This window comes from Flavisphingopyxis soli (assembly GCF_007995095.1).
GTDB classification, from domain to species: Bacteria; Pseudomonadota; Alphaproteobacteria; order Sphingomonadales; family Sphingomonadaceae; genus Flavisphingopyxis; species Flavisphingopyxis soli.
This window is the reverse complement of the sequence record NZ_VOPY01000001.1, coordinates 1,083,643-1,140,098: the sequence shown is the minus strand read 5'-3', so window position 1 is coordinate 1,140,098 and position 56,456 is coordinate 1,083,643. Positions and strand designations below refer to the sequence as shown.

General features: G+C 65.3%; 53 protein-coding genes, 1 tRNA gene and 1 other RNA gene (2 of these 55 only partly in view). 29 read left to right on the top strand and 26 right to left on the bottom strand.

From position 1 onward, the window contains the following. From hrpB to FSZ31_RS05600, 15 genes are all read right to left on the bottom strand, one after another. Positions 1–1,355 carry the 5' portion of an ATP-dependent helicase HrpB gene (gene hrpB / locus FSZ31_RS05670; RefSeq protein WP_147122103.1) on the bottom strand. The gene continues 1,102 nt to the left of window position 1, outside the view, so only the first 1,355 of its 2,457 coding nucleotides appear in the window; it begins with the start codon at positions 1,353–1,355; the stop codon falls past the left edge of the window. After that, a complete protein-coding gene (locus FSZ31_RS05665; protein ID WP_236643672.1) occupies positions 1,352–2,695 on the bottom strand; it encodes an MATE family efflux transporter in 1,344 nt (447 codons plus the stop codon). Before FSZ31_RS05665 ends, hrpB begins: the two co-directional genes overlap by 4 nt. A gap of 117 nt (positions 2,696–2,812) precedes the next feature. Further along, on the bottom strand, positions 2,813–3,823 hold the full coding sequence (locus tag FSZ31_RS05660; RefSeq protein WP_147122101.1) for a polyprenyl synthetase family protein: 1,011 nt from the start codon (positions 3,821–3,823) through the stop codon (positions 2,813–2,815). Positions 3,824–3,874: 51 nt separating this feature from the next. Then, positions 3,875–5,260 carry a sensor histidine kinase gene (locus FSZ31_RS05655; RefSeq protein WP_147122576.1) on the bottom strand — a complete coding sequence of 462 codons (1,386 nt, stop codon included), beginning with the start codon at positions 5,258–5,260 and terminating at the stop codon, positions 3,875–3,877. A gap of 35 nt (positions 5,261–5,295) precedes the next feature. Beyond that, complete coding sequence (locus tag FSZ31_RS05650; protein ID WP_147122100.1) at positions 5,296–5,961, bottom strand: response regulator transcription factor; 666 nt, start codon at positions 5,959–5,961, stop codon at positions 5,296–5,298. 136 nt (positions 5,962–6,097) lie between these two features. Then, entirely contained in the window at positions 6,098–6,439 is a 342-nt protein-coding gene (locus FSZ31_RS05645; protein WP_147122098.1) for a PepSY domain-containing protein, read from the bottom strand. Between the two features lie 116 nt (positions 6,440–6,555). Further along, a tRNA-Val gene (locus tag FSZ31_RS05640) sits at positions 6,556–6,630 on the bottom strand. A gap of 191 nt (positions 6,631–6,821) precedes the next feature. Next, on the bottom strand, positions 6,822–7,097 hold the full coding sequence (locus FSZ31_RS05635; protein WP_147122096.1) for an HU family DNA-binding protein: 276 nt from the start codon (positions 7,095–7,097) through the stop codon (positions 6,822–6,824). 152 nt (positions 7,098–7,249) lie between these two features. Further along, positions 7,250–9,649, bottom strand: coding sequence for an endopeptidase La (gene lon / locus FSZ31_RS05630; protein ID WP_147122094.1), 2,400 nt, complete (start codon positions 9,647–9,649; stop codon positions 7,250–7,252). A 153-nt stretch (positions 9,650–9,802) separates the two neighbouring features. Then, the gene (locus FSZ31_RS05625) at positions 9,803–10,138 is read right to left on the bottom strand and encodes a YbaB/EbfC family nucleoid-associated protein (RefSeq protein WP_147122092.1); all 336 of its coding nucleotides are present in this window, start codon (positions 10,136–10,138) and stop codon (positions 9,803–9,805) included. Next, positions 10,135–11,889 (bottom strand): DNA polymerase III subunit gamma/tau, encoded by a 1,755-nt coding sequence (locus tag FSZ31_RS05620; protein WP_147122090.1) that lies wholly within the window; start codon positions 11,887–11,889, stop codon positions 10,135–10,137. Before FSZ31_RS05620 ends, FSZ31_RS05625 begins: the two co-directional genes overlap by 4 nt. A 178-nt stretch (positions 11,890–12,067) precedes the next feature. Further along, an RNA gene (ffs, locus tag FSZ31_RS05615) (signal recognition particle sRNA small type) lies at positions 12,068–12,165 on the bottom strand. 44 nt (positions 12,166–12,209) lie between these two features. After that, complete coding sequence (locus FSZ31_RS05610; protein WP_147122088.1) at positions 12,210–12,545, bottom strand: 2Fe-2S iron-sulfur cluster-binding protein; 336 nt, start codon at positions 12,543–12,545, stop codon at positions 12,210–12,212. A gap of 4 nt (positions 12,546–12,549) precedes the next feature. Next, positions 12,550–13,653, bottom strand: a complete 1,104-nt coding sequence (locus FSZ31_RS05605) for a cysteine desulfurase family protein (RefSeq protein ID WP_147122086.1) — start codon at positions 13,651–13,653, stop codon at positions 12,550–12,552. Next, positions 13,650–14,744, bottom strand: a complete 1,095-nt coding sequence (locus FSZ31_RS05600) for a cysteine desulfurase family protein (protein WP_147122084.1) — start codon at positions 14,742–14,744, stop codon at positions 13,650–13,652. Before FSZ31_RS05600 ends, FSZ31_RS05605 begins: the two co-directional genes overlap by 4 nt. 145 nt (positions 14,745–14,889) lie before the next feature. On the opposite strand from FSZ31_RS05600, the gene FSZ31_RS05595 reads away from it, so the two are divergent. Continuing rightward, on the top strand, positions 14,890–15,546 hold the full coding sequence (locus tag FSZ31_RS05595; RefSeq protein WP_147122082.1) for an alpha/beta hydrolase: 657 nt from the start codon (positions 14,890–14,892) through the stop codon (positions 15,544–15,546). A 6-nt stretch (positions 15,547–15,552) separates the two neighbouring features. Here FSZ31_RS05595 and FSZ31_RS05590 read toward each other — a convergent pair whose 3' ends face one another. Further along, entirely contained in the window at positions 15,553–15,759 is a 207-nt protein-coding gene (locus FSZ31_RS05590) for a hypothetical protein (protein WP_147122081.1), read from the bottom strand. A gap of 271 nt (positions 15,760–16,030) precedes the next feature. On the opposite strand from FSZ31_RS05590, the gene rpiB reads away from it, so the two are divergent. Genes rpiB through FSZ31_RS05565 form a run of 5 tightly spaced genes read left to right on the top strand, consistent with a single transcriptional unit; the run spans position 16,031 to position 19,218 of the window. Then, on the top strand, positions 16,031–16,465 hold the full coding sequence (gene rpiB / locus FSZ31_RS05585) for a ribose 5-phosphate isomerase B (protein ID WP_147122078.1): 435 nt from the start codon (positions 16,031–16,033) through the stop codon (positions 16,463–16,465). A gap of 23 nt (positions 16,466–16,488) precedes the next feature. After that, complete coding sequence (glyA, locus tag FSZ31_RS05580; protein ID WP_147122574.1) at positions 16,489–17,790, top strand: serine hydroxymethyltransferase; 1,302 nt, start codon at positions 16,489–16,491, stop codon at positions 17,788–17,790. 4 nt (positions 17,791–17,794) lie between these two features. Further along, positions 17,795–18,025 carry a hypothetical protein gene (locus tag FSZ31_RS05575; protein ID WP_236643671.1) on the top strand — a complete coding sequence of 77 codons (231 nt, stop codon included), beginning with the start codon at positions 17,795–17,797 and terminating at the stop codon, positions 18,023–18,025. A 3-nt stretch (positions 18,026–18,028) separates the two neighbouring features. Then, positions 18,029–18,490: a transcriptional regulator NrdR gene (nrdR, locus tag FSZ31_RS05570; protein WP_147122076.1), complete on the top strand. Its 462-nt coding sequence runs from the start codon at positions 18,029–18,031 to the stop codon at positions 18,488–18,490. Beyond that, the gene (locus FSZ31_RS05565; protein WP_147122074.1) at positions 18,487–19,218 is read left to right on the top strand and encodes an RNA methyltransferase; all 732 of its coding nucleotides are present in this window, start codon (positions 18,487–18,489) and stop codon (positions 19,216–19,218) included. The genes nrdR and FSZ31_RS05565 overlap by 4 nt, the downstream gene beginning before the upstream one ends. Here the strand turns inward: FSZ31_RS05565 and FSZ31_RS05560 are convergent. After that, positions 19,215–19,499, bottom strand: coding sequence for a chorismate mutase (locus FSZ31_RS05560; RefSeq protein WP_236643670.1), 285 nt, complete (start codon positions 19,497–19,499; stop codon positions 19,215–19,217). The genes FSZ31_RS05565 and FSZ31_RS05560 overlap by 4 nt on opposite strands. Before the next feature lie 293 nt (positions 19,500–19,792). Between FSZ31_RS05560 and rpsD the strand changes: the two genes are divergently transcribed. Then, the gene (rpsD, locus tag FSZ31_RS05555) at positions 19,793–20,407 is read left to right on the top strand and encodes a 30S ribosomal protein S4 (RefSeq protein ID WP_147122070.1); all 615 of its coding nucleotides are present in this window, start codon (positions 19,793–19,795) and stop codon (positions 20,405–20,407) included. A gap of 61 nt (positions 20,408–20,468) precedes the next feature. On the opposite strand, the gene FSZ31_RS05550 is transcribed toward rpsD, so the two are convergent. Further along, positions 20,469–22,448: a S9 family peptidase gene (locus tag FSZ31_RS05550; RefSeq protein WP_147122068.1), complete on the bottom strand. Its 1,980-nt coding sequence runs from the start codon at positions 22,446–22,448 to the stop codon at positions 20,469–20,471. 185 nt (positions 22,449–22,633) lie between these two features. Between FSZ31_RS05550 and FSZ31_RS05545 the strand changes: the two genes are divergently transcribed. From FSZ31_RS05545 to FSZ31_RS05515, 7 genes are all read left to right on the top strand, one after another. Further along, the gene (locus FSZ31_RS05545) at positions 22,634–24,340 is read left to right on the top strand and encodes a M28 family metallopeptidase (RefSeq protein WP_147122066.1); all 1,707 of its coding nucleotides are present in this window, start codon (positions 22,634–22,636) and stop codon (positions 24,338–24,340) included. 26 nt (positions 24,341–24,366) lie between these two features. After that, positions 24,367–25,350: an agmatine deiminase family protein gene (locus FSZ31_RS05540; protein WP_147122064.1), complete on the top strand. Its 984-nt coding sequence runs from the start codon at positions 24,367–24,369 to the stop codon at positions 25,348–25,350. Between the two features lie 10 nt (positions 25,351–25,360). Continuing rightward, positions 25,361–26,209, top strand: a complete 849-nt coding sequence (aguB, locus tag FSZ31_RS05535) for an N-carbamoylputrescine amidase (RefSeq protein ID WP_147122062.1) — start codon at positions 25,361–25,363, stop codon at positions 26,207–26,209. A 62-nt stretch (positions 26,210–26,271) separates the two neighbouring features. Then, a complete protein-coding gene (locus FSZ31_RS05530) occupies positions 26,272–27,483 on the top strand; it encodes a hydrolase (protein ID WP_147122060.1) in 1,212 nt (403 codons plus the stop codon). Continuing rightward, the gene (locus FSZ31_RS05525; RefSeq protein WP_147122058.1) at positions 27,480–28,490 is read left to right on the top strand and encodes an arginine N-succinyltransferase; all 1,011 of its coding nucleotides are present in this window, start codon (positions 27,480–27,482) and stop codon (positions 28,488–28,490) included. The genes FSZ31_RS05530 and FSZ31_RS05525 overlap by 4 nt, the downstream gene beginning before the upstream one ends. Next, a complete protein-coding gene (locus FSZ31_RS05520; protein WP_201739122.1) occupies positions 28,490–29,752 on the top strand; it encodes an N-succinylarginine dihydrolase in 1,263 nt (420 codons plus the stop codon). Before FSZ31_RS05525 ends, FSZ31_RS05520 begins: the two co-directional genes overlap by 1 nt. 92 nt (positions 29,753–29,844) lie before the next feature. Beyond that, on the top strand, positions 29,845–30,111 hold the full coding sequence (locus FSZ31_RS05515) for a hypothetical protein (protein ID WP_147122056.1): 267 nt from the start codon (positions 29,845–29,847) through the stop codon (positions 30,109–30,111). On the opposite strand, the gene FSZ31_RS05510 is transcribed toward FSZ31_RS05515, so the two are convergent. Next, the gene (locus tag FSZ31_RS05510; RefSeq protein WP_147122054.1) at positions 30,072–30,542 is read right to left on the bottom strand and encodes a vgr related protein; all 471 of its coding nucleotides are present in this window, start codon (positions 30,540–30,542) and stop codon (positions 30,072–30,074) included. The two genes, FSZ31_RS05515 and FSZ31_RS05510, sit on opposite strands and share 40 nt — an antisense overlap. A gap of 24 nt (positions 30,543–30,566) precedes the next feature. Beyond that, complete coding sequence (locus FSZ31_RS05505; RefSeq protein WP_161595956.1) at positions 30,567–31,094, bottom strand: copper chaperone PCu(A)C; 528 nt, start codon at positions 31,092–31,094, stop codon at positions 30,567–30,569. A 176-nt stretch (positions 31,095–31,270) separates the two neighbouring features. Between FSZ31_RS05505 and dnaK the strand changes: the two genes are divergently transcribed. From dnaK to FSZ31_RS05490, 3 genes are all read left to right on the top strand, one after another. Beyond that, on the top strand, positions 31,271–33,187 hold the full coding sequence (gene dnaK, locus FSZ31_RS05500) for a molecular chaperone DnaK (protein ID WP_147122050.1): 1,917 nt from the start codon (positions 31,271–31,273) through the stop codon (positions 33,185–33,187). A gap of 69 nt (positions 33,188–33,256) precedes the next feature. After that, entirely contained in the window at positions 33,257–34,387 is a 1,131-nt protein-coding gene (dnaJ, locus tag FSZ31_RS05495; RefSeq protein WP_147122048.1) for a molecular chaperone DnaJ, read from the top strand. Positions 34,388–34,455: 68 nt separating this feature from the next. Continuing rightward, a complete protein-coding gene (locus FSZ31_RS05490; protein WP_147122046.1) occupies positions 34,456–35,397 on the top strand; it encodes an MBL fold metallo-hydrolase in 942 nt (313 codons plus the stop codon). 12 nt (positions 35,398–35,409) lie between these two features. Here FSZ31_RS05490 and FSZ31_RS05485 read toward each other — a convergent pair whose 3' ends face one another. Then, entirely contained in the window at positions 35,410–35,799 is a 390-nt protein-coding gene (locus tag FSZ31_RS05485; RefSeq protein ID WP_147122044.1) for an acyl-CoA thioesterase, read from the bottom strand. A gap of 31 nt (positions 35,800–35,830) precedes the next feature. Continuing rightward, a complete protein-coding gene (locus FSZ31_RS05480; RefSeq protein ID WP_147122042.1) occupies positions 35,831–38,176 on the bottom strand; it encodes a patatin-like protein in 2,346 nt (781 codons plus the stop codon). Positions 38,177–38,298: 122 nt separating this feature from the next. Between FSZ31_RS05480 and FSZ31_RS05475 the strand changes: the two genes are divergently transcribed. Both FSZ31_RS05475 and FSZ31_RS05470 read left to right on the top strand, forming a co-directional pair. After that, entirely contained in the window at positions 38,299–39,282 is a 984-nt protein-coding gene (locus tag FSZ31_RS05475) for a cation diffusion facilitator family transporter (RefSeq protein WP_147122040.1), read from the top strand. A 7-nt stretch (positions 39,283–39,289) separates the two neighbouring features. Next, positions 39,290–41,458, top strand: a complete 2,169-nt coding sequence (locus FSZ31_RS05470) for a primosomal protein N' (protein ID WP_147122038.1) — start codon at positions 39,290–39,292, stop codon at positions 41,456–41,458. Here the strand turns inward: FSZ31_RS05470 and FSZ31_RS05465 are convergent. Then, a complete protein-coding gene (locus FSZ31_RS05465; protein WP_147122036.1) occupies positions 41,451–42,389 on the bottom strand; it encodes a CPBP family intramembrane glutamic endopeptidase in 939 nt (312 codons plus the stop codon). The two genes, FSZ31_RS05470 and FSZ31_RS05465, sit on opposite strands and share 8 nt — an antisense overlap. A gap of 328 nt (positions 42,390–42,717) precedes the next feature. Between FSZ31_RS05465 and FSZ31_RS05460 the strand changes: the two genes are divergently transcribed. Then, positions 42,718–44,274: an alpha/beta hydrolase gene (locus tag FSZ31_RS05460; RefSeq protein ID WP_147122034.1), complete on the top strand. Its 1,557-nt coding sequence runs from the start codon at positions 42,718–42,720 to the stop codon at positions 44,272–44,274. Here FSZ31_RS05460 and ada read toward each other — a convergent pair. Further along, the gene (gene ada, locus FSZ31_RS05455) at positions 44,271–45,308 is read right to left on the bottom strand and encodes a bifunctional DNA-binding transcriptional regulator/O6-methylguanine-DNA methyltransferase Ada (RefSeq protein WP_147122032.1); all 1,038 of its coding nucleotides are present in this window, start codon (positions 45,306–45,308) and stop codon (positions 44,271–44,273) included. The genes FSZ31_RS05460 and ada overlap by 4 nt on opposite strands. A gap of 99 nt (positions 45,309–45,407) precedes the next feature. Here ada and FSZ31_RS05450 point away from each other — a divergent pair, with 99 nt between their 5' ends. The 7 genes from FSZ31_RS05450 to FSZ31_RS05420 all read left to right on the top strand — a co-directional run bounded on the left by FSZ31_RS05450 (position 45,408) and on the right by FSZ31_RS05420 (position 53,780). Further along, positions 45,408–46,949 (top strand): S1C family serine protease, encoded by a 1,542-nt coding sequence (locus FSZ31_RS05450; RefSeq protein WP_147122030.1) that lies wholly within the window; start codon positions 45,408–45,410, stop codon positions 46,947–46,949. A gap of 151 nt (positions 46,950–47,100) precedes the next feature. Next, positions 47,101–47,667, top strand: coding sequence for a F0F1 ATP synthase subunit delta (locus FSZ31_RS05445; protein ID WP_236643669.1), 567 nt, complete (start codon positions 47,101–47,103; stop codon positions 47,665–47,667). A gap of 33 nt (positions 47,668–47,700) precedes the next feature. After that, a complete protein-coding gene (atpA, locus tag FSZ31_RS05440; RefSeq protein ID WP_147122027.1) occupies positions 47,701–49,230 on the top strand; it encodes a F0F1 ATP synthase subunit alpha in 1,530 nt (509 codons plus the stop codon). A gap of 68 nt (positions 49,231–49,298) precedes the next feature. Then, positions 49,299–50,171, top strand: coding sequence for a F0F1 ATP synthase subunit gamma (locus tag FSZ31_RS05435; protein ID WP_147122025.1), 873 nt, complete (start codon positions 49,299–49,301; stop codon positions 50,169–50,171). 21 nt (positions 50,172–50,192) lie between these two features. Beyond that, positions 50,193–51,710 (top strand): F0F1 ATP synthase subunit beta, encoded by a 1,518-nt coding sequence (gene atpD, locus FSZ31_RS05430; RefSeq protein WP_236643668.1) that lies wholly within the window; start codon positions 50,193–50,195, stop codon positions 51,708–51,710. Positions 51,711–51,823: 113 nt separating this feature from the next. After that, a complete protein-coding gene (locus FSZ31_RS05425; RefSeq protein WP_147122023.1) occupies positions 51,824–52,081 on the top strand; it encodes an ATP synthase F1 subunit epsilon in 258 nt (85 codons plus the stop codon). Between the two features lie 193 nt (positions 52,082–52,274). After that, positions 52,275–53,780: a CpaF family protein gene (locus tag FSZ31_RS05420; RefSeq protein ID WP_147122021.1), complete on the top strand. Its 1,506-nt coding sequence runs from the start codon at positions 52,275–52,277 to the stop codon at positions 53,778–53,780. Positions 53,781–53,787: 7 nt separating this feature from the next. Here FSZ31_RS05420 and FSZ31_RS05415 read toward each other — a convergent pair whose 3' ends face one another. Beyond that, a complete protein-coding gene (locus tag FSZ31_RS05415) occupies positions 53,788–53,976 on the bottom strand; it encodes a hypothetical protein (RefSeq protein ID WP_147122020.1) in 189 nt (62 codons plus the stop codon). Positions 53,977–54,112: 136 nt separating this feature from the next. Here FSZ31_RS05415 and FSZ31_RS05410 point away from each other — a divergent pair, with 136 nt between their 5' ends. Next, a complete protein-coding gene (locus FSZ31_RS05410) occupies positions 54,113–54,886 on the top strand; it encodes a class I SAM-dependent methyltransferase (RefSeq protein ID WP_408021644.1) in 774 nt (257 codons plus the stop codon). A 189-nt stretch (positions 54,887–55,075) separates the two neighbouring features. Here FSZ31_RS05410 and mmsB read toward each other — a convergent pair whose 3' ends face one another. Continuing rightward, positions 55,076–55,948 (bottom strand): 3-hydroxyisobutyrate dehydrogenase, encoded by an 873-nt coding sequence (gene mmsB / locus FSZ31_RS05405; RefSeq protein WP_147122016.1) that lies wholly within the window; start codon positions 55,946–55,948, stop codon positions 55,076–55,078. Between the two features lie 39 nt (positions 55,949–55,987). Here mmsB and FSZ31_RS05400 point away from each other — a divergent pair, with 39 nt between their 5' ends. Further along, positions 55,988–56,456, top strand: the 5' portion of a protein-coding gene (locus tag FSZ31_RS05400; RefSeq protein WP_147122014.1) for a D-Ala-D-Ala carboxypeptidase family metallohydrolase. It continues 203 nt past the right edge of the window; the window shows 469 of its 672 coding nt (coding positions 1–469); its start codon is at positions 55,988–55,990; its stop codon lies off the right edge, out of view.

The window sequence follows — 56,456 nt, the reverse complement described above, 5'->3', positions numbered from 1 at the left end:
CGCTGTTCAGCGAGCAATACCGCAATTTCGGCGGCAAGCGCACTTTGCCCCTGCCGCGCTGCGACGACGACCATGTGCGCGACGGCGGGCGGCAGCGGCAGGCGCGCGATGGCGCGACCGTGCGGCGTAATCCGTCCGTCCGAATCGAGCGCACCGATCGCGACCAGCCGCTTGCGCGCCTCGGTCAGACCGGCGGCGGGCGGCGCGTCGATCCAGCGCAGGCTGGCAGGGTCGCCGATCCCGCTCGCGGCACAATCGAGCAGCAACGGCGCGAGGTCGCTTTCGAGGATTTCGGGCGGGTCATAGGCGGCGAGCCCGGCGGTCGCGGCCTCTTCCCACAGGCGGATCGCGATCCCCGGCGCCTGCCGCGCGGCACGCCCCGCGCGCTGCGTCGCCGCTGCCGCGCTGACGCGTTCGGTGACGAGCCGGGTGACACCGGCGGCGCGATCGAAGCGTGCGCGCCGCGAGAGTCCGCTGTCGATGACGATGCGCAGGCCATCGATCGTGATGCTCGTTTCGGCAATGCTGGTGGCGAGGACGATCTTGCGTGCGCCGTCGGGTGCCCGCCGGATCGCGGCGCGCTGCGCGGCGGGATCGCACTGGCCGTGGAGCGGATGGATCGCGACGCCACCAACGCGGCCAGTGAGGCGTTCGGCGGTGCGGTCTATTTCGCGCACGCCGGGGAGGAAGGCGAGAATGTCGCCGTCATGGTCGGAGAGCGCTTCGCGGACGGCGCGCGCGACCGCGTCCTCGATCCGCTCTTCGGCGCGGCGTCCGGCATAGCGTATCGTGAGCGGATGGCTGCGTCCTGCGCTCTCGATCAGCGGTGCCGCGCCATGATCGTCCTCGGCCATCAGCGCGGCGAAGCGCGCGCCGTCGAGCGTCGCCGACATCGCGATCAGGCGCAAATCGGGGCGGAGGCCCGCCTGAGCGTCGAGCGCGAGCGCGAGGCCGAAATCGCCGTCGATGCTGCGTTCGTGGACTTCGTCGAACAGCACCGCCGACACGCCGGGCAATTCGGGGTCAGCCGCGACGCGGTTGCGGAAGATGCCCTGCGTCATCACGGTCAGCCGCGTGGCCGCGCTGCGCTTGCTGTCGAGGCGTGTGGCATAGCCGACCAGGTCGCCGAGCCGCGAACCGGCGAGGTCGGCGATGCGTTCGGCGGCGGCGCGCGCGGCCAGGCGGCGCGGACTGAGTAGCAGCACTTCGCCGGTACACCAGGGCTCATCGAGCAACGCGGGCGCAGCCATCGTCGTCTTGCCCGCACCGGGCGGGGCGATCAGGACCGCGTTCGATCGGTCCGACAGGGTAGCGAGCAGTCGTGGCAGCGCGTCTTCGACCGGCAGGCGGGTCATTGATCGGCCATGAGCCCGAGCCGGTCGCGCAGCATCCAGCGACCGAGCAGCAGGACGGCGACGACGCCGAGCCCGGCGGCAAGCCCGATCCAGATGCCGACCCCGGCGAGCGGTGTGTGGAACGCAAGCACGACCGCGACACCGATCCCGACGACCCAGTAGCCGAACAGCGCGATCAGCATCGGCCAGCGCGTATCCTGGACGCCGCGCAGCACGCCCGCGCCGATCGCCTGCGTCGCGTCGACCAGCTGGAACACCGCGGCGACGAGGAGGAAATCGACCGCCAGCGTGAATACGACTGGGTCGCCCTGCCCCGTACCGCCGAGAAACTGACCGATGATCCACGGCGCGCCGAGCGCCATGCCGAGCGACAGCAGGATCGCCGCAGCAAGGCCGAGCGCAAACGATGTCCAGCCGGCACGCGCGACACCCGCGCGATCGCCGCGCCCGTAGAACAGGCCGACGCGCACGGTGGCGGCTTGCGAAATGCCGAACGGCACCTGAAAGGCGAGCGCCGCGACCTGGATCGCGATCGCGTGCGCGGCGAGCGAGGCAAGGTCGATCAGCCCCATCAGGAACACCGCGGCGTTGAAGATCGTGATCTCTAGCGCGAGCATCAGGCCGATCGGAACGCCGACCCTGACCAGTTCTCGAAACCGCTGCCAGTCGGCGCGCCAGAAGCGCCCGAACAGATGATAGCGGCGAAAGCGCCGGACGCCCTGGACGACAGCGACCATGCCGAGAAACAGCACGAGATTGGCGAGCGCGTTCGCAATGGCGGCGCCTTCGAGCCCCATTTCGGGCAGGCCGAGCCGTCCGAAGACGAGCGCCCAGCAGGCGATGGCGTTGAACACGACTGCACCCGCGGTGACGACGAGGCCCCAGATCGGCCGCTCGAGCGCGGTGACGTAAAACCGCAGGACGAGATGGAGGAGGAAGGGCAGCACGCCCCACATCGCGATCGAGACAAACCGCCCGGCATCGACCGCAAGCTGGTCCTGCTGGCCGAGCAGGCGGAACATCGCCTCGCTGTGCCACAGCAGCAGCCAGATCGGGACCGAAATGAATACCGCGACCCAGCCCGCCTGGCGCACCGTGCGGCGCACATCGCGCACCGCATGGCTGCGCCGCCCGCGCTCGGCGGCAATCAGCGGCGACGAGGCGGTGACCACCCCCATGCCGAAGATGCCGAACGCCCAGAACAGGTTGACGCCGAGCGCGGCGGCGCCGAGCGCCTCGACATCATAGCGCCCGAGGATCAGCACATCGGTCGTGTTGATCGCCATCTGCGCAAGATTGCCGAGGATCAACGGCCAGGCGAGCGTCAACGTCGCACGCATCTCCGCCATCCTCGGCGAGGGCGCGATAGAGTCAATCAGGGCGGGGGCGGCGTCGGACATTGTCGGCGCGATAGGCGAAAGAAACCGCGATGCGAAGCGCCACGTCGCCCGGTCGCGTCAGTAGGCGCGCGAGACCGCGAATTCGGCCGCTTCGACGAGCGCCGCCTTGGCGACTCCGGCGGGGAAGATGCCGAGCGCGTCGATCGCGCGCTGGCCGTAGTGGCGCGCATGTTCGAGCGTGTCGGCGATGCCGTTATGCTTGGCGAGCAGCGCGGTCGCATGGCTGAGGTCGTCGTCGGAAATGCGCCGCCCCATCATCGCATCATGCCAGAAGGCGCGTTCTTCGGCGCTGCCGCGCGCATAGGCCAGGATGACGGGCAGCGTCACCTTGCCGTCGCGGAAGTCGTCGCCGACCCCCTTGCCCATCGTCGCCTCGTCGGAAACATAATCGATCGCGTCGTCGACGAGCTGGAAGGCGATGCCGAGATTGCGGCCATAGGCATCGAGCGCGTCCTCGACCTCGCCCTCGCGCTCGGCGATCACTGCGGCGATACGCGCAGCGGCGGCGAACAGGGCGGCGGTCTTGGCGCCGATGATCGCGAGATACTTGTCCTCGCTGGTCGAAACCTGGCGCTGCGCGGTGAGCTGGTCGACCTCGCCCTCGGCGATCACCGCCGACGCGTTCGAGAGGATCTTGAGGACCTTCAATGATCCGTCCTCGACCATCAGTTCGAAGGCACGGCTGAACAGGAAATCGCCGACCAGGACGCTCGCCGGATTGCCCCAGATGATGTTCGCGGTGCGCTTGCCGCGGCGCATGTCCGACCCGTCGACGACATCGTCGTGGAGCAAGGTTGCGGTATGGATGAACTCGACCGCGGCGGCGAGCTTGTGCTGGCGCGTGCCGGGATAATCGAGCAGCCGTGCGGCAGCGAGCGTGATCATCGGCCGCAGCCGCTTGCCGCCGCCCGAGATCAGGTGGCCCGCAAGTTCCGGAATCAGCGGAATCTGCGACTGCATGCGGTCGAGAATGACGGCGTTGACCGCATTCATATCGCTCGCAACGAGGCGCATGATCGGGTCGAGCGAAGGCGCGGCGCCTTTGAGCCTGTGGATTTCGGCGGTCATGTCCCGCCCCCGTTAGCCGAGCGGCCGCCTGCGCGAAAGGGCAATTGCACGCTAGTCCTCGCTTGATTCGATCGGCGCCAGCGGCAAGCGCAGCCGGACCAGCAGGCCGCCAAGGTCCTCGCTGTCTTCGAGCGTCACGCTGCCGCCATAGATCTGCGCAACGTCGCGCACGATCGCGAGACCCAGGCCGGTACCGGGTTTTTCGGTGTCGAGACGCGCGCCGCGATCGAACAGGCGCAGGCGATCGGCGGGGGCAATGCCGGGACCGTCATCCTCGGTCAGGATCTCGAGAAACCCGGCCTCGACGACCGATGTCACGAAGACGCTGCCGCCGCCGTATTTTGCCGCATTCTCGATGACGTTGCCGAGCATCTCGTCAAGATCCTGGCGCTCGACCTGGACCATCACCTCGCGCGGGCCGTCGCTGTCGAGTCGCGTGTCGGGATAGAGGCGCCCGACCGCGCGCATCACCGCATCGATGCTGTCGGCCGCCTTGCAGCGGCTCTGCCCCGATACGCGCCGACCGACCGCGCGGGCACGGGCGAGGTGATGGTCGATATGGCGGCGCATCGTTGCCGCCTCGCGCATCACCGTCTCGTCGATATCCTCGGCATGGCTTGCCGCGGCATTGGTGATCACCGTCAACGGCGTCTTGAGCGCGTGCGCCAGATTGCCCGCGTGGCGGCGCGCTTCCTCGGCCTGCAACTCGTTGTGCGCGAGCAGCGCATTCAATTCGTCAACCATCGGCATGACTTCGTTGGGCAGCGGCGCGGTGACGCGGTTGCGGGTGCCGCGGCGCATCTGTGCGATCGATGTCTGGATCCGCCTGAGCGGCCACAGGCCATAGAGCGTCTGCAGCGCGGCCATGATGATGAGGCCGATCGCGAGCGCGGCGAAGCTGCGCACAAGCGTGCGACGCAACGTGCGGATCTGCTCGTCGAGCGTGGCGCGGTCCTGCGCGACCTGGAATCGCCAGCGGACTTTCGATCCGGGCAAGATAACGTCGCGTTCGGCAATGCGGAGCAGTTCGCCGTCGAATTCTCCGCTGTCATAGGTGCGCACCTCGTCGCCGCTCTGAGCCTCGCCCGCCTTGAGCTGGCGATCCCATAGCGATCGCGAGGGGAACGCCTCGTGCCCCTTGCCGCTGATCTGCCAATAGAGACCGCTATAGGCTTCGAGGAAACGCTGGTCGCCGAGCGGCTCGACAAAACGCACCTCGCCGGTCGGGTCGATCTCGGCGGTGCGGATCATCGCGTAGAGGATGTATTCGAGGTTCGAATCGAAGTTGTTGGTTACCGCGTTGACCAGCACGCGGTCGAGCGCGCCGCCGCCGCCGATCAGCAGGATCGCGATCCACAGCGTCGCGACGCCGATCATCCGCCGGCCGAGCGAGCCCGTCGTGCGCCGTTCGCCCGGAGCCGGAACGGGCGATGCGATCGGCTCGGTCGGCGCATCGGTCACGCAGGTTTATCCTAGGCTTGGGGGTCTTCGAGGCTGTAGCCGAGCCCACGGATCGTCGTGATGACATCGGCGCCCAGCTTCTTGCGAATGCGCGTGACGAACACCTCGATCGTGTTCGAATCGCGATCGAAATCCTGATCGTAGATATGCTCGATCAGCTCGGTGCGTGACACGACCTTGCCCTTGTGATGCATCAGATAGCTGAGCAGCTTGTATTCCTGCGCGGTCAGCTTGACCGGTTCGCCGGCGCGCGTGACCTTGCCCGAGCGCGTATCGAGGCGGACGTCGCCGGCTTCGAGTTCGCTCGACGCATTGCCCGAGGCGCGGCGGATCAGCGCGCGCAGCCGGGCGATCAGCTCCTCGGTCTGGAACGGCTTGGCGAGGTAATCGTCGGCCCCGGCATCGAGCCCGGCGACCTTGTCCGACCAGCTGTCGCGCGCGGTCAGGACGAGGACGGGAAAATCGCGATCCTCCTTGCGCCAGCGGTCGAGCACGGTGAGGCCATCGACGACCGGCAGGCCGAGGTCGAGAATCGCGGCATCGTAATTTTCGGTCGAGCCGAGGAAATGTCCGTCCTCGCCGTCGGTCGCGAGATCGACCGCATAGCCCGCCGATTCGAGCGTCGCCTTGAGCTGCGGACCCAGGGTCGGCTCGTCTTCCACGATCAGGATACGCATCGCAGTCATTCTCCTTGCAGGCCGATCGCGCAGGCTCAGCGCGCGGCGTTAACCTTCATCTAGGGACTGGGCTGTTCATGTAAAGCACCCGCAGCGGATCGACGGAGCGCGAAACGGTTGATCGCGCGCCGGCAGGTCAGCGCGAGCTGCCGAGGACGCGACCGGTGCGCGCATCGACATAGACATAGACGACCTGGTCGCCGTCCATGAACTTGAGCTTGTAGCGCAGGCGCACGGCATCGAGGCCGACGACGCCGAGGAAGCGCATCTCGTCATAAGGCGGCGTCTGGCGCGCAAGCTGGATGATCTCGCCAAGCCGCATCACCTTGCCGCTCTCCATCGCCTCGCGCACGGGCGACAGATCGGCGCGGCGCGCCTGCGACTCCGCCGCAGCCGGAACCGCCACGCAGGCGAGGACGGCAAGAGTGCCTGGCGCGAGCCATTTGGCGGTTTTGGAAAAGACGGGTGCGAATGCCATAGCGGTCCTTTTAACCGACAGCATTGAATGGCTTATGAATGCGCTGGTCATTCTGTCGCAAGCCGTGCGGGACTGTGGCGTGCGGGACACACGCACGTCGCGCTCAGGGGCCGGGATGGTGGGCGCGGCAGGGATTGAACCTGCGACCCCACCCGTGTGAAGGGTGTGCTCTACCACTGAGCTACGCGCCCCCGGCGGGCCTGCGACGCGCTCCCTAGGCAAGCGGTGCGCGAAAGGCAATCGGCGATCGCCATCCGTCGCCGCCGATCGCGCCTTCGCCTTGGCATAAAATGCCGAAGGCGGCGCGTTTCCGCGCCGCCTTCTCGCCGGGACGAACCCGGGCAAAAGCGAGGAAGCCATGCCTCCCCGCCCAGCATGATGCTTACTTGTTGACCGAGTCCTTGAGACCCTTGCCGGCCTTGAACTTGGGCTGGGTCGATGCCTTGATCTGCATCGTTTCGCCGGTGCGCGGGTTACGGCCGGTCGAAGCCTTGCGCTGCGAGGTCGAGAACGTGCCGAAGCCGACGAGACGGACTTCGCCGCCGCGGCCCAGCTCACCCGAGATGCTGTCGAAAACTGCTTCGACTGCGCGGCTCGCGTCGCTCTTGCTCAGACCGCTGCTGTCAGCGACCGACGAAATGAGATCTTGCTTGTTCATGCCTTGGGAACCCCTGTCTAAAGTTTATATCGTACCAGACTCGTGGCGTGGTGGCCGCAGTAAGGCCCGATTCCCGACCGATGTCAAAGCAAAAGCGGTAAAAACCGACGCAAATCGCCCAAAAAGAGTGGCGAATTGCAACCTGACACCCCTTAGTGCGGCAATCGGACACTAGCATCGCCGCCCGGATGCGGTAGCGGCTGAGCCGCCAGCTCGTCGGCTTCGGTCCACTCGATCGCATCGATCGTCGCGGTCAGCGCGATCTTGAGCACGTCATCGACATGTTCGGCGGTATGGATTTCGAGCGCATCGCGGATCGATTGCGGGATTTCGACGAGGTCCTTCTCGTTCTCGGCCGGAATCACGACGGTCGTAATGCCGCCGCGCAACGCCGCGAGCAGCTTTTCCTTGAGCCCGCCGATCGGCAGGACATGGCCGCGCAGCGTGACTTCGCCGGTCATTGCGACATCCTTGCGCACAGCAACGCCGGTCAGCGTCGAGATCATCGCGGTGACCATGCCGACACCCGCCGAGGGGCCGTCCTTGGGGACTGCGCCTTCGGGCAGATGGATGTGGATGTCCTTGCGTGCGAACAGGCTGGGGCGAATGCCGTACGACGGCGCGCGCGCCTTAACATAGCTCATCGCCGCCTGGATCGATTCGGTCATGACTTCGCCGAGCTTGCCGGTCGTCTTGACCTGGCCCTTGCCCGGGACGGTGACCGCCTCGATCGTCAGCAATTCGCCGCCGACCTCGGTCCACGCCAGCCCGGTGACTGCGCCGATCTGGTCTTCCTTGTCGCCGACGCCGTGACGGAACTTGCGCACCCCGGCGAACTCGGCAAGGTTTTCGGGCGTCACGGTGACGCTTTCGGCCTTTTTCTCGAGGATGCGGCGCAACGCCTTGCGGGCGAGGCGCGCGATCTCGCGCTCGAGCGTGCGAACGCCGGCTTCGCGCGTGTAGAAGCGGATCAGGTCGCGCAGGCCCTCGTCGGTCAGGGTGAACTCGCCGTCCTTGAGCCCGTGCATCTCGACCTGCTTGGCGATCAGGTGGCGCTTGGCGATCTCGACCTTTTCGTCCTCGGTATAGCCTTCGAGGCGGATGATCTCCATCCGGTCGAGCAACGGCTGCGGCAGGTTGAGCGTGTTCGCGGTGGTGACGAACATCACGTCGCTGAGGTCGAGGTCGATCTCGAGATAATGGTCCTGGAACTTGTTGTTCTGTTCGGGGTCGAGCACTTCCAAAAGCGCCGAGGCGGGATCGCCACGGAAATCCTGGCCGAGCTTGTCGATCTCGTCGAGCAGGAACAGCGGGTTCGACGTGCCGGCCTTTTTGAGGTTCGAGACGATCTTGCCGGGCAGCGAGCCGATATAGGTGCGGCGATGGCCGCGGATTTCGGCTTCGTCGCGCACACCGCCGAGCGACTGGCGGACGAATTCGCGGCCCGTCGCCTTGGCAATGCTCCGCCCGAGGCTGGTCTTGCCGACGCCCGGGGGGCCGACGAGGCACAGGATCGGGCCCTTCAGCTTGTTGGTGCGCGCCTGGACCGCGAGATATTCGATGATCCGGTCCTTGACCTTTTCAAGCGCATAATGGTCGTCGTCGAGCACCTTCTGGGCGACCGCGATGTCCTTCTTGAGCTTCGTCTTCTTGCCCCAGGGCAGGCCAAGCAAAATGTCGAGATAGTTGCGCACGACGGTCGCTTCGGCCGACATCGGCGCCATTCCGCGCAGCTTCTTGAGTTCGCCGAGCGCCTTGGCCTTGGCCTCTTTCGACATTTTCAGTTTTTCGATCTTGGTCGCCAGTTCGGCGAGCTCGTCGCCGTCCTCGCCGCCCTCGCCGCTGCCAAGCTCGCGCTGGATCGCCTTCAACTGTTCGTTGAGGTAATATTCGCGCTGGGTCTTTTCCATCTGGCGTTTGACGCGCCCGCGAATCTTCTTCTCGACGTTGAGCACGCCGAGTTCGCCCTCCATGAAGGCGAAGACCATTTCGAGCCGCTTCAACGGATCGAATTCGCTGAGGATCGCCTGCTTGTCGGCGACCTTGACCGAGATATTGGCGGCGACGGCATCGGCGAGCTGCGCCGGATCGTCGATCTCGCCGAGCTGGACCGCGGTTTCGGTCGGCAGTTTCTTGTTGAGCTTCGAATAGTTTTCGAACTGTTCGGTCACCGTACGCATCAGCGCCTTGGCCTCGACGCTGTCGAGTGCGCGCTCGTCGAGCAGTTCGACTTCGCCGACCTGATAGTCGTCCTCGCGGACCAGGTCGGTCAGGCGCGCGCGCTGCTTGCCTTCGACGAGCACGCGGACGGTGCCGTCGGGCAGCTTGAGCATCTGCAACACGGTGGCGAGCACGCCAAGGTCGTACATGTCATCACGGCCGGGATCGTCCTCGGCCGGGTCGAGCTGCGCGACGAGGAAAATCTGCTTGTCCGATTCCATCGCGCGTTCGAGCGCGACGACCGATGCGTCGCGGCCGACGAACAGGGGCACGATCATCTGCGGGAAGATGACGATGTCGCGCAACGGCAACAGGGGAAATTTCTGGTTCATTCTCACTCCGGACGGGAGAGCGCGAGGAGGCGCTCCGATCCACAATATGTGTGCGCGGTGCGGTCGGTTCAATGGCCGAACCCGGCGAATACGCCCTCGTAACACCGCAGGATTAACGTACTCGATACATCAATGCCGCGAAGCTGCGGTTTTTCAGAACGGCATCTTGAAGCCGGGCGGAAGCGGCATGCCCTGCGTCGCCTTGCCCATTTCCTCGTTGCTCGCGGTATCGGCCTTGGCGCGCGCGTCGTTGAACGCGGCGGCGATCAGGTCTTCGAGCATCTGCTTGTCGGCCGGCACGATCAGGCTGTCGTCGATCGACACGCCCAATATCCGCCCCTTGGCGGTCGCGCGGACCTTGACGAGGCCGCCGCCGGCAGCGCCCTCGACCTCGATTGCGTCGAGCTTGCCCTGCGCTTCGGACATCTGTTCCTGGATCCGTTCGGCGGCTTCTTGTGCTGCCTTGAGCATCTCTTCCATCGATTTCATGATGCGCTTTTCCTGTCCTGGGGTTCGAGTGGGGGGAGGAGCTGGGCCTCGGGGAAATGGTCGAACGCAGCCTTGACGACGGGCAGCGCCTTGATCTCGGCCTCGTGGCGCGCCTTGGCCGCGTGTTCGCGTTCGAGCAGCGAGGGTTCGCCCTCGCCATCGCCGATCGTGACGGTCCAGCGATGCTGGCTGACCTTGCCCAGCGCGTCGGCAAGGTCGCGGCACAGTTCGTCGTCGATGCGATCGCCGCGCGCGATGACCAGCCGGTCGGTCGTGATCTCGATCGGCCGGACATGATCGTGCGTCTGCTGCGCCAGCCGCCCCCTGCCCGCCCGCCACAGCATCTCGACAACATCGGGCAGAGACGGCACTTCAGGCGTGACAGGTGTGGCCGGCGGCGCAGGCGTATCAGCCGCCTCGGGCTCATCCCAGGGCGGGGTCTCGTCGACCGGTTGCTCCACCGGCGCTTCGACAGGCGCGGGAGCCGGTGGCGGTGCGCCTTGCGTCGCGGGCTCCGCCTGGGCGGTGCGATCATCGTTTGCCGGCGCTTCAGGCGTGGCAGCATCGGCTGGAGCCAATTCCGGCGTGCTCGCCAGCCCGCGCGCCAGTGCGCCGGGATCGGGCATCGTCGCGGCATAGCAGATCCTCAGCGTCGCCATTTCGAGCGCCTCGAGCGGCATCGCCGCGCGCGCCACCTCGTCATGCGCCTTGAGCAACAGCTGCCACAAGCGATGCAGCGCGGCATGGCCGATCTGGTTGGCCCAGCCGCGCATTGCTTCGCGATCGGCCTCGGGCAGGCCGGGATCGACCGCGCGGCCGACCTTGGCGAGCGTCACCGCGTGCGTCAGGTCGAGCAGCCCGCGAACGAGCGACAGCGGCTCGGCGCCCAGCGCGTAATGCTCGGCGAGGCCGTCGATCATCTCGCGCGTTTCGCCGGCGATCATGTGGCCGAACAGGCGCCGCACCGCGCCGCGATCGGACAGGCCGAGCATGACGCGGACCTGCGCCGCCGTGACCTTCCCCTCGCCGTCGAGATCGGCATGCGCAATCGCCTGGTCGAGGATCGACAGGCCGTCGCGGACCGACCCTTCGGCAGCGACCGCGATCAGGTGGAGCGCCTCTGGCTCGGCGGTGCAGCCTTCGAGTTCGATGATCCCGGCGAAATGCTTTTCGAGCATCTCGACGGTGATCCGCCGAAGGTCGAATCGCTGGCAGCGCGACAGGACGGTCACCGGCAGCTTGTTGACCTCGGTCGTCGCAAAGATGAACTTCACGTGCGGCGGCGGTTCCTCGAGCGTCTTCAACAGGCCGTTGAACGCGGCCTTCGACAGCATGTGGACCTCATCGATGATGTACACCTTGTAGCGCGCCGACACCGCGGCATAGCGCGACGCGTCGACGATCTCGCGAATGTCGTCGATGCCGGTGTGGCTCGCGGCATCCATCTCGATGACGTCGATATGGCGTCCCTCGGCGATCGCCTTGCACGGTTCGCACACCCCGCACGGATCGATCGTCGGACCGCCGTCGCCGTCGGGGCCGATGCAGTTCAGGGCCTTGGCGATCAGCCGTGCGGTCGTCGTCTTGCCGACCCCGCGCACGCCGGTCATCAGGAAGGCATGAGCGATGCGATCGCGCCGGATTGCGTTGGCCAAAGTCTGGACCATCGCGTCCTGGCCAATCAGCGCATCGAAGCTCTGCGGACGATATTTGCGCGCGAGCACGCGATAAGGCTGTGGGGATTCGGTCATTGCCGCAAAGGATAGGGGCAGGCGCGGGAGAATGCGAGGGCCACGATACGAAACTTGGCGACGCACAGCGCGAACCGGGCGGTTCAGCAAATCTCTGGGGCTTGCCCGCCGAAGCCTCGGCTACCCTTCGCTTCGCTTCGGGATCTCCCGAATTTCATCCCCCGGATGAAATTGGTGAAATGGTGAGAGCCGGAACGACCCGCGGCGAATTCGTTGCGGCTGCTTCCTTCCGGATCTGACCGGGTTGGCGAAGACCACGTCCGCCCGACTCTCGATCGGCCATATGGCGGCTGATCGGCCCGATGGCAAGATGGCGGTCGTTATCCCCCGCGCATGTCGCGCCGCGTCGGCGGGATGCTGACGGTCAGGCTGTCGAGGCTTTCGGCAAGCTCGATCTGGCACGACAGGCGGCTGTGGCGCGTCACGCAGGCGGCCAGGTCGAGCATGTCGTCCTCCATCTCGCTCGCCGGCGGCAGCTTGGCAAAATCCTCGGCGGCGACGATGACATGGCAGGTCGAGCACGCCATCTGCCCCTCGCACGTGCCTTCGAGCGGCATGCCCTGCGCCTGCGCGAGCGCGAGCAGATTGGTTCCGGCGGGCGCTTCGGCGACGGTGCGCGCTTCGCCGTCGGCATGGATGAAGGTGACGCGGGTCATCGCATCATCCCTGTGCGTCTGCGGCGGCGTTGATGCGTTCGAGCGCGCCGACCAGTTCGTCTCGCATTGTGTAGCGGCCGAAGCCGATGCGGATCGACGAGCGCGCCTCTGCGCCCACCAGGCCGAGCGCGGCGAGCACGTGGCTCGGACGGCCCGAGCCGCTCGCGCAGGCGCTGCCGAGCGAGAAGGCGATGGCACGCAACTCGGAGAGGAGGCGCGCCGAATCGAGCCCGTCGCGGCGAATGTTGAGATTGCCGCGATAGCGGTGCTCGATCGATCCGTTGATCGTCCAGCCGGCCAGCAACGGCTGTGCGGCGCCCCACAGATCGGCGACATGCGCCGCATCGCTGTCGAAGCGATCGTGCGCGAGCCGTGCCGCCGCGCCAAAGCCCGCGCACAGAGCGGGCGAGAGCGTCCCCGATCGCAGCCCCTGTTCCTGTCCGCCGCCGTGGAACAACGGCCTAAGGGCGACGCCGTCGCGCACCCACAATGCGCCGATCCCCTTGGGGCCGTGGACCTTGTGCGCAGAGATCGCGACGAGGTCGAGCGCCTGGGGAATCGCGACGCGGCCATAGCCCTGGACGCAATCGCTGAGCACCAGCGCACCCGCATTGCGGGCGAGCGCGGCGATATCGGCAACCGGCTGGATCACGCCGATCTCGTTGTTGACCAGCATCGCGGCGACGAGCGCGGTACGCCCATCGATCGCCGCATCGGCGACCGCCAGATCGACGATACCGTCGCTCGCCACGGGCAACAGCACCGCCTCGTATCCGCGCGCATCGATATGCCGGACGGTGTCGAGCACCGCAGCATGTTCGGTCGCGATGGTGACGATGCGGTTGCGACCATCCTCGGGCCGGTCGGGCAACGCCCCGCGAATCGCAAGGTTGATCGCTTCGGTCGCGCCGCTGGTAAAGATCGTCCGCCCGCCTTCGGGGAGCAGCGCCGCGACCTCGTCTCGCGCAACCTCGACCGCGGCGGCGGCGGCGCGGCCCGGTGCGTGCTTGCTGTGCGGATTGGCGTGCTGGTCACGCAGCCACGGCTCCATCGCGGCAAAGGCCTCGGGGGCGAGCGGCGTCGTCGCCTGGTAATCGAGATAGATCATGCCGCCGCCCTGGCGCGTTCAGCGATTGCGCGCCAGACCTCGATGAAACGATAGACGTCCTCGCGCCGCGTCTGCGGGCCGAAACTGACGCGGATCACCTCGCCGACCGCGGTGTCGTCGAGGCCCATCGCGCGCAGGACATGGCTCGGCTTGAGCGTGCCCGACGAGCACGCGCTGCCCGCCGAGACCGCGATTCCCGCCATGTCGAACTGGATCAGCTGCGCGGTCGCTGGCGTTCCGGGCATGCGGTACGCGCCGATCGTCGCGAGCCGCTGTGCGCCGTCGGCGATCACCTCGCCGCCGCCCGCAGCAATCGCATGTTCAAGCTGGCGGCGCAGGTCGGCGGCGCGGTCGATCCAGTTGCGCGATGCGGTGAGCGCGGTGGCAAAGCCGATCACGCCGGGAAGGTTCTCGGTGCCGCCGCGATAACCCTTTTCCTGGCCGCCCGCCGGGGCCAGCTCGGCAAGATCGCGGACCAGCAGCGCACCGGCGCCAGGCGGTCCGCCGAGCTTGTGCGCGCTGACCGCGATGAAATCGGCATCAGGCAATGGCAATTTGCCCGCGCTCTGCGACGCATCGGCGAGCATCAGCCCGCCAGCTTCGCGAACGAGCGCAAGCAATGCGGCGCTGTCCTGGACGACGCCGGTTTCGTTGTTGACCGTCTGGATCGCCACCAGCGGGCGCGTATCGCTGTCGCCGAGCGCGCCTTCAAGCGCGGCGGGAAAGACGCGCCCGCGCCGCCCGACCGGCACGCGCGGCGCGTCGGGCACGGCCCGCAGAACCGCGTCGTGCTCGACCGCAGAAACGAGCACGCGGTCCGCCTTGGCGCGCGCCAGGGCTATCGCAATCGCCTCGGTCGCGCCGCTCGTCAGGATGATTTCGCCGTCCCAGCCGAGCGCGTCGGCGATGGTCGCACGCGCGCCTTCGAATGCGCTGCGCGCGCGCCGCCCCTCGGCATGCGGCGACGACGGATTGGCCCATTGCTCCATCGCATCGGCCATCGCGGCGCGGACTTCGGGCAGGATCGGCGTCGTCGCGGCGTGATCGAGGTAGAGGCGATCGGAAGGACGGACGGACGGAGGGGCGGTCATGCTGGCGACGTGCCATTCCTTCGGTTGCGAAACGGGGCTTAACCTCTATATAGGCGCCACGCGCATCGCCACCAGAACTTCGCCGGACGCGCCGGCAAAACTGACTGTCGCTGCGACGATCCCATCACCTGTTTCAAGGTATCCGATGCCAGACGTCATTTTCCCCGGTCCCGAAGGCCGTCTCGAAGGGCGTTTCAGCCCGCCGCCGCGCCCGCGCGCACCGATCGCGATGATCCTCCACCCGCATCCGCAAAGCGGCGGGACGATGAACGATCGCGTCACGCTCGCGCTCTACAAGACCTTTGCGCGTCGCGGGTTCGGCGTCCTGCGCTTCAACTTTCGCGGTGTCGGGCGCAGCCAGGGCACGTTCGACAACGGCATCGGCGAATTGAGCGATGCCGCATCGGCGCTCGACTGGGTGCAGAGCTTCCATCCCGAAGCTTCGACGACCTGGGTCGGCGGATTCGGCTTCGGCGCGCTGATCGGCATGCAGCTGCTCATGCGCCGCCCGGAAATTCGCGGCTTCATCTCGGTCGCACCGCCCGCCAACATGTACGATTTCAGCTTCCTTGCCCCCTGCCCGGCATCGGGCACCATGGTCCAGGGTGCCGTCGATGAGGTGGTCACGCCGGGTTCGGTCGAGAAGCTGGTCGAGAAACTGCGCACGCAAAAGCACATCACGATCCACCACGACGTGATCCCGCGCGCCAACCATTTCTTCGAGAACGAATTCGACGACATGATGAAGTCGGTCGACAACTATCTCGACATGCGGCTCGACCCCAACTGCCCGATCAAATAGGCGGTTTCAGTCCTGTTCGACCTGCTGGTTGACCAGGCTTTCGCCGCGCTCGTTGGGAATCGTCCAGATCGCCAGATTGACCAGCATGACGAGCGCCGCGAGGACCATCAGGCCGAGTTTCTTGACCGGCATGCCGCGCCGCCAGCCGACATAGGCGCCGATGCCGAGCGCGATGGCCGAGAGCATGATGAGCGATGGAATGAGACCGGCCATGCGCCTGCCCTAGCGCGATCCCGCGTCGGGGGTAAAGTGGCTCAGCTGGCGAGACGCACGACAAGCGCCAACGCGCACACGACCGCAGCGCGCAGGACGGGCTCGGGGTCGAAGCTGGCAAGACGGGCGATTGCGTGGGCCATCCGCCGATCCTAGCGACGGTCGCTTAGCAAAAGGTTACGCCTTATGGCCTTTGCCCGCGCCCTCGCCTAGATAGCGAGGACCGACAGGGCTGCGCCCGATTCACGACCGTCGAGACTGGGGAAACGCCATGAAGATCGCCATCGCCTCCGACCATGCCGCGCTGCGGCTCAAGGCGCGCCTTGCCGACTGGCTGCGCGAGGCAGGTCACGAGGTCGCCGATCTCGGCCCCGACACGCCCGACAGCGTCGATTATCCCGATTACGGCTACAGGCTCGCGCAGCACGTCGCCGACGGCAAGGCGACACGCGGCGTTGCCTTGTGCGGATCGGGCATCGGCATTTCGATGTCGGTCAACCGCAATCCCGCCTGCCGCTGCGTGCTGGCATCCGAACCGCTGTCGGCGAAGCTCGGGCGCGAGCACAACGACGCCAACGTCATCGCGATGGGCGAGCGATTGATCGGCGAAGACATGGCGATCGCCTGCCTCGAAACATTTCTCGCCACCGAATTTGCCGGTGGCCGCCACCAACGCCGGGTCGACAAATTGTCGGCTCCCGAGTGAAAGGATAGCCTGTGTCTCTCGATATCAAGGAAGCCCCGCAATATACCCGTCCCAAAGGGTTTTTCAGCGATTCGGTCGCGACGACCGACCCAGCCGTCGATGCCGCGCTCAAGGATGAGCTGCGCCGCGAGCGCCACCAGATCGAGCTGATCGCGAGCGAGAACATCGTGTCGAAGGCGGTCCTCGAAGCGCAGGGGTCGGTCCTGACCAACAAATATGCCGAGGGCTATCCCGGCCGCCGCTATTACCAGGGCTGCGCCCCCTCCGATGCCGTCGAAACGCTCGCAATAGAGCGCGCCAAGTCATTGTTCGATTGCGGTTTTGCCAACGTCCAGCCGCATTCGGGTGCGCAGGCCAATGGCGCCGTGATGCTCGCCCTGACCAAGCCCGGCGACACCATCCTCGGCATGAGCCTCGATGCCGGCGGCCACCTGACCCACGGCGCCAAGCCCGCGATGAGCGGCAAATGGTTCAACGCCGTCCAGTACGGCGTCCAGAAGGATTCCCACCTGATCGATTTCGCCGAGGTCGAACGGCTCGCCAAAGAGCATCGCCCCGGCCTGATCATCGCTGGCGGCTCGGCCTATCCGCGCCATATCGATTTCGCCGCCTTCCGCCGCATTGCCGACGATGTCGGCGCGCTGCTGATGGTCGACATGGCGCATTTCGCCGGGCTCGTCGCAGGCGGTTGCCATCCCAGCCCCCTGCCGCACGCACACGTCGTCACGACGACGACGCACAAGACGCTGCGCGGGCCGCGCGGCGGCATGGTCCTGACCAACGACGAGAGCATCGCCAAGCGGATCAATTCGGCGGTCTTCCCGGGACTGCAGGGCGGACCGCTGATGCACGTCGTCGCCGCCAAGGCGGTCGCGTTCGGCGAAGCGCTCAAGCCCGAATTCAAGGACTATAGCCGCGCCGTCATCGCCAATGCGCAGGCGCTCGCGGCGCGATTGAAGGCGCGCGGCGCCGATGTCGTCTCGGGCGGCACCGACACGCATCTCGCGCTGATCGATTTGAGCCCGCTCGGCATCACCGGCAAGGACGCCGACGAGGCGCTCGAGCGCGCGAGCATCACCTGCAACAAGAACGGCATACCGTTCGACCCGCTGCCGCCGGTCAAGACCAGCGGCATCCGCGTCGGATCGCCGGCGGGCACGACGCGCGGCTTTGGCATCGCCGAATTCGAGGCGATCGGTGATATGGTCGCCGACGTGCTCGACGGCTTGCGCACCAAGGGCGAAGGCGGCGACGCCAGCGTCGAAGCCGACGTCAAGGCGCGCGTCGAAGCCCTGTGCCTGCGTTTCCCCATTTATCAGGACTGACATCATGACCGATCCGTATGAACCCGACCACGACCCCGAAGAAACCATGGCCGATCGCGCCGCTGCCGAGATCAAGGGCATGGCGAAACAAGGCATGGCGCACCCCGGCACCAAGCCGATGCTGACCGGCATGGCGATCGGCGCTGTCGCCGCCGCCGTCCTGCCCGTGCTGACGATCCCCGTCGGCGTCGTCGGTGGCGCCGCGATCGCGCTGTGGCAGCGCGTCAAGCGATAGTCGATGCGCTGTCCCTATTGCGCCCATGAAGACAGCCAGGTGAAGGACAGCCGTCCCACCGAGGACGGCGCGGCAATCCGCCGACGGCGCCAGTGCGAAGGCTGCAGCGCGCGCTTCACCACCTTCGAGCGCATCCAGCTGCGCGACGTGATGATCCTCAAGAGCGAGGGGCGGCGCGAGCTTTTCGACCGCGACAAACTGCTCCACTCGGTCTCGATCGCGTGTCGCAAGCGGCCGATCGACGGCGAGCGGATCGAGCGGCTCGTCTCGAGCATCCAGCGAAGATTGGAAACCAGCGGCGATTCGGAGATCGAATCGGCGCGCATCGGCGAGATGGTGATGGACGGATTGAAGGGCCTCGACAGCGTCGCCTACATCCGCTTCGCCAGCGTCTACAAGGACTTCACCGAAGCCAAGGATTTCGAGGAATTTGCGGGCAATATCCAGCATCTGGGCGAGGAATGACCGCGCCTGAAGTTCACCCCAAGCCCGTCATCGTCCTCGTCCGTCCGCAGCTGGGCGAGAATATCGGCAAGGCGGCGCGGGCGATGCTCAATTTCGGGCTGACCGAACTGCGCCTCGTCGCGCCACGCGATGGCTGGCCCAATCCCGATGCCGGTCCCGCCGCCGCCGGTGCCGATCGCGTGCTGGCCGAGGCCAGCGTTTACGACAGCCTGGCCGAAGCGGTGTTCGATTGCCCGCACGTCTATGCCACGACGGTGCGGCGCCGCGGCGTGACCAAGCCCGTCGTGACGCCGGCCATTGCGGCGGACGAGGTCCACGCCCAGTCGAGCCGGTCGGCCTTCGTCTTCGGGCCCGAACGCTCGGGCCTCGAGACCGACGACGTCGCGCTGGCGCGGACGATCGTCACGGTGCCGATCAATCCCGAATTCGGCTCGCTCAACCTCGCGCAGGCGGTGATGGTGCTGGCGTATGAATGGTCGAAGGGCGAGGCGCTCGCCAGCCCGCCGATGCGCGACCTCGACCCGCCCGCACCGCAGGTCGAACTCGAAGGTTTATATGGCGAACTCGAAGCGATGCTCGCGCCGACGAGCTATTTCTTCCCGCCGATCCGCGCTGCGGTGACCAAGCGAACGCTGCGCAGCATCCTGACCAAGCCCGGCTGGAACAGTGGCGAGGTGCGCACCTTGCGCGGGGTATTGTCGGCGCTGAAGAAGCCGATCCGCGACTAGTCGGTCGGTTGGCCGCGCGCTTCGTCCCAGCGTTCGGTCTCGTGCGCGATCGATTGCTCCATCAGCTCTTCCCACACCGCGCGAATCCGATCGACGGGCAGGCCGAGCGTCGCGGCGGTCGCGGCGACCTTGGCGTGGACGTCGTCCTTGCGATCCTGGTCGCGAACCGCCGCGCGCGTCGGCTTGATCCGCGCGGCGGCGTCCATATAGCCGAAGCGGCGGGCGAGCAGGCGAACCAGCGCCTGGTCGATCGCATCGACCCCGGCGCGCACTTCGGTCATGGTCTGGCATTCGGCGGACGGGACGATCGGTTGCATGGCGACACTGTAGCCAGACCGTTCGCCCGACGGAACCCGCCAATCGCCCTTCCCCGGCAATAGACAGGGCGCGGCAATTGACACGGCGCCGCGATCGACATGGCGCGGCGATTGACATGTCCGGCCCGTTCGCCTAGTCGCGCCCTCGCAAATTGACCCCGCACCCCGGTGAAGCGGAGGTCGCGCCCGACCTGATCGTCGGGTGGTGCGCCCCGGGAACACGCGAAAATCTTCGCACACAGCAAATGGAGACGATTATGTCTAAGCGCCATAGCGCCAAGTACAAGCTCGACCGCCGCATGGGCGAGAACATCTGGGGTCGCCCCAAGTCGCCCGTCAACCGCCGCGAATACGGCCCCGGACAGCACGGCCAGCGCCGCAAGGGCAAGGTCTCCGACTTCGGCCTGCAGCTGCGCGCCAAGCAGAAGCTCAAGGGCTATTACGGCGACGTCACCGAAAAGCAGTTCAAGCGCACTTACGCCGAAGCCGCCCGGATCAAGGGCGATACCGGCATGAACCTGATCGGCCTGCTCGAGCGTCGCCTCGACGCCGTCGTTTACCGCGCCAAGTTCGCACCGACGGTGTTCGCCGCGCGCCAGCTCGTCAGCCATGGCCACATCTTGGTCAACGGCGTGAAGTGCAACATCGCATCGCGTCGCATCTCGGTCGGCGACGAAATCTCGCTCGGCAAGAAGGCACAGGAAATGGCGCTGGTCGCCGAGGCGCAGAGCCTCGCCGAACGCGACATGCCCGATTACGTCGCGCCCGACGGCACCTCGAAGGTCACCTTCGTGCGTATCCCGACGCTCGACGAGGTCCCCTACCCCGTTCGCATGGAACCCAATCTGGTCGTCGAATTCTATTCGCGCTGATCGGGCAACAGCACCGAAAACAAAAAGGGCGGCCCGTTTCGGGTCGCCCTTTTTCGTATCGTCAGTGCGGCAGGAACGCGGTGATCCGCGCCAGCATGTCGGCACGCGCATTTGCGCTCGCAAGACTGTGCGAGAGATCGGGATATTCGATCAGCTCGACCCGGCGCCCGGCGTCGCTTAGCGCATCCTTCATCGTGCGCGCCTGCTCGATATCGACATTCTGGTCGAGCGTGCCGTGGAACATCAGGACCGGCGCGGTGATCACCGCCGCATTTCGGGCTGGCGATCCTTCGGTCACATGTGGCCCGTTGCCGACGAAATCGCGGACGATCCTGGCGGTGACGTAACGCTGACTTTCGGTCTTGAGCAAGGCGAGGTCAGTGACCGGCGCAATCGCCACGACCGCCTTGAACAGATCGGGCGCAAGCACCGCCGACTGAAGTGCCGCATAGCCACCATAGGACCAGCCGACGATCGACAGCTTGGCCGGATCGACGCCCTGCGCCGACACCAGCCAGCGACCGGCGTCGGCAACATCCCCGATAGCGGTGCGCCAGGACTGGAAGCCGTTATCGCGATACCAGCTGTCGCCATAGCCTGACGAGCCGCGGAAATTGGGCTGGATCACTGCATAGCCGCGGTAAGCGAAATATTGCGCCAGCCAGTCGAACCCCCATTCGTCGCGCGCCGAGGGTCCGCCGTGCGGCATGACGATCGCGGACAGGCCCTTGGCATCGGTCCGACCCGGCGGCAGCGTCAGATAGGCAGGGATCATCGTTCCGTCAGCCGCCGGATAGGATATCGCGCGAACTGGCGAGAGCGCGGTATCGGCGAGTTCTGGCCGGTCGCTGAGCAACGGCCGAAGCTGCTTTGCGGCAGGATTGAACAGAAAATATTGACCTGGATCGACATCGGACCCGGCCCAGACCAGCCATTCACTCTCGTCCGCCGAGGAATCGACAAAGTAGACCGACTTGCCGCCGAGCGCCTGCGAGAGGGCTGAAGCCATGGCCTTCAGCTTGGGATCGGTCATGACCGCGACGCGGCGATCGGTCGCATAGGAAAATCCGACGACCCGCCGATCGCGCCCGACACGCAACACGCCGTCGACATCGACATCGGGCCGTTCGAGCAGGATCGTCGGCTGCGCGTCGGTGGCGAGCGGCATGCGCGCCGCCGCGAGCCGTCCGTTCACCTTGACGAAACCGACCACCGAGTTGCTCGCGGCATCGACCGTGACGGGATTGAAGCCAGCATCGGTGCGCGTGTCGAGCGTGGCGAGCGGTTGCCAGTCGCCCGACCCTTCGGCCGCCCGAAAGAAATAGCGTATGACGGGATCGAGGCTGCTCGTGCTGCCGATCAGCCCTTCGACGCCCTTGATCCGCAACTGGCCATGGCCGTCGGTGATATATTCGACCGAATCATCGTGCGGCGGTTCGACCGGCGTAGCGCGGGCACTGGAAATGTCGATCCGGTCGACGCCGAGCCCTTCCTTGGTGCTGCCGAAGCGCGTTCCAACACGGGCTTCAGGGACGTAGCTGCGAGTCATCAACACGGTTTTGTCATCCGACGGCAACCAGTCGATCACCGATCCGCCACGCAAATCGAGATATAGCGAATTGTTGCCGCGACGCGCGCTGAGCTTGGTCACGTTCGCGCCGTCGGCATCGATCGCGACGACGTTCGAATAGCCGTAAATGTCGCCAGCCCCGCCGAGCTTGTCGCGCCCGTAGATATTACAAATGAGGCGCTTGTCATTGGCCCAATGGCACCAGTCGAGCCTGTCGGGATCGCCGTTCGAGGCGAGGATCCGGTGAGGTTCGCCCTCGCCTTCGACATCGGCGATATAGAGCGCATTGCCCCGGTCACCGAGCGGCGCGATGAAGGCGATGCGATGGCCGTCGGGCGACAGGCTGATATCCTCGACCGATTCGAGTGCCGCGAATGCCTTGCTGGCGTCGGCTGCGGCGGCGTTCTGCACGCCTAGGCTGCCCGCCACGCCGATGACCGCAATCAATGCAAATGTCTGGAAACGCTCCATAGTAATCCCCCCTTGATGAGCGCGACCGTCGCAAAACGACTCTCCTGGATCAAGCGCAAATTGTGCACCGGCCTCGGCTGCCGCGTTGAACCTGCGCTGCATCTGGTCTATCCCGGCAACACTATTGACCGATCAATCGCCGACTCCGTCCGCCGGTCGGCGTCACGCAATTTCAGGAGCTGCCGATGTTGCCTCGTTTGTTTGCCCTTCCCCTTGCCGTCGGGGCGCTTGCCAGCCTCGCCGCGTGCAACTTCGCGCAGAGCGGGAACGAAGCGGGCAATGAGGCGGTTGCGGCGAACGAGGCACTGCCCGACGTCACCGTTCCCGACCTGTCGCTCGACACGATGAAGACGCTGGTCGGCGAGCTTTCAAGCGACGAATTTGAGGGACGCATGCCGGGCACCGTCGGCGAAGAGAAGACGATGGCGCTGCTGACGCGCGAGTTCGCCGGCGCCGGATTGAAGCCCGGCAACAACGGCCAATGGTTCCAGGACGTGCCGCTCGTCGAGATTACCGCCAAGAACGTTTCGCCGCTCGAGTTCACCGGTGGCAAGACCGACATGTCGCTCGACTACGGCTCCGATTTCGTCGCCGCGACCTATCGCGTCACCGACAAGATTTCGGTCGCCGACAGCGACGTCGTCTTCGTCGGCTATGGCATCAATGCGCCGGAGAAGAAGTGGAACGACTATGCCGGGCTCGACGTCAAGGGCAAGACGGTCATCATACTGGTCAACGATCCCGACTGGGAAACCAAGGGCAATGACGGCGAATTCAACGGCCGTGCGATGACCTATTACGGTCGCTGGACCTACAAATACGAGGAAGCCGCACGCCAGGGCGCAGCCGCCGCGATCATCGTCCACGATACCGAGCCCGCCGCTTATGGCTGGAACGTCGTCGAATCGAGCTGGACCGGCCCGCAGAACGTTGCCGATGCCACCAACAACCACATGGACGCGACCGCCGCCAACGGCTGGATCCAGCTGGCCAAGGCGAAACAGCTGTTCGCCAGCGCCGGCCAGGACTTCGACAAGCTCCGCGCCGCTGCCAAGAAGCCCGGCTTCAAGGCTGTCCCGCTGGGGGTGAAGGCATCGCTTTCGTTCGACAACACGATCAAGAAGACGCTGTCGAAAAACGTCATCGGCATCCTGCCCGGCAAGACGCGGCCCAACGAATATGTCCTCTATACCGCGCACTGGGATCACCTCGGCCATTGCGGCGCCGATGCGACTGGCGATGACATCTGCAACGGCGCGATCGACAATGCGACCGGTGCCGCCGCGCTGGTCGCGCTCGCCAAGGCGCACGTCGCGCAGGGACCGGCCGAACGCACGATCGTCTTCATCGCGCTGACGGCCGAGGAATCGGGTTTGCTCGGATCCGAATATTATGCTGAAAACCCTGTCTTCCCGCTCGGCCAGACGGTCGGCGGCGTCAACATGGATGCGCTCTCGGCGGCGGGTCCGGCCAAGGATCTCGTCGTTATCGGGCGCGGCAAGTCCGGCCTCGACCGCTATCTGGAAAAGGCGGCGAAGCTCAACAACCGCGTACTGGTTGACGAATCGACCCCCGAAAAGGGCTATTATTATCGCTCCGATCATTTCAGCTTCGCCAAGCAGGGGGTTCCGATGCTCTATTTCGAAGCGGGCGAGGACCTCATCAAGGGCGGCGTCGCAGCCGGCAAGAAGGCGGCCGAGGACTATACCGAAAATCGGTATCACGCGCCGTCGGACGAAGTGACCGACGACTGGAACTGGGACGGCATGATGGCCGATCTCAAGGTCTATTTCGCGGTTGGCCGGATGCTCGCGATGACCGACGCCTGGCCCAACTGGAACAAGGGCGACGAATTCCGCAAGGCACGCGACGAAAGCCGCCCGACCAGCTGATCGGGAGCCGATTGGGACCGTCCGATATGACCAGGATGCAACCCGAATGGGCGCGGCACGAACGCGTCTGGATCGGCTTTCCGCACGACCGCGACGAATGGCCCGAGGCTGACTTCGACACGGCGCGCCGGCAGATCGCAGCGTTCGCCGCTGCGGTCGCCGACGGCGGGCGCGGCGAGCCGGTTGACCTGATCGTCAACGATGCCGAGTCCGAGGCGGCCGCGCGCGCACTACTGGCCGATAGCCACGTCGCGATCCGGCGCATGGCGCTCGGCGACGTCTGGCTGCGCGATACCGCCCCGATCATCAGCGGCGGCGGCGCTGCGCGCACGGCAAACGATTTCGCGTTCAACGGCTGGGGCGGCAAGTTCGCAATGGCCGGCGACGAGGACATCGGACAGCGCCTCGCCGCAGCCGTTGGCTTCGATCGCATCGCGCACGACTGGGTGCTCGAAGGCGGCGCGATCGATGTCGATGGCAGCGGCCTGGGCGTCACCACCGAACAGTGCCTGCGCAATCCCAACCGCAATGCCCAGCTGACGCGCCACGACATCGAGCAGCGATTGCGCGACACGCTCGGCATTACTTCGCTGCTATGGCTCGGCGACGGGCTCGAGGGCGACCACACCGACGGGCATGTCGACAATCTTGCGCGTTTCGTCGGCAAGCGATTGTTGCTGTTGCCGATCCCGAACGGGGCCGACGATCCCAATGCCCAGGTCTATTCCGATGCCCGCGTGCGCGCCGACCAGTTCGGCGTCGAGGTCGTTACCATGCCCTCGCCCGGGCGGATCGTCGTCGAAGGCGAGGTGGTCCCCGCGTCGTACATGAACTTCTACATCGGCAATTCGGTCGTCGTCGTGCCGCAATACGGCGTCGGCGCCGACGGCATTGCGACCGACACGCTCGCCGAACTGTTTCCCGACCGGCGCATCATCGGCCTGCCGTCGAACGCGATCCTGGGCGGCGGTGGCAGCTTCCACTGTTGCAGCCAGCAGGTGCCGGAGTAGAAGGCTCGCCATGCGCACCCTCACCGTCGCTGCGATGCAGCTCGCCTTTTCCGATGACATCACCGCCAACATCGCGGCGGTAAGCGCGCGTGTTCGCGAGGCAGCTGCCAAGGGCGCGACGGTGATTTTGCCACCCGAACTGTTCGAAGGCCCCTATTTCTGCAAGGTCGAGGATGAGGCGCTGTTCGCCAACGCGCGGCCCGTCGGCGAACATGCTGCGGTGCTGGCGATGCAGGCGCTGGCCGACGAGCTGGGCGTGTTCATCCCGACCAGCTTCTTCGAGCGCGACGGCCATCATTATTACAACAGCCTGGCGATGATCGGCCCCGACGGCACGGTGCGCGGCGTCTATCGCAAGAGCCACATTCCCGACGGGCCGGGCTATGAGGAAAAATTCTATTTCCGTCCCGGCAATGGCGGGTTTCGCGTCTGGAATACGCCTGCAGCGCCCGTCGGCGTCGGCATCTGCTGGGACCAATGGTATCCCGAAAGCGCGCGCGTCATGGCGCTGATGGGCGCCGAGGCGCTGTTCTATCCGACCGCGATCGGCACCGAGCCGTATGACGACACGCTCGACACCAGCCGGATGTGGCGCCGCGCGATGCAGGGCCATGCGGTATCGAACTGCATGCCGGTGATCGCATCGAACCGGATCGGCAACGAGGACGGCCAGCGCTTCTATGGCCACAGCTTCATCTGCGACGAATGGGGCGACGTCGTTGCCGAGTTCGACGGTGAGGAAAGCGGCGTGCTCGTCGCCACGCTCGATCTCGAACGTGCGGCCAAGCATCGCGCGGGCATGGGATTCTTTCGCGACCGGCGGCCCGAATTGTACACGCGGATCGCCGAAGATATCTAACCGGCGCAGCGATTTTGCCCGTCGGCTAGCCGATCCGCCGATGGCGCGCTAAGAGGCTCGCCATGCCGCAACTTTCCCCCACCGAAACCGCAATGATCGAGACGATCGACCAGGCCGCAATGCTGGCGCAGGTCGAACGCTGGGCGGCGACCAATTCGGGCTCTGCGAATCTTGCCGGGCTCGCCAATGTCGCGTCCGAACTCTCAGACGCTTTCGCGCGACTGCCCGGCGAAGTCCGGCTGGTCGATCCTGCGCCGGTCGAGACGGTCGATGCGGCGGGCAAGGTCAACGTGGTCGAGCATGGCCGTCATCTCGTGCTCAGCGTGCGCCCCGATGCGCCGCTCAGGATGCTGTTCACCGGCCACATGGACACGGTGTTCGGCATCGATCACCCCTTCCAGGCGCTGCACTGGATCGACGATGCGACCTTGGGCGGCCCCGGCGTCGCCGACATGAAGGGCGGCATCGCGGTGATGCTCGCGGCGCTTGGCGCGGTCGAGGCATCGGGCGATTGCGAAGGCTTCGGCTACGACGTCCTGATCAATTCCGATGAAGAGGTCGGCTCGCCCTCATCGGCTGCGCTGATCGCCGAGCTGGCGCGCGGCAAGCTTGCCGCACTGACCTACGAGCCTTCGGCGCTGCCCGACGGCACGCTCGCCGGCGCGCGCGGCGGCAGCGGCAATTTCTCGCTGACGATCAGCGGCAAGAGCGCGCACGCCGGGCGCAACCCCGATGACGGCCGCAACGCGATCGTCGCCGCCGCCGATCTCGCGCTGCGTTTGAAGGCGCTGCACCGCGCCGGATTGTCGGTGAACCCCGCCCGGATCGACGGTGGCGGGCCCAACAACGTCGTGCCCGATGCGGCCATATTGCGCGTCAATTTCCGTCCCGCGACCCCCGCTGACGAGACCGCCGCCGATGCCGCGCTGTCGCGCATCATCGCCGAGGTCGCCGAGCGCCACGACGTCACGATCGCCCGCCATGGCGGCTTCGGACGCCCGCCCAAGCCGATCAACGCGTCGGCCCAGCGCCTGTTCGACCTCGTCAGGGATTGCGGCGCCGATCTCGGCCTCGATATCGGCTGGAAAGCAACCGGCGGCGTGTGCGACGGCAACAACATCGCCGCCTGCGGCGTGCCCGTCGTCGACACGATGGGCGTCCGCGGCGGCGCAATTCATTCGCGTGACGAGTTCATGATCGTCGCCAGTCTCGCCGAGCGCGCCGCTTTGTCGGCGCTCACCATCCGGCGCATCATTGCCAAGGGACATTTATGAGCTTTTGCATTCGTACGGCGACGACCGCCGACCTCCAGCCGATCTACGAGATGGCCAAGCTTACCGGCGGGGGGTTCACCAACCTGCCCGCCGACCGGACGTCGCTCGCCAGCAAGCTGGAAAAAGCCGCCGCATCGTTCGCCAGCGACGCGACCGAGCCGCAGGACGACCTGTTCATCCTTGTGCTGGAGGATTGCGACAACAAGCAGGTCGTCGGCACGTGCCAGCTGTTCGGCAAGGTCGGCAGTTCGTGGCCGTTCTACAGCTATCGGCTGAGCTCCTATACGCAATCGAGCAAGGAGCTCGACCGGACCTTCAGCGCACGGATCCTGTCGCTGACGACCGATCTGGAAGGCGCCAGCGAAGTCGGCGGCCTGTTCCTCCATCCCGGCCAGCGGGCCGGCGGTCTCGGCATGCTGCTCGCGCGCTCGCGCTATCTGTTCATCGCCAGGCATCGTCGCCGCTTCGACGACCGGGTGCTCGCCGAGCTGCGCGGCGTCATCGACGAGGCGGGCGGTTCGCCCTTCTGGGACGGGGTCGCCGGCAAGTTCTTTGGCATGAGCTTCCAGGAAGCCGACGAGTTCAACGCGATCCACGGCAACCAGTTCATCGCCGACCTGATGCCCAAGCATCCGATCTATGTCGCGATGCTGTCGGAGGCCGCGCGCAGCGTCATGGGCGTGCCGCACACATCGGGCCGCGCGGCGATGCGGATGCTCGAGACCGAGGGTTTCGCCTATGAAAACTATATCGACATCTTCGACGGCGGCCCGACGATGATCGCCCGCACCGACCAGATCAAATCGGTGCGCAATGCCGAAGAGGCCTGGGTCAGCGGCATCGCCAAGGGCGACACGCGGGCGATGGTATCGGTCGGCAAGTTGGCCGACTTCCGCTGCTGCTATGCCGATATCGGCATCACCGACCAGGGCATAACCTTATCGCGCCAGGCCGCCGACCAGCTCCGGATCGAACCCGGCGCCTCGGTCCTGTGGGTGGCACGCTGATGCTGACCGAAATCAACTTCGACGGCATTATCGGGCCGAGCCACAATTACGCCGGCCTGAGCCCGGGCAACGTCGCGTCGGCAAACAACGCGCGCACCGCGTCGCAGCCGCGCGAAGCCGCGTTGCAGGGCATCGCCAAGATGCACGCCAACCTCGACCTTGGCCTCGCGCAGGGATTTTTCATGCCGCTCGACCGGCCCGACGATCGCTGGCTGGCGAGCCTCGGCACGAATTTCCCCGATGCCGATCCCTATCTGCAGGCAGCGGCAATGTCGGCATCGTCGATGTGGGCGGCCAATGCCGCGACGGTTTCCCCCGCGCCCGACAGCGCCGACGGCAAATGCCACCTGACCGTCGCCAACCTGCAGGCGATGGCGCATCGCAGCCACGAATGGCCCGGGACGCTGGCGCAGCTCAAGCTCGCCTTTGCGCATGACGCGTTCCAGGTTCATCCCCCCGTTCCCTCGCCGTTCGGCGACGAAGGTGCCGCCAACCACCTGCGCCTGTGCAGCAGCCACGATGCGCCGGGCCTCGAAATCTTCGTCTACGGCATCACCGGCGGCAAATACCCGGTGCGCCAGCATATCGAGGCGTCGCGCGCGGTCGCGCGCTACCACCGGCTCGATCCCGCGCGGACGCTGTTCGTCGCGCAGGCCGACGCGGCCATCGGCAGCGGCGCGTTCCACAACGACGTCGTCGCGGTCGCCAACGAAAACGTCCTGTTCTGCCACCAGCTCGCCTTTGCCGACCCCGAACTGACCTATGCCGCGATTCGCGCGATCATGCCCGAGGTCGAGATCATCGAGGTGCCGCGCAACATCGTCAGCCTCGATGACGCGATTGCGAGCTATCTGTTCAACGCGCAGCTGGTCACGATTCCCGCAGGCGACGGGCCCGATGGCGGCATGGCGCTGATCGTCCCGACCGAAGCGCGCGACAATGCCGCGGTGTGGGGCTGGCTCGAAGAGATGGTCCGCGGCAACGGTCCGATCCGCAAGCTCGTCCCTGTCGATGTGCGCCAGTCGATGGCCAATGGCGGCGGGCCGGCATGCCTGCGCCTGCGCGTCGTCGCCGATCCCGCGACCGTCGATCCACGCTTCATCGCCACCCCCGAAAAGCTCGACACGATCGCCGATGTGGTCGCGAAGACCTGGCCGCAATCGGTATCGCCCGACGAGATCGCCGAACCCGGCTTTGTGGCAGCGGTGCACCAGGCGCGAAGCGCTCTGCTCGACGCGCTCGATCTGTCGGAGCTTGTCTGACCTGTCAGGTTAATTGACAATTTACCCTGTGTCCTAATTCGGGAACCGCGGTTTCTTGCCATTGGCACAGCCATTGCTTAACGCTTGGCAGCATGTGGAAACGGATCAAACGCCTCTTCATAATCAAGACACGCTTCGAAGCGTGCCTGATCGTTTATGCCCTTGGCCTCGGCGCGATCGAGCGCGGGCTGCATTACCGGGTCGATTATCCGGGCGTCGGTGGATGGCTGCTGTTGCTCGCCTGCACCGGGTCGGTGTTTCTGGCGGGGGCGAAGATTTTCGACTGCATCCGCTATGAAGACGAACGCAAGGCAGACGCTCAGCGCATGCTCGGCGTGAACGGCAATATGCCCTCGTAACTCGCCAGAGGCGGTGCGCCGGGGACGTGCACGCCGCGCCGCAGCAGGAAGACATGGCGGACGATCTCGGCCTGCTGTTCGAGCCCATAGCGCGCGAGGGGCCAGCCCGGGCGCAGCGCGTAATCGTAGCGGCTCCACGGATGGCGCATCACGACGAGATACCAGCGTCCCATTTTCTGCGCCTGCCAGACATGCGTCATTTCATGGATGAAATGGCCCTGGAGCGACAGTGACCGGTCGCAGAAATTCTCGCAGTAGAGGCCGCCCTTGGGGTTGAAATGGATATGCCCCATCGGCGCCATCGTCACGCGCGCGGGTTGGAAGAACGCCCATTTGGCGTTGCGGATTTCAACCGCGTCATAATCGATCGCATCGCCAAAGATCGACGCGGCGAGAGTGCGCTCGCCCGCGGTCAGGGATCGTGCGATCATTTCGCCCCGATCACTTCGTCACGATCACTGCGCCTCGTTACCCATCACCTCGTTACCCATCGCCATGCCATCGTGCGCCATCGCCGCACCCGCGTCCGCACCGGGTTTGACGAACTGCGCATCAAACTCGATCCGGTCGCCGTTCTGGAAGACAAAGATCACCGGCATCTTGTTTGCCGCGATCGCGCTTTTCGAGATACCCCAGACCATGACGTGCATGCCGCCCGGCTTGAACGCCACGTCCTTGCCCGCGGGAATAACCGCGTATTCGAGCTTCTTCATGTCGCTCATCCCGCCACTGGTCACGCTTTCATGCATCTCGTAGCGCAGCGCGCTGTCGATCAGCACGTTGAGCAATTTGGTATCGCTCGCGCCGCCATGGACGGTGAAATAAAGCGCCGAGGGCGCATCGGGATTGGCCGCCAGCTTGACATAGGCGCGATCGACGTGGAGCGCGGGCGGATTGAGCATGTCGGTCGCCTTGTTGCACCCGGCAAGGCTCGTCAGCGCGAGGGCTGCACTCGACAGGATCAGCAAACGGCGCGAGAACATGATGAATTCCTTTCGTTGTGCCATGACCGGCAATCTCTGAAATGTAGGAGGCCGTTGTCCTTGTGCCAAGCAAAAGCACACCTATATCGCGAGCCAGAGCCTGTGAACGTATCGCGCCCGAAACGGGTTGGATCGGTCGCCGGGCAAAACGAACAATTGCTTCAAGAGGGTAGAAAATGGCCAAGGTAATCGGAATCGATCTGGGAACGACCAACAGCTGCGTCGCTGTCATGGACGGCGGCAAGCCGAAGGTTATCGAAAATGCCGAAGGCGCGCGCACGACGCCGTCGGTCGTCGCCTTCACCAAGGACAATGAGCGCCTGATCGGCCAGCCGGCCAAGCGCCAGGCTGTCACCAACGGCGACAACACGATCTTCGCGGTCAAGCGCCTGATCGGTCGCCGCTTCGACGATCCGGTGACCAAGAAGGACACCGAGCTGGTCCCCTATGACATCGTCAAGGGTTCGAACGGCGACGCCTGGGTCAAGGCCGGTGGCGAAGATTATTCGCCGAGCCAGATCAGCGCGTTCATCCTCCAGAAGATGAAGGAAACCGCCGAAGCATTCCTCGGCGAAAAAGTCGAGCAGGCGGTCATCACCGTGCCCGCTTACTTCAACGACGCCCAGCGCCAGGCAACCAAGGATGCCGGCAAGATCGCCGGCCTTGAAGTCCTGCGCATCATCAACGAGCCGACCGCGGCCGCACTCGCCTACGGGCTCGACAAGTCGGAAAACAAGACGATCGCGGTCTATGACCTTGGCGGCGGCACCTTCGACGTGTCGGTGCTCGAAGTCGGCGACGGCGTGTTCGAGGTAAAATCGACCAACGGCGACACCTTCCTTGGTGGTGAAGATTTCGACGCCAAGATCGTCGAATTCCTCGCCGACACCTTCAAGAAGGCCGAAGGCATCGACCTGCGCAGCGACAAGCTCGCGCTTCAGCGCCTCAAGGAAGCTGCCGAGAAGGCGAAGATCGAGCTGAGCTCGGCGCAGACGACCGAGGTCAACCTGCCGTTCATCACCGCCGACCAGAACGGACCCAAGCATCTCGTCAAGACGATCACGCGCTCGGATCTCGAGAAGCTGGTCGACGATTTGATCAAGCGTACGCTCGATCCGTGCAAGAAGGCGATGAAGGATGCCGGCATCGACAAGGTCGACGAAGTCGTCCTCGTCGGCGGCATGACGCGCATGCCCAAGGTCCGCGAGACGGTCGAGAAGTTCTTCGGCCGCGAACCGCACACCGGCGTCAACCCTGACGAAGTCGTCGCGATGGGTGCAGCGATCCAGGCCGGCGTGCTCCAGGGCGACGTCAAGGACGTCCTGCTGCTCGACGTGACCCCGCTGAGCCTCGGCATCGAGACTCTGGGCGGTGTCTTCACGCGGATGATCGATCGCAACACGACGATCCCGACCAAGAAGAGCCAGACCTATTCGACCGCCGACGACAACCAGCAGGCGGTGACGATCCGCGTCTTCCAGGGCGAGCGCGAAATGGCCGCCGACAACAAGATGCTCGGCCAGTTCGATCTCGTCGGCATTCCCCCCGCACCGCGCGGCGTGCCGCAGATCGAGGTCACGTTCGACATCGACGCCAACGGCATCGTCAACGTCCATGCCAAGGACAAGGGCACCGGCAAGGAACAGCAGATCAAGATCCAGGCGTCGGGCGGTCTCAACGACGCCGACATCGACCAGATGGTCAAGGATGCCGAGCAGTTCGCCGAAGAGGACAAGAAGCGCCGTGCCGCGGCCGAGGCGAAGAACAACGCCGAAAGCCTGGTGCACACGACCGAGAAGCAGCTCGAAGAGCATGGCGACAAGGTCGACGCGTCATTGAAGTCCGAGATCGAGGCCGCTGTCGCCGAGACCAAGACCGCAATCGAAAGCGGCGATTCGGACGCCATGACGACCAAGTCCGAAGCGCTCGCGCAGGTCGCGATGAAGCTGGGCCAGGCGATCTACGAGAAGGAACAGGCAGCATCGGCCGCTTCGGAAGGCGGCGCCGATGCGGGCGCTGACTCCGACGGCAAGAGCGACGAAGACGTCGTCGATGCCGAATTCTCCGAGGTCGACGAAGACTCGAAGGGTTGATCCCATGATGCGGCGCGCCTGCCCGGCCCCTTCGGTCGGGTGGGCGCGCCTGCATCGGGACGTTAGTTTATGACCAGCCAGACCGACTATTACGAAACTCTCGGCCTCTCGCGCGACGCCGATGCAGCGTCCATCAAGGCCGCCTACCGCCGTCTCGCGATGGAATTCCATCCCGACAAGAACGGCGGCTGCACCGATTCCGAAGGCAAGTTCAAATCGGTCAGCGAGGCCTATGAATGCCTCAAGGACCCGCAGAAGCGCGCAGCCTATGACCGCTTTGGCCATGCCGCCTTCCAGAATGGCGGGTTCGGCGGAGCGCAGCAGGGTGGCGGCGATTTTGGCGACATTTCCGACCTGTTCGATACGATTTTCGGCGGCTCGTTCGGCGGCGGCCAGCGCCAGCGCGGACCCGCGCGCGGTGCCGACCTGCGCTACGACCTCGAGATCAGCCTCGAAGATGCGTTCCACGGCAAGACCACCGAGGTCACGATCGACGTCGCGGTGGCCTGCGACAGCTGCGAAGGATCGGGTGCGACGCCCGGCACCGGCGTATCGACCTGCCGCACCTGCAATGGTCAGGGTAAGGTCCGCACGCAACAGGGCTTTTTCGCGGTCGAACGGCCCTGCCCGTCCTGCCACGGCGCCGGCCGCAAGGTCGACGATCCGTGCCGCAAGTGCGGCGGCGAAGGCCGCATCGACAAGCGCCAGACGCTGACGGTCGAAATCCCCGCGGGCGTCGATGAAGGCACCCGCATCCGCCTGTCGGGCCGCGGCGAGGCTGGCGCCAATGGCGCCCCCGCGGGCGATCTCTACATTTTCCTGCATATCGCCCAACACACTGTTTTCCAACGCGAAGGCACTGCCCTTTTCGCGCGAGTCCCGATCAGTTTCACCACCGCCGCACTCGGCGGCGAAATCGACGTCCCCGGACTCGACGGCAAGACCCATCCAATCCGCATTCCAGCGGGTATCCAGTCGGGCAAGCAGCTGCGCCAGCGCGGCGCGGGCATGCCGGTGCTCAACGGCCGCGGTCATGGCGACATGGTGGTCCAGATCGAGGTCGAGACGCCGACCAAGCTCAGCGCCAAGCAGAAGGAACTGCTCGCCGCCTTTCGCGAGACCGAAACCGGCGACGAGTGCCCCGAAAGCCAGGGCTTCTTCACGCGCATTCGCGACATGCTCGGCGAGCGCGCGAACTAGCCGGTTATTGCGTCACGGCGAGCCGCAGCATAGGCTGGCCTTCCCGTCCGCAGCCCGAGGTTCGCATCATGCACAAGTTCGCCGTCGTCCTGATCAGCATTGCCGCGCTGACGCTGAGTGCGCCCGCGCAGGCGCAACGCGATTTTTCGGCCGTCGAGATCCGTACCGAGATCGTCGCGCCCGGCATTGCGGTCCTGTTCGGATCTGGGGGCAATATCGGCGTCTCGTACGGCGGCGACGGCACCGTCCTGATCGACGATCAGTTCGCCCCGCTCACGCCCAAGATCGAAGCCGCGATCGCTGCGCTCGGCGCCAGCCCGGTGCGGTTCCTGATCAATACGCACTGGCACGGCGACCATAGCGGCGGAAACGCGAATTTCGGCAAGGCGGGCGCCCTGATCCTGGCACAGGACCATGTCCGCGACCGCTTGCTCGCCGAGCAAGCCAAGGACGGCAATGAAGCGGCCCCGGCTGCCCTTCCCGTCATCACCTATCACGACGGCATCTCGCTCTTCCTCAACGGCGGCAGCGTGCGCACGATCCACGCCCCGCACGCGCACACCGACGGCGACAGCATCGTCGTCTGGCAGGATGCCAACGTCGTTCACATGGGGGATACGTTCTTCAACGCGATCAGCCTGCCCTTTATCGACCTCGATTCGGGCGGCTCGGCGCAGGGGATGCTTGCCGCGGTGGACCGCGTGCTGGGCATGATCGACGACAAGACCGTCGTCATTCCCGGTCATGGCCCGGTGTCGAACAAGGTGGGTCTTGTCGCCTATCGTGCGATGCTTGCCGATGTCATCGGCCGCGTCGGGGCCGCGCGCAAGGCGGGCAAGACGCTCGCTGAAGTGGTCGCGATGAAACCGGCGGCGCAGTATGAAATCAAGGACGCCTTCATCTCGGGCGATGCGTTCACGACCGCCGTCTACAAAAGCTTCGACTCGGCCATGGGGCACGATCACGACGATATGGATCACGGCGACAAACCCGCCGAGCACCACCACTGACGGCGGCGCGGGTCAGTCGAAGAAGCGCTTCTTGATCTCTTCGGTCAGGCGCGACGGGCGCAGCGTTTCGGCATCGATGCAGCACCACGCCGATTTGACCTCGGCGAGCACTTCCTCGCCGCGATGGATGATGGTTTCGTAAAACGCGCGCGCGCCGTGGACCTTTTCAAGAACGACCGAGGCGATCACCTGATCGTCGAGAAAGGCGGGCTTGCGATAGGTGATCTCGTGCTTGAGCGCGACCCACAGCCGTCCCGCGACTTCCTTCGGCGGCGCCACCTCACGCCAATGCGCGAGCACCGCTTCCTGGACCCACGTCAGATAGTTGGCATTGTTGACGTGCCCCATGAAGTCGATTTCACGGGCCGATACGGCGATGCAGTGGTCATGGCGTGCGGACATGAATTTACACTAATGTAAATTGCGCGAAATGTCAGGCGATTTCTGCGCGTAACTCGGCAAACAGATCGCCGATCCGCGTCAGGCGCGGCTCCTCCTCGTCGAGAATGGCGTGGAAGGCCCGACGCTTGAGCTCGGTCAGCGCGCCCGGCGGCGGACTCTTGCCCTCGGGCAGCGTACTCGCGACAATGTCGATCAGGCGGTCGGCACCGTGCAGGCGGCCCCACAGATAGTCGTTCTCGCGATAGGCGCGGCTGAAAAACGCGCCGAAGCTGTTGAACTGGATGCCCTTGAGGCTTTCGGCTGCGCCGCCGCCGCGGATCGCGGTGGCATCGTCGGGCGCGATCCGGTCGATCTTGATCGGATCGAATTCGTCATTCCCTTCGCCCTGCAGCAGCGGCAGCGTCGCGATATCGTAGAACGGGAAGCCGACATAGGCGAACAGCATGTCGCGCCGCTCGGCCTTGGGCAGCAACGCGAGTGCGCTCGCAAGCCGTTCATCGACCTCGGCATCGACTGCGGTGAGATCGCGCAGCGCACCAATTCCTTCGAAGATCGCGCCGACGTGCTCGATCGCGTCGGCGCCTTGCGGCCAGCCAACATCGGACGCGCCGCGGGCTATATAAAATTGCGACGATTCGCGTTCGAGATAGGGCTCGAGCCCTTCGTAGATCGCCTTGTACATCGCAGTAACCGCGGCATCGGAGACCTGCCCGGGCGCCTCGACGCGCTCGTCGAGGCGGCGCGCCAGACTGCGCAAGCGGCGGATGCGAAAGCGCAGGTCGTGCGCCCGGAAAAAGGCGATCGCCTCGGGCGTCGCTCCGCCGCCCTTGACCGGCGATATCCGGTCGAGCCCGCGTCCGCGTACCTCTTCCCATAACGCCGAGCGCAAACGGCGGCGCAGATTTGCATTGTCGGCACCGGTCAGAGTGGCGGCCAGAGTTGCGATATCCTCGACGATGTTGGCCAGCTTGAGGTGGCCGTAAGCGGCATAGGCAAAGCCCGCGGTCTCCGCCGCCTTGGTCTGCGCCTTGGCCCGCCATGACGAGAGCCTGGCAGCCGTGGGCCGGTCGAGAAAGAAGGTGCGCCCGAGCAATTTCTCGACGCGCTCCTCGACCTCGGCGCGCAAGGAATCGACGATGCGCTGGATGCGGCGGATGCGCTGCGACAGATTCGCGATCGTCTCGACGTTGTCGCGGATCGGCTGCTCGCGCGGGATGTCCGACAAGGCCTTGAAGATCGTTGCGAAGAAACCGGGCAGCGGCGGTACCTGGTCGTCGGGCACCGCTTCATCGCGTGAAAAATGGATGCTGCGGAGCCCCGGCTTGGGGTCGATATAGACGAACCGCCGGTCGACTTCGCGGCGGGCTGGGCGATGCTTGAGCGCAGCGATCGCCGGTTTGAACGGCGCGTTGGCGAGCACCGAACCGTCGATCATGACGAGGTCTTCCGCTCCGCCAATCGCTTCGGCATGCGGCAGCTGGCGCTTGAGAAAGGCTTCGCGCCCCGGCCAGTCGCGGCCGTCTTCGGCGAGGACGCCGTCGATCTCGCGCACGGTGAACGGGGGAAACGCGCCGGGGAAACTGGCGGTGGCGCGCGCGGCAAAGGCCAGCGCCGGGAGTTCGTCGAGCGAGGCACCGGTCTGGCCCACTCCGCGAAAATTGAATACCAGCCGATGCTCGGTCTCGACGACCTCGGCGGGGCTGTTGAGCGTCAGGCGTTCAGGATAGCCGCGATAATCGGTTACCGTGACCATCAGGTCGAGCGGCTGGCCCGCCGGGATCAACACCGGGCCGCGTTCCGACAGCTCCATCGCATCGAGTGCGTCGAGCACCAGCCGGGTGAAGGTCGCGCCGCCGAAGGGCGGTTCGAACCAGCGCGCGCGGACGAAATTCGACAGTTTGCGACGAACCTCGTCGCGTTGGCCGGCCTCGACGGTTTCATCGATTGTCGAGCCGCGCCGCTTGCTTGCCATCCACGCGATCGGCACGGCCCAGAACTTGGTGAAGCGCGACAGGGGCCGCGCATCGGGATCCATCAGGTGTTCGACATCGGCGCATTCAAGCCACAGGTCGGTCAGCGGATCGAGCGACTGGCCGGTGAGCGCTGCCTGTGCCAGGAACACGCCGTTGATCCCGCCCGCGCTGGCACCCGCGATAATGTCGCTGAACACGCGCAGCCGCGTGCCCGAAGAGTCCTCGAGCAGGGCGAGCAATTCGCGATAGATCGCGGCGCTGCCGTCGGGAAGGTCGGTGCCGTCGAGCCAGGCACGGCTGGCCCGCGTAAGGTGCCAGACCTCCTTGGTGATGCCGTGCATGTAGACTGCCAGGCTGATCCCGCCATAGCAAACCAGCGCCAGCCTGAGTTCCTTTTCCCGCATGGTTCAAGGCTAGGGAGCCGCGCCCGCCGTGTCGAGCGTGATACGCATCATTTGGGGGTGCGCCGTGCGCGCGCACTGCTAAGGTCGCCCGACCCACGTAAGCCGAGGATCGTCTACGCACCATGAAAACCGACAACACCCGCGTGCTGCTCCTCGCACTCGGCGCAAACGTCGGGATCGGCATCGCCAAGTTCGTTGCCGCGGCGATCACCGGATCGTCGGCGATGTTGACCGAAGGCGTCCATTCGATGGTCGATTCGACCAACCAGTTGCTGCTGATGTACGGCCAGAAGCGCGCGAAAAAGGCGCCCGATGCCCAGCATCCGATGGGCTATGGCCGCGAACTGTATTTCTGGAGTTTCGTCGTCGCGTTGCTGGTCTTTGCACTCGGTGCGGGCATCTCGACCTATGAAGGCGTGCTGCACGTCATGGCGCCCGAAAAGCCCGTCTCACCGCTGATCGGCTATGTCGTGCTGGGCTTTGCATTCCTCCTCGAAGGCGGATCGACCGTGGCAGCGTTTCGCCAGTTCGATGCCGCGCGCGGCGACAAGTCGTGGTGGCGCGCGCTGGTTGATACCAAGGATGCGACGACGGTCATCATCCTGCTCGAAAACGGGGCGGCGATGCTCGGCATCGTCGTTGCCGCGATCGGTCTCGGCCTGACGCAGCTGACCGGCGATCCGCGCTTCGACGGGATCGCTTCGATCGTGATCGGCCTGCTGCTCGGCTGCGTCGCGATGTTCCTCGCACGCGAAGCCAAGGGGCTGCTGATCGGCGAGGCGGCCGATCCGCGCCTGATCGAAGGGCTGCGCCGCGCGGCGTCACGCGACGGCATCATGGGAATCGGCGAGATTCGCACGATCCACAACGGGCCCAACCAGATCGTTGCGGCAATGAATGTCGATTTCGACAACCGTCTGAGTGCGGCCGACGTCGAGCGGCTGGTCGACGAGATCGAACGCAGCGTCTGCGGCGAATTCCCCGACGTCGAACGCATCTATGTCCGCCCGCACGAGGACGCCGGGATCGGCTTCGGCGACACGCGCGGTCTCGACCCCTCCAGCGCGGCAAGCGGACCAACCGGCGACGCCGCCCCCTCGACCTGATGCATACATGACCCGCGCCCGCGTTATCCTGCTCACCTCCGCGCTCGGCCCGCTCGATTACCGCATTCCGCACGGCATGGAGGCGGGGCCCGGGTCGGTCGTCGAAGCGCCCCTGGGCCCGCGCCGGATGGTCGGGGTTGTGTGGGACGACGACAGTTTTCCCAGCGTCGAGACCGTCGGCGACAACCGCCTTCGCCCGTTGCTCGACGTGTTCGACGTGCCCGCGCTGTCACCCGCGCTGCGCAAGCTCGTCCTGTGGACCGCCGATTATTATCTCGCGCATCCTGCCGCGGTGCTGCGCATGGTGTTGCCGCACGCAGCCCTGTCCGGAGAAGGGCGTCCGATCGTCGAATATCGCGCGACGGGAGATCTGCCCAAACGCATGACCGCGCAGCGCGAGCAGGCAATGGCGGCGATCGGCGAGAGTCTTGGCACGGTGCGCGAACTCGCCGAAAAGGCCGAGGTCAGCGACGCGGTGATCCGCGGCCTGATCAAGGCCGGCGCCCTCGAAGGCTTTGAAAGCTCGGCCGACGCCGCATTTCCGCTGCCCAACCCCGACGCGCCTGAGCCGCAGCTGTCGGACGCGCAGGCCGCCGCGTCGCGCGCACTCGTGCAATCGGTCGAGGCGCGCGCCTTTGCGCCCTTCCTGCTCGACGGCGTGACCGGATCGGGCAAGACCGAGGTCTATCTCGAGGCGGTAGCCGAAGCGCTCCGGTCGGGCCGCCAGTCGCTGATCCTGATGCCCGAGATCGCGTTGACCCAGCCGTTCCTCAAGCGTTTTGCCGCGCGCTTCGGCTGCGCTCCTGCAGTGTGGCATAGCGGGATGCGATCTTCCGAGCGCCGCCGGACCTGGCGCGGCATTGCCAGCGGCGAGGCGAAGGTCGTCGTGGGGGCGCGATCGGCGCTGTTCCTGCCCTATGCCGACCTTGCCCTGATTGTCGTCGACGAGGCGCACGAAACGAGCTTCAAGCAGGAGGACGGCGTCCATTACCATGCCCGCGACGTCGCGGTAATGCGCGGATTGTACGAAAATTGCCCCGTCGTCCTCGCCTCGGCGACCCCGGCGATCGAGAGCATCGCGCAGGCCGAAGCGGGGCGCTACGAGACGCTGACGCTGCCCGCGCGCTATGGCGGCGCGGCGATGCCCGATATCGCCGCGATCGACCTGCGCGAGGACCCGCCCGAGCGCGGCACCTGGCTCGCGCCGAAACTCGTCGCGGCGCTGACTGACCGGCTCGAAAAGGGCGAACAGAGCCTGCTTTTCCTCAACCGCCGGGGCTTTGCCCCGCTCACGCTGTGCCGGACCTGCGGTCACCGTATCCAGTGCCCCAACTGCACCGCCTGGATGGTCGAACACCGGCTCGTCCGCCGGCTTGCGTGCCACCATTGCGGCCACGTCATGCCGCCGCCGCGCGAATGTCCCGAATGCAAGGACGAAGACAGCCTGGTGCCGTGCGGCCCCGGCGTCGAACGGATTGCCGACGAGGTCGCGCTACGCTTTCCCGAGGCGCGCACCGCGCTCGTCACCAGCGACACGATCTGGTCACCGACCAAAGCCGCCGAATTCGTCGAGCAGGTCGAGGCGGGGATGGTCGACATCATCATCGGCACGCAGCTCGTCACCAAGGGCTATCATTTCCCCGAGCTGACGCTGGTTGGCGTGATCGACGCCGATATCGGCCTCGAAGGCGGCGATCTGCGCGCCGCCGAGCGCACCTTCCAGCAGATCCAGCAGGTCGCCGGGCGCGCCGGGCGCGGGACCAAGCCGGGCGAGGTGCTGATCCAGACGCGCGTCCCCGGCGCAGCGGTGATCGAGGCGCTCGTCGCCAACGACCGAGACGGCTTTTATGCCGCCGAAACACAGGCGCGAAAACACGCCAATGCCCCGCCGTTCGGCCGGCTGGCGGCGATCGTCGTCAGCAGCGAAGACGCCCAGCGGGCTCAGCGCACCGCGCGCGATCTCAGCAACGCCGCGCCCAAGGACGACGGCATGGCGGTCTATGGCCCCGCCCCCGCCCCGCTCGCCCAGTTGCGCGGCCGCCACCGCCACCGCCTGCTCGTCCACGCCCCACGCAGTTTCGCACTGCAGGATGCGATCCGGGCATGGCTGGGGTCGGTCGAATGGGGCCCCAAGGTCCGCGTCACGGTCGACGTCGATCCGTACAGCTTTATGTGAACACCGGTGCCGCGCTACTGCGGCGGCGCCACGACGGTGCGACAAGCCGGCCCCGCCGGATCGCCAAGGTCAGGACGATCACCCCGGCAGCCGTCGCGACGACCATCGCGATTATCGACGCTTCGAGCCCGAAGACGCCTCCAGTCAAGAGCGTTGCCCCGTCCAACTGCCCCTCGATGATTCCGGATTCCTTGGCCCCCGATACCGGGACGCCGAAAATCCAACCCTGGGTAAAATTCCAGGCTGCATGGAGGCCTATCGCGGCCCACAGACGCCGCGTCAGCATATAGACCGCGCCGAGCAGGAGGCCCGCCTCAATCGCGATTGCGATCGCCGCGATCGGGCTGGCATTGGGATTGGCGAGATGCGCACCGCCGAAAATCGCCGCCGAGATGAGCAGCGCGATCCAGCTGCCCGCCATCCGCTCGACATAGCGGAAGATGATGCCGCGAAAGAGGATCTCTTCGCTTACGCCGCTAAAGATCGCCATCGCCAGCATCGGCCAGATGGTTTGCCATGGATTCACCGGCCCTATTGTGTAAACGCCGATCGCCGCGGCAATGGCCACCACGAGCGTGAAAAGTCCCGCACCCAGCAGGATGCCCCTCGCCAGCTCGCGTCCTGCCCCGCCCACCGCCAGATCCCGAAACGGCGCGCGTTCGACCCAATGGACGAGGACATAATAGAGCGCGATGAAGATCGCGACTGCGATCATCGCGACAACGAGCGTCGCCGGATCGTATTTCCCCTGGGGAATCCAATGGCCAATGACGCTCGCCGCGGCTGCCGCAGCGATCATCAGCGCGATACCCGTGACCAACAGCGTGGCGGGATAAGAGATAAACCGTCGAACGCCAGAGCCCGTTGCCGGATCCTTGCCGACCGCAGCGGCGGGCAGATCCGAAGCAACGGTTTGGAAGTCTTGGTTCATGGTGTTGAGTCCCTTTCGAATTGGCCGATTTTATCCGGGGCTAAACAAAAGGCCAACTGAATGCCAGCATCGGATCGAGGTAATGTTTGACGGGCTGGGGCTTGATGCGCTGGGCGCAAATCATCGTTCCGCTTCCTGCTCGGCAAGATGCATCTCGATTTGTCCGGAATGGAGTCTCAACTCTGCGTTACGGTCGACGGCGATCCGGATAGCTTCATGTGAAGCCGAGCCACTCAGTCGATCTCGCGCGGGCGATCAAGCTACCCGTTGCATCGCCGCAAAGTGCGCGGCACATATAGTGAGCTAACCTCGCACAAAAGGATTGCCGATGCGTATTCGCCTTCTGCTCGCAGCCGCGTTTGTCCTGTCGGCGCCTGCGTCGGCCCAGAATGCGCCGGTAACGATCCCCGTCGTCGTCGATGCCGATCTTGGCGCGACGCAATCGGGGCGCATCCTCGTCTTTGCCAAGCCGATTTCGTCCGATGACAAGCCCGGTGACGATGTCGATACCTCGGCCTTTTCACCGACCGGTACGGCAGTGGTAGGCCGCGAAGTGACCGCGATGGTGCCCGGCACACCGGCGCTGGTCGGCGCCGAAACCGATGCCTTTCCGGTTGCCTGGTCGAAGCTCTCGCCGGGCAAATATCGCATCCAGGCGGTGCTCGATGGCGATCACAGCTATAATTACAAAGGGCGCGGCGCGGGCGACCTCGTCTCAAAACCGGTCATTGTCCAACTGCCCGGCCCCGTCCCGACGCTGACACTGACCACGCGCCTACCCGCAACCGATACAGATGCGTACATGGCCAGCCTGCCCGAGGCGCGCCGGACTGCGCTTACGACAGCGATGCGTTCGGTCGAGCCGGTCGATTTCACCAGCCCCGCAATGACCGCCTTCTGGGGCAATTCGACCGCGATCAAGGGCTGGGTCGCGCTTCCGCCGGGTTATCGCGATGGCAATGCCCGATACCCCACGGTCTATTCGGATGGCGGTTTCGGCAGCACGCTCGACAGCGCGCGCTTCAGCGCGGCAAACATGGCCGCGATGATGGCGGCGGGCGATATCCCGCCGATGATCTGGGTTTTTCTCGACCACCATGTCGCCACCGGCACGCATGAATTCGCCGATTCGGTCAATAACGGTCCCTGGGGAACTGCGCTAAAGACCGAACTGATCCCCGCGCTCGAGGCGAAATATCGCATGGATGCCCGACCCTCGGGCCGCTTCCTTACCGGGCATAGCTCGGGTGGTTGGTCGACGCTGTGGTTGCAGATTGCCTATCCGAAAGTCTTCGGGGGCAGCTGGCCGACCTCGCCCGACCCGAGTGACTTCCACGATTTCACCAATATCGATCTCTACGCGCCGGGTGCCAATTTCTACAGCGATGCCAAGGGTGAAGCCCCGCCGCTGATCCGCGACAAGGGCAAGGTGATCGCGAGCATCGCCGATTTCGGCCGGCTCGAAGCAGCGCTTGGTCCCTATGGCGGACAGTTCGCTAGCTTCGAATGGGTCTTCTCGCCCAGATGCCCCGACGGCCGCCCCTGCACCATTTTCGATCGTGCGACCGGCGCGGTCGATCCCAAGGTCGCCGCATATTGGCGCGACCATTACGACATTGCCCACATCGTCGCGCGCGACTGGCCCACGCTCAAGCCCGATCTCGACGGCAAGATCCACCTTATCGTCGGGTCCGCCGATACCTTCTATCTCGACGGCCCGGCGCACAGGTTGCAAGCGGTGCTCGACGGGCTCGGCGCGAAATCCTCGTTCCGCTACCTGCCCGGCAAGACGCATTTCGATCTCTTCGAACAGGACGGTGATCGACAGGCGCTAATGAAAACGATCGCCGGGGAAATGTACGCGGTGGCGCGGCCCAACGGCTAGGCGTTGCGTTCCTTGTCGAGCAACGCGGTCTTGCGCTCGAGGCCATAGGCATAGCCGCCCAGGCTGCCGTCCTTGCGGATGACGCGGTGGCACGGGATCAGCACCGCGACATGGTTGTCGGCGTTGGCCGACCCCGCCGCGCGTGTCGCTTTGGGGCTGCCGGCGGCAGCGGCAATATCCGCATAGCTGCGGGTTTCGCCGGGCGGGATCGCGCGCAGCGCCGCCCAGCACGCTTCCTGGAAGGCGGTGCCCTTCACGTCGAGCGGGATATGGCTGAAGTCGCCCGGTGCCTCGACCGACGCGACGACGTCGGCAAGCAGTTTTTCGAACGCCGCGCCGCCCTCGACCAGTTCGGCGTTGGGGAAACGCCTGGCGAGCGCGCTCGCATCCTCGTCGAACGACAGGCGGCAAACGCCCTTGTCGGTCGCGGCGACGAACATCTCGCCGAGCGAAGTCGTGACGACCGCCCAGTGGATTGTTGTCCCCTTGCCGCCATCGGCCCAGATCGAAGCCGTCATGCCGAGTTTTCCTTTCGCTGAATCGTAGAATCGCGACGGCCCCGAAAAGCCCGCATCGTAGATCGCATCGGTGACGCGGCCGGTCTCGCTCAGCGCGGTCCGCGCCCTTTCATCGCGCAATGCGCGCGCATAGGCCGCGGGTGACAGGCCGGTTTGCGCGGTAAAGATGCGCTGGAAATGGCTCGTCGAATAGCCGGTCCGTTGCGCCAACGCCGCGAGCGCCAGCGGTTCTTGCGATCGCTTGATCGCGTCGATCGCTTCGAGCACCGCACGTTCGTCGCGCGCGACATCGTCGGGCGAGCAGCGTTTGCAGGGCCTGAGACCAGCCGCCCGCGCGGCGGTACCGTCGGCGAAGAAGCGCACGTTGTTTCGCAGCGGATGGCGCGCAGCGCACGACGGGCGGCAATAGATGCCCGTCGAAAGGACGCCGGTGACGAAACGCCCGTCGTGGCTGCGGTCACGCCGCAGCACGGCCTGCCATGCCTGTTCGCCATCGATCGGGACTGCCTGGGTCATATTCGCCCTCCTTGTTGCGTGTGTCGTGATAGCGCGCAAGCATCGCTTCGGCGTCCCGCGCCTTGCGTTCAAAGCGCGACGGGTTAGACACTGGCGGCCATGACCAGCCTTGCCCATCGCTTCGCCCGTTTCTGTGCGCTCATCGCCGCTCTTGTCGCCCTCGCGATCGCTGCGCCGACGCAGGCCGACGATGTCGCCGCCGCCGGGCGCGGGGTTGTGCGCGTCGTCACCGTCGCAATCGTCAATGGCGAGGTCGTCGGCTTCGGCCACGGATCGGGCTTCGCGATATCACCGACGCGGATCGTCACCAACGCGCACGTCGTTGAATCGGCTGTCAAATACCCCCAGAACGTCGCGCTCGGCGTTGTCCCGTCGGAGGGCAAGAAGAGCTATGAGGCGCGGCTCGTCGCGATCGACACCAAGCGCGATCTTGCCCTCATCGAAATGGTCGAAGGCCATATCCCGGTGACGGCAATCTATACCGGGCCGTTCGAACCGGGCGAAGAGGTTACCGCGCTGGGCTATCCGGGCAACGTAGATGCCGCCGCCGCGGTCGATGCCGCCGATTACATCACCCCACGCACCCCGGTCCGGTCTAACGGCAATCTGTCGAACCAGCAGGTCATCAACGGCATTGCGGCGATGGTTCACACCGCAAGCATCGCGCGCGGCAATTCGGGCGGACCGCTAGTCGACGAATGCGGTCGGGTGGTCGGCGTAAACACCTTCATCACGCGCGCCGACGATGGCGATTCGCCCTTCGCTTTTGCCATATCGAACCGCGAACTGACGCGCTTCCTGGGCGAATCGAACCAGAAATATACCGCGATTTCGAGCGCATGCCTGACGATGGCCGAAGCATCGAGCCGCGACAGCGCGCGGATGACCACAGAACAGCGAATCGCCGCCGCCGCGCGGGACAAGCGCGATGCCGACGCCGCGGCCAAGCGGAGCGCGGCGCTCGAACAGGCGCATGCTGCCAACGAGACGAGCCGCGAAAACCGCATGGCGCTGGCGCTCGCCCTGTTCGTGTTCGGCGCGCTGGCGCTCGGCGCGGCAGGCCTGTTCACGACCAAGAGCCGCGAACGCGACGCAAAGATCGCCGGCGGGGTCGGCGGAGTGCTGATGCTCGCCGCGCTGATCGTCTTTCTCACCCGCCCGTCACCGAGCGACATCGCGGTTCCCGACATCGCGCGCGACGGCAGCGGATCAGGAACGACCAGCCTTGCGGCAACGGGCAAGCAGCTCTGCACAATTGCGCCCGAGCGCAGCCGGATCACGGTTTCACCGACTGATGATGTCGCTCTCGAGTTCGACGATGCCGGCTGCGTCAACGGGCGCACGCAATATGCACTCGGCAGTGACGGTCGCTGGAGTCGCGTGCTCGTCCCCAACGAAGAGGCGACCGTGTCGGTGCTGAGCTTCGATCCTGTCGACGCTACATATCGCAACCAGCGCTACCTGCTCGATGCCGAAACCATGGCGCGCGCTCGCGAATTGCGTGCCAACGTCTCGACCAAGCAATGCACTGCCGATCCCGCAGCGGTTCAGGCGCTCGGCGTCCAGCAGGACGCAATCCTCGCGATGCTCCCGGCCGACCCCAATGAGCGGCTCGTCTACGACTGCCGCAAGGCGCGCTAAATCGGCATCTGCAATCAAGCGGGGCGCACGCACTTGCAAGCCGCACAAGGCGATGCTAGGCGCGCCGCAACTCGCGATGCGGACTCCCCTCGGATGCCCGCATTTTTTGCGCGAATCACTTAATCGGGCTTCCAAAAAGGACATTGGGCGCGTGGATCATTCCGGCGGCATGCAGGCCAACATTCAAGCGAGCCTGGGCGGGCGTTACGCAATCGCCCTGTTCGATCTGGCGAACGAGCGCGGAGCGCTTGGCGCGGTCGAATCGAGTCTCGCCAAGCTCGGCGAAGCGATCGCCCAGTCGAGCGACTTCAGGGCGCTGATCACCAATCCGATGCTGTCACGCGCGCAGGCGGGCAAAGCCGTCGACGCTGTCGCCGCCTCGCTCGGCCTCGATTCGCTGACCCGCGATTTCCTCGGCGTCGTCAGCGCCAACCATCGCCTTGCCGAACTTCCCGCGATGGCGCGCGCGTTCAAGTTGCTCGCCGCCGACCAGCGCGGCGAAGTCGATGCCGAAGTCGTTTCGGCACGGCCGCTGTCGAGCGGCCAGGTGACCGCGCTCAAGGCCAAGCTCAAGACGCGCGTCGGCCGCGACGTCACGCTGACGCAAAAAACCGACCCCGAGATTCTCGGCGGGCTGATCGTCAAGATCGGCAGCCAGATGATCGATTCCTCGATCCGCACCCGTTTGAACACCCTCGCCCTCGCGATGAAGGGCTGAAAGCCTCACCAGGCTTCGATGAAAGGCTAAACAATGGACATCCGCGCCGCAGAAATTTCCAAGGTCATCAAGGACCAGATCGCCAATTTCGGCAACGAAGCCCAGGTTTCGGAAACCGGCACCGTGCTTTCGGTCGGTGACGGCATCGCCCGCATCCACGGCCTCGACAAGGTCCAGGCCGGTGAAATGGTCGAGTTCGCTGGCGGCCTCAAGGGCATGGCGCTCAACCTCGAAGCCGACAATGTCGGCGTCGTGATTTTCGGCTCGGACGCCGCGATCAAGGAAGGCGACACCGTCAAGCGCACCGGCGACATCGTCGACGTGCCCGTCGGCAAGGGCCTGCTCGGCCGCGTCGTCGATGGTCTTGGCAATCCGATCGACGGCAAGGGCCCGCTCAAGGACGTCAAGCGTACGCGCGTTGAAGTCAAGGCGCCGGGCATCATCCCGCGCCAGTCGGTCAACGAACCCGTCCAGACCGGCATCAAGGCACTCGACGCGCTCGTCCCCGTCGGCCGCGGCCAGCGCGAGCTGATCATCGGCGATCGCCAGACCGGCAAGACCGCCGTCGCGATCGACACCTTCATCAATCAGAAGCAGGCCAACGCCGGCGACGACGAATCGAAGAAGCTCTATTGCATCTACGTTGCCGTCGGCCAGAAGCGTTCGACCGTCGCGCAGATCGTCCGCAGCCTCGAAGAAAACGGCGCGATGGAATATTCGATCGTCGTCGCCGCGACCGCGTCGGAGCCTGCCCCGCTGCAGTATCTTGCGCCGTACACCGGCACCGCGATGGGCGAATTCTTCCGCGACAACGGCATGCACGCCGTGATCGTGTTCGACGATCTGTCCAAGCAGGCCGTCGCCTATCGCCAGATGTCGCTGCTGCTGCGTCGCCCGCCGGGCCGCGAAGCCTATCCCGGCGACGTCTTCTACCTCCACAGCCGCCTGCTTGAGCGCGCGGCCAAGATGAACGCGGCCAATGGCGGCGGTTCGCTGACCGCACTGCCGATCATCGAAACGCAGGCTGGCGACGTGTCAGCCTATATCCCGACCAACGTGATCTCGATCACCGACGGCCAGATCTTCCTTGAAACCGACCTGTTCTTCGCCGGCATCCGCCCCGCGATCAACGTCGGCCTGTCGGTCAGCCGCGTTGGCTCGGCCGCCCAGACCAAGGCGATGAAAAAGGTCTCGGGCTCGATCAAGCTCGAGCTCGCGCAATATCGCGAAATGGCCGCCTTCGCGCAGTTCGGCTCGGATCTCGACGCCTCGACGCAGAAGCTGCTGAATCGTGGTGCAAGGTTGACCGAATTGCTCAAGCAGCCGCAATTCTCGCCGATGCCGTTCGAGGAACAGGCCGCGTCGATCTTTGCCGGCACCAACGGCTATCTCGACAGCGTCAAGGTCGAGGAAGTGACGCATTACGAAAGCGCGATGCTTTCGTTCCTGCGCAACGACCATCCCGAAGTGCTCGGCGAAATCCGCGACACCAAGGATCTTGGCGACGAGACCAAGAAAAAGCTCGTCGCTGCGCTCGACGCGTTCGCCAAGCAGTTCGGCTGAGCCGGATTTCATTTCACCGCTGGAATGCCTTCAGCGCGACGATAACTAGGGATTGAAGACGGGATCACATGGCCAGTCTGAAAGAACTCAAAGGGCGGATCGGCTCGGTCAAATCGACCCAGAAGATCACCAAGGCCAAGCAAATGGTCGCCGCTGCCAAGCTGCGTAAAGCGCAGGCGGCAGCCGAAGCCGCGCGACCGTATTCGGAGCGGCTCGAAGCCGTCGTCGCCAGCCTGGCCAGCCAGGTGTCGGGCGACGGTGCGCCGCCGCTGCTCGCCGGCAACGGCAAGAACCAGGTTCACCTGCTCCTCGTCGCGGCCGCCGATCGCGGTCTCGCCGGTCCGTTCAACGCCAACATCGTCAAGGCGGCGCGCGAACAGGCGCGGTCGCTGCTCGACGCTGGCAAGACGGTCAAGTTCATGGTCGTCGGACGCAAGGCGCGTAGCGGCCTGCTGCGCCTCCACGGAGATGCAATCGTCGAATATTACGACACCACACCGGTCAAGACGCCGGGCTTTCACGAAGCCAAGGAAATCGCCGCGCGGCTGCTCGCGATGTACGAAGCCGGCGATTTCGATGTCGCGACTTTGGTCTATTCGAAGTTCCGCTCGCCTTTGGTCCAGGAACCGACTGTGCAGCAGATCATCCCCGTCGCGATGCCCGAGACCGCAGCCGTCGGCGGCGATGCCGCGGTCGAATACGAGCCCGACGAGGAAGAAATCCTTGAACAGCTGCTGCCGCGCAACATCACGATCCAGATCTTCAAGGCGCTGCTCGAAAACGTCGCCGGCGAACAGGGCGCGTCGATGACCGCAATGGACAACGCCACGCGCAACGCGGGCGACCTCATTCAGAAGCTCACCATCCAGTATAACCGCAGCCGCCAGGCCGCGATCACCACCGAACTCGTCGAAATCATCTCGGGCGCCGAAGCGCTCTAAGACAGGCCAAGGAAGACAGACATGGCAACCGCAGCACCCAAAACCGCCAAGAAGGCGCCCGCCAAAAAGGCTCCCGCGAAGAAAACGCCGGCCGGTCAGACGCAGGGCGCCGCCAACGGCAAGATCGCCCAGGTCATCGGCGCCGTCGTCGACGTCGTTTTCGACGGCGAACTGCCCGCGATTCTTTCGGCGCTCGAAACCGACAATAACGGCCAGCGCCTCGTCCTCGAGGTTGCCCAGCATCTCGGCGAGAACACCGTTCGCACGATCGCTATGGACGCCACCGAGGGCCTGACCCGCGGTCAGCCCGTGCGCGACACCGGCAGCCAGATCACCGTCCCCGTCGGTCCCGAGACGCTCGGTCGCATCATGAACGTCATCGGTGAGCCGATCGACGAGCGCGGCCCCGTTGGCGCGACCCGGTCGGCCCCGATCCATGCCGAGGCACCCGCCTTCGTCGACCAGTCGACCGATGCCGCGATCCTCGTCACCGGCATCAAGGTCATCGATCTCCTCGCGCCTTACGCCAAGGGCGGTAAGATCGGCCTGTTCGGCGGCGCCGGCGTCGGCAAGACCGTGCTCATCCAGGAGCTCATCAACAACATCGCCAAGGGTCACGGCGGCACGTCGGTGTTCGCCGGTGTCGGCGAGCGTACGCGCGAAGGCAACGACCTCTATCACGAGTTCCTCGACGCCGGCGTTATCGCCAAGGACGCCGACGGCAACGCGACCTCGGAAGGTTCGAAGGTTGCGCTCGTATTCGGCCAGATGAACGAGCCCCCGGGTGCCCGCGCCCGCGTCGCGCTGTCGGGCCTGACGATGGCTGAATATTTCCGCGACGAGGAAGGCCAGGACGTCCTGTTCTTCGTCGACAACATTTTCCGCTTCACGCAGGCGGGTTCGGAAGTGTCGGCATTGCTCGGCCGAATCCCGTCAGCGGTGGGCTATCAGCCGACTCTGTCGACCGACATGGGCCAGCTGCAGGAACGCATCACCTCGACCAATAAGGGTTCGATCACCTCGGTCCAGGCGATCTACGTTCCCGCCGACGATCTTACCGATCCCGCGCCGGCAACGTCGTTCGCGCATTTGGACGCGACCACCGTGCTCAACCGCGCGATTTCGGAACTCGGCATCTATCCCGCGGTCGATCCGCTCGATTCGACCAGCCGCGTTCTGACCACCGCAGTCGTCGGCCAGGAGCATTACGAAACCGCTCGCCGCGTCCAGGAGACGCTGCAGAAGTACAAGTCGCTGCAGGACATCATCGCCATTCTCGGCATGGACGAGCTCAGCGAAGAAGATAAGCTGACCGTCGCCCGCGCGCGCAAGCTGCAGAAGTTCCTGTCGCAGCCGTTCCACGTCGCCGAGGTCTTCACCGGCATCCCGGGCAAGTTCGTTGCGATCGAGGACACCGTCAAATCGTTCAAGGCAGTCGTCGACGGCGAATATGACTATCTGCCCGAGAACGCCTTCTACATGGTCGGCGGTATCGACGAAGCGATCGCCAAGGGCCAGAAGATGGCCGACGAGGCCTGATCATCTTAGCCCCTCCCCTTCAGGGGAGGGGTTGGGGTGGGGCATGGCTATCTGCCCCTCCCCGCTTCCCCACCCCCGACCCCTCCCCTAAAGGGGAGGGGTGGAGAAAAGACATGGCACTCAAGTTCGAAATCGTAACGCCCGAAAAGCTGGTCCGCTCGGACGAGGCCTATATGGTCGTCGTGCCCGGCAGCGAGGGCGATTTCGGCGTGCTCGAGGGCCATGCCCCCTTCATGTCGACGATCCGCGACGGCGCGCTGACGATTTACAAGACCGAAGGCGGCGAGCCCGAGACGCTGGCGATCGAGGGCGGCTTTGCCGAGGTCAGCGCCAACGGACTGACCGTGCTGGCCGAGAAGATCGGCGAATAGTCGCACCTTCTCCCTTTTAGACGTTCAAAACCCCGGCCGCTCGCGCCGGGGTTTTTCGTTTTGGCCCGATAAATTCGTCACAATTGCACGCTTCCGACTCTAAGTTTCCGATTGGTTTACCATTTCCCGCTAGCAATCGACTTCGACCACTGGCGCAAACCGGACTGTCGGCGCCGGGAAAGGGACGATTTCAATGAGTGCATTCGGGCGCAAACCTGGGGCCAGCGGGGCCAAGCCATCGTTCGGTGTCGCCAAGCCGATGCAGGGCGTCGGTCCCGTTCAGAAGAAATCGGAAGGCGGCGAGCAATTCCCGCCGATCGATCCCGCCGTGCTGACCGGTGCGGTCGATGCCGAACCGCAGACACCGCACGACGAAGCGATGTCGCGCCTCGCCTTGCGTTCGGCCGACACGGTCGAAGCCGAAAAGCCGCAGGGTTTCGAGGCATCGGTTCACAAGATCAAGGAACAGGTGCTGCCGCGCCTGCTCGAACGCGTCGATCCCGAAGCCGCCGCGACGCTCAACAAGGAAGAGCTGACCGAGGAATTCCGTCCGATCGTGATGGAGGTGCTCGCCGAGCTCAAGCTCACGCTCAACCGGCGCGAACAGTTCGCGCTCGAAAAGGTGCTGGTCGACGAGCTGCTCGGTTTCGGGCCGCTCGAGGAACTGCTCTCCGATCCCGACATCTCGGACATCATGGTCAACGGCCCCGACCAGACCTACATCGAAAAAGGCGGCAAGCTTACCTTGGCCCCGATCCAGTTCCGCGACGAGGAGCATCTGTTCCAGATCGCCCAGCGGATCGTCAACATGGTCGGCCGCCGCGTCGACCAGACCACCCCGCTCGCCGATGCCCGTCTCAAGGACGGCAGCCGCGTCAACGTCATCGTCCCGCCGCTATCGCTGCGCGGCACCGCGATCTCGATTCGTAAATTCTCCGCCAAGCCGATCACGCTCGACAATCTCAAGGATTGGAACGCGATGAGCCCGAAGATGTGCACCGCTTTGAAGATCGCGGGCGCGTGCCGGTTCAACGTCGTCATCTCGGGCGGTACCGGCTCGGGCAAGACGACGATGCTCAACGCACTATCGAAGATGATCGATCCGGGCGAACGCGTCCTCACCATCGAGGATGCCGCCGAACTTCGCCTGCAGCAGCCGCACTGGCTGCCGCTCGAAACCCGCCCGCCCAACCTCGAAGGCCAGGGCGCGATCACCATCGGCGACCTCGTCAAGAACGCCCTGCGTATGCGTCCCGATCGCATCATCCTCGGCGAAATTCGTGGCGCCGAGTGTTTCGACCTGCTGGCCGCAATGAACACCGGCCATGACGGTTCGATGTGTACGCTTCACGCCAACAGCCCGCGCGAATGCCTTGGCCGTATGGAAAACATGATCCTGATGGGCGACATCAAGATCCCCAAGGAAGCCATTTCGCGCCAGATCGCCGAATCGGTCGACCTCATCGTCCAGGTGAAACGCCTGCGCGACGGTTCGCGCCGCGTCACCAACATCACCGAGGTGATCGGCATGGAAGGCGACGTCATCGTCACGCAGGAACTGTTCAAGTTCGAATATATTTCCGAGGACGCCGACGGCAAGATCGAGGGCGAATACCGCGCGATGGGCTTGCGCCCCTATACGCTCGACAAGGCGCGGATGTTCGGATTCGACCAGCCCTATCTCGAGGCGTGCCTCTAGACCCCGGTCACCCGCCGCGCATCGCCAACCCGGCGAATACCGCAAACAAGAGCGACGCCAGCACGGTGATCAGCGGCCACGGCATGAAGCCGACGCGTTCGAGATTCTTGCGTCGCATACGCCGTCGCTCGCCGAGGATCGCGACAACAAGAACGCCGAGCGCGATTCCTGCATAGCGCAGATAGTCGTTTGTCATCGTCGCCTTTCGTGGGCTAGGCTGCAGCGGAGCCCGCAGACGGGCCTATGTGGAGGATGCCATGACCCGCTTCAAGACGCTGAGATACGCCGCCCTCGCTTCGACGATTGGCGCGGGCATCGTCCTGGCCGCCTGCATGCCGATCGACGGAGCGGCGAATGAAACCAACCCACAGGGCGAGACCAGCACCGCGCTCGCGGCTGCGGTCGCGGCGCCGTCGCGCACGCCTGCCAATGTCGCCCGCGACCGCTATCGCCACCCCGCCGAAACGCTCGCCTGGTTCGGCGTCAAACCGAGTGACACGGTGGTCGAGATCTGGCCCGGCGGTGGCTGGTACAGCGAGATACTTGCGCCCTATTCGGCCGCAGGCGGCGGCAAGCTGACCGTCGTCGGTCCCTGGCCCAATGGCGTCAATTCGGTCCGCAAGCTCGAACAGGCCAATCCCGCCGCCTTTGCCACGATAAACTATGCCGCCTTCCCCGCCGCCGACGGCGCGCCCAAGGTGCCCGACGGCAGCGCCGACGTCGTCCTGACCTTCCGCAACGTCCACAACTGGCGCTTCGGCGGAGTCGATGCCGCGCAGGCCAATTTCAACGCGATGTTCGCGATGCTCAAGCCCGGCGGGACCCTCGGGGTGGTCGAGCATCGCCTGCCCGAGGACATGGCTTCGGCGCTGGAGGAAAAGAGCGGCTATATGAAGAAATCGTCGGTCATCGCGTTCGCCCGCGCCGCCGGGTTCGATTTCGCCGGAGAAAGCGACATCAACGCCAATCTGCGCGACACGCACGATTATCCCGATGGCGTCTGGACGCTACCGCCGACCTATCAGCTCAAGGATGTCGATCGCGCAAAATACGCCGCGATCGGCGAAAGCGACCGCATGACGCTGAAGTTCCGGAAACCGAGGTGATCGGTATGCTCTCTCCCCTTCTGGGGAGAGATACGAAGCCTTGGCCGAAGGCCTAGGCGCAGTTGAGAGGGGCGCAAGGCGCACGAACGTCCCGCAGCATGTAGCCGCGCCCCTCTCCGCTGCGACTAGGCTCGGCTACGCCTCGCCAAGTCTCACTACCTCTCCCCTGAAGGGGAGAGGGGTAGCGCCTCACAAAGTTTCGATGATCCCCGAAAAGTCGTGATGGCCTTCGTCGTTCGCGACGTAGTCCTCGTAAAGTTCGCGCGCACGCGTACCCATCGGGACGTTGGCACCGACCGACTCGGCGGCTTCCATCGCCAGACGCAGGTCCTTGAGCATCAAAGCGGCGGAAAAACCGCCCTGATAGCCGTTGTCGGCAGGGCTTTGGGGTCCGACGCCAGGCAGCGGGCAATAGCTCGTCAGCGACCAGCTCTGGCCCGAGCTGACCGCGGCGATGTCATAGAAGCTCTGCGGGTCGAGGCCGAGTTTCTGCGCCATCGCCAGCGCCTCGCAGGTCGCCACCATCGTCGCGCCGAGGATCATGTTGTTGCAGATCTTGGCCGCCTGCCCCGCGCCATTGTCGCCGGCATGGATCACCGCCTTGCCCATGTCCGACAGGATCGCCTTGGCGCGCGCAAAGCCTAGATCGCTGCCCCCGACCATGAAGGTCAGCGTACCCGCATTGGCCGCCGCGATGCCGCCCGATACCGGCGCATCGACCGCGACGAGCCCTTGGTCCGCCGCAGCCGCGGCATTGCTTCGCGCGGTGGCAACGTCGATCGTCGAACAGTCGATCAGCAATGTGCCCGCGGCCGCGTTGCCGAATACGTCGTTGGCGTAAACGCTGGCGACATGTTTGCCCGCCGGCAACATCGTTACCACCGCATCGACGCCCTTGATCGCCTCGGCGGCGGTGGCGGCGCGGGTGCAGCCTGCTTCGTCCGCCTTGGCCAGAGCGTCTTCGCTAAGGTCGAAAGCGCGCACCGTGTGTCCTGCTTTCGCGAGGTTGGCAGCCATGCCGCCGCCCATATTTCCTAGGCCGATGAATGCGATAATCGCCATGTTGTGTTCCGTTCATTTTAAATGTGCTAAAGGAGCGAAATGCTTCCATTCGTCGCGACCATAATCTCCGTCCTGCTGTTCGGCCAGCCCCAGCCTGCGGCCGCCAACGCTGCGCCCGCTCCGGCGAGCGCCGCGCCTACAAGCGCCTCGTCTGCGGGCGCGACAGCGATGGCGACACCGCCGCCAAGCTATCTCGCCTGGCTCGCCAAGGGCGACAATGCGCGCAATGTCGCCGCGTTCGAGCGCGAACTGGCGGCCCGCGACATCGCCGACATCGTCCCGACTTTCGAGATCCTGCGCACCGCGATCGACTGGCAGCGTTGCGGCGCCGAAGAATACGAGCTGCCCGATGCCAAGACGTGGCCCGGTGCATTCGCGTCGCTCAGCGTGATCAAGAACGAGCTGGTGCCGGTCGTCGGCCCGGTCGAGATCGTCTCGGGCTATCGCCACGCCTCGCTCAACAGCTGCGCCGGCGGCGCGCCCAGCAGCGTCCATCGCCAGTTCGGCG

Bases quoted from the DNA above. Each gene is read 5' to 3' on its own strand.
- FSZ31_RS05590 (WP_147122081.1), bottom strand. From the start codon at position 15,759: ATGGCCGGTCTCATTCCATCGCTCATCATGCTCTCGGCCATCGCGCTC.
- atpA (WP_147122027.1), top strand. From the start codon at position 47,701: ATGGACATCCGCGCCGCAGAAATTTCCAAGGTCATCAAGGACCAGATC.
- rpsD (WP_147122070.1), top strand. From the start codon at position 19,793: ATGTCTAAGCGCCATAGCGCCAAGTACAAGCTCGACCGCCGCATGGGC.
- FSZ31_RS05460 (WP_147122034.1), top strand. From the start codon at position 42,718: ATGCGTATTCGCCTTCTGCTCGCAGCCGCGTTTGTCCTGTCGGCGCCT.
- FSZ31_RS05425 (WP_147122023.1), top strand. From the start codon at position 51,824: ATGGCACTCAAGTTCGAAATCGTAACGCCCGAAAAGCTGGTCCGCTCG.
- atpD (WP_236643668.1), top strand. From the start codon at position 50,193: ATGGCAACCGCAGCACCCAAAACCGCCAAGAAGGCGCCCGCCAAAAAG.
- FSZ31_RS05600 (WP_147122084.1), bottom strand. From the start codon at position 14,744: ATGACCGCCCCTCCGTCCGTCCGTCCTTCCGATCGCCTCTACCTCGAT.
- aguB (WP_147122062.1), top strand. From the start codon at position 25,361: ATGCGCACCCTCACCGTCGCTGCGATGCAGCTCGCCTTTTCCGATGAC.
- FSZ31_RS05530 (WP_147122060.1), top strand. From the start codon at position 26,272: ATGCCGCAACTTTCCCCCACCGAAACCGCAATGATCGAGACGATCGAC.
- dnaK (WP_147122050.1), top strand. From the start codon at position 31,271: ATGGCCAAGGTAATCGGAATCGATCTGGGAACGACCAACAGCTGCGTC.
- FSZ31_RS05610 (WP_147122088.1), bottom strand. From the start codon at position 12,545: ATGACCCGCGTCACCTTCATCCATGCCGACGGCGAAGCGCGCACCGTC.
- lon (WP_147122094.1), bottom strand. From the start codon at position 9,649: ATGAACCAGAAATTTCCCCTGTTGCCGTTGCGCGACATCGTCATCTTC.
- FSZ31_RS05410 (WP_408021644.1), top strand. From the start codon at position 54,113: ATGCCGATCGACGGAGCGGCGAATGAAACCAACCCACAGGGCGAGACC.
- FSZ31_RS05595 (WP_147122082.1), top strand. From the start codon at position 14,890: ATGCCAGACGTCATTTTCCCCGGTCCCGAAGGCCGTCTCGAAGGGCGT.
- FSZ31_RS05520 (WP_201739122.1), top strand. From the start codon at position 28,490: ATGCTGACCGAAATCAACTTCGACGGCATTATCGGGCCGAGCCACAAT.
- FSZ31_RS05645 (WP_147122098.1), bottom strand. From the start codon at position 6,439: ATGGCATTCGCACCCGTCTTTTCCAAAACCGCCAAATGGCTCGCGCCA.
- FSZ31_RS05625 (WP_147122092.1), bottom strand. From the start codon at position 10,138: ATGAAATCGATGGAAGAGATGCTCAAGGCAGCACAAGAAGCCGCCGAA.
- FSZ31_RS05525 (WP_147122058.1), top strand. From the start codon at position 27,480: ATGAGCTTTTGCATTCGTACGGCGACGACCGCCGACCTCCAGCCGATC.
- FSZ31_RS05490 (WP_147122046.1), top strand. From the start codon at position 34,456: ATGCACAAGTTCGCCGTCGTCCTGATCAGCATTGCCGCGCTGACGCTG.
- FSZ31_RS05545 (WP_147122066.1), top strand. From the start codon at position 22,634: ATGTTGCCTCGTTTGTTTGCCCTTCCCCTTGCCGTCGGGGCGCTTGCC.
- FSZ31_RS05465 (WP_147122036.1), bottom strand. From the start codon at position 42,389: ATGAACCAAGACTTCCAAACCGTTGCTTCGGATCTGCCCGCCGCTGCG.
- FSZ31_RS05480 (WP_147122042.1), bottom strand. From the start codon at position 38,176: ATGCGGGAAAAGGAACTCAGGCTGGCGCTGGTTTGCTATGGCGGGATC.
- FSZ31_RS05605 (WP_147122086.1), bottom strand. From the start codon at position 13,653: ATGATCTATCTCGATTACCAGGCGACGACGCCGCTCGCCCCCGAGGCC.
- dnaJ (WP_147122048.1), top strand. From the start codon at position 33,257: ATGACCAGCCAGACCGACTATTACGAAACTCTCGGCCTCTCGCGCGAC.
- FSZ31_RS05475 (WP_147122040.1), top strand. From the start codon at position 38,299: ATGAAAACCGACAACACCCGCGTGCTGCTCCTCGCACTCGGCGCAAAC.
- FSZ31_RS05565 (WP_147122074.1), top strand. From the start codon at position 18,487: ATGACCGCGCCTGAAGTTCACCCCAAGCCCGTCATCGTCCTCGTCCGT.
- mmsB (WP_147122016.1), bottom strand. From the start codon at position 55,948: ATGGCGATTATCGCATTCATCGGCCTAGGAAATATGGGCGGCGGCATG.
- FSZ31_RS05665 (WP_236643672.1), bottom strand. From the start codon at position 2,695: ATGCGTGCGACGTTGACGCTCGCCTGGCCGTTGATCCTCGGCAATCTT.
- ada (WP_147122032.1), bottom strand. From the start codon at position 45,308: ATGACCCAGGCAGTCCCGATCGATGGCGAACAGGCATGGCAGGCCGTG.
- FSZ31_RS05560 (WP_236643670.1), bottom strand. From the start codon at position 19,499: ATGACCGAAGTGCGCGCCGGGGTCGATGCGATCGACCAGGCGCTGGTT.
- FSZ31_RS05515 (WP_147122056.1), top strand. From the start codon at position 29,845: ATGTGGAAACGGATCAAACGCCTCTTCATAATCAAGACACGCTTCGAA.
- nrdR (WP_147122076.1), top strand. From the start codon at position 18,029: ATGCGCTGTCCCTATTGCGCCCATGAAGACAGCCAGGTGAAGGACAGC.
- FSZ31_RS05650 (WP_147122100.1), bottom strand. From the start codon at position 5,961: ATGCGTATCCTGATCGTGGAAGACGAGCCGACCCTGGGTCCGCAGCTC.
- FSZ31_RS05435 (WP_147122025.1), top strand. From the start codon at position 49,299: ATGGCCAGTCTGAAAGAACTCAAAGGGCGGATCGGCTCGGTCAAATCG.
- FSZ31_RS05450 (WP_147122030.1), top strand. From the start codon at position 45,408: ATGACCAGCCTTGCCCATCGCTTCGCCCGTTTCTGTGCGCTCATCGCC.
- FSZ31_RS05540 (WP_147122064.1), top strand. From the start codon at position 24,367: ATGACCAGGATGCAACCCGAATGGGCGCGGCACGAACGCGTCTGGATC.
- FSZ31_RS05660 (WP_147122101.1), bottom strand. From the start codon at position 3,823: ATGACCGCCGAAATCCACAGGCTCAAAGGCGCCGCGCCTTCGCTCGAC.
- FSZ31_RS05510 (WP_147122054.1), bottom strand. From the start codon at position 30,542: ATGATCGCACGATCCCTGACCGCGGGCGAGCGCACTCTCGCCGCGTCG.
- FSZ31_RS05505 (WP_161595956.1), bottom strand. From the start codon at position 31,094: ATGTTCTCGCGCCGTTTGCTGATCCTGTCGAGTGCAGCCCTCGCGCTG.
- FSZ31_RS05470 (WP_147122038.1), top strand. From the start codon at position 39,290: ATGACCCGCGCCCGCGTTATCCTGCTCACCTCCGCGCTCGGCCCGCTC.
- FSZ31_RS05620 (WP_147122090.1), bottom strand. From the start codon at position 11,889: ATGACCGAATCCCCACAGCCTTATCGCGTGCTCGCGCGCAAATATCGT.
- FSZ31_RS05485 (WP_147122044.1), bottom strand. From the start codon at position 35,799: ATGTCCGCACGCCATGACCACTGCATCGCCGTATCGGCCCGTGAAATC.
- FSZ31_RS05575 (WP_236643671.1), top strand. From the start codon at position 17,795: ATGACCGATCCGTATGAACCCGACCACGACCCCGAAGAAACCATGGCC.
- FSZ31_RS05420 (WP_147122021.1), top strand. From the start codon at position 52,275: ATGAGTGCATTCGGGCGCAAACCTGGGGCCAGCGGGGCCAAGCCATCG.
- rpiB (WP_147122078.1), top strand. From the start codon at position 16,031: ATGAAGATCGCCATCGCCTCCGACCATGCCGCGCTGCGGCTCAAGGCG.
- FSZ31_RS05550 (WP_147122068.1), bottom strand. From the start codon at position 22,448: ATGGAGCGTTTCCAGACATTTGCATTGATTGCGGTCATCGGCGTGGCG.
- FSZ31_RS05415 (WP_147122020.1), bottom strand. From the start codon at position 53,976: ATGACAAACGACTATCTGCGCTATGCAGGAATCGCGCTCGGCGTTCTT.
- FSZ31_RS05635 (WP_147122096.1), bottom strand. From the start codon at position 7,097: ATGAACAAGCAAGATCTCATTTCGTCGGTCGCTGACAGCAGCGGTCTG.